This window comes from Bradyrhizobium sp. LeoB3 (assembly GCF_055456055.1).
Window position 1 is genome coordinate 1 of sequence record NZ_JBVBEF010000046.1, and the last position, 57671, is coordinate 57671.

A 57671-nucleotide genomic window follows, 5' to 3' on the forward strand; every position below is an offset into this window, starting at 1 on the left:
ATGCCGCCCTTGCCTTCCGAGTTGCCGGGATACCAGTTCTGCACCGTCGAATATTTGATCTCGGCGTCATCGAGCGCGACCAGTTCGACCACGGCAGCGTGCAATTGATTCTCGTCGCGCTGCGGCGCGGTGCAGCCTTCGAGGTAGCTCACATACGAGCCCTTGTCGGCGATGATCAGCGTGCGCTCGAACTGACCGGTGTTGCGCTCGTTGATGCGGAAATAGGTCGACAATTCCATCGGACAGCGCACGCCCGGCGGCACATAGACGAACGAGCCGTCGGAGAACACGGCCGAGTTCAGGGTGGCGAAGAAGTTATCCGACGTCGGCACCACGCTGCCGAGATACTTCCGCACCAGCTCAGGGTGCTCGCGGATCGCTTCCGAGATCGGCATGAAGATCACGCCGGCCTTCTTCAATTCCTTCTGGAAGGTGGTCGCAACCGACACCGAATCGAACACGGCGTCGACAGCGATCTTGCGCTGCTCCGACGGCTCTCCGCCCGGAGGCGGCTCGACGCCCTCGAGGATCGCGACCTCCCTTAAGGGAATGCCGAGCTTCTCGTAGGTCTTGAGAATCTCCGGATCGATCTCGTCGATCGACGACAACGTCTTCTTCGGCTTCGGCGCCGCGTAATAGTAGAGGTCCTGGTAATCGATCTTGGGATAGTTGACGCGCGCCCAGGTCGGCTCGGTCATGGTCAGCCAGCGGCGGTACGCCTCCAGGCGCCATTCCAGCATCCAGGCCGGCTCGTTCTTTTTCTCTGAGATGAAGCGGACGATATCTTCCGAGAGCCCCTTGGGGGCCTTTTCGGATTCGATAAGCGTCTCGAACCCATATCGATACTGATCGACGTCGATCCGTCGGACACGGTCGACCGTCTCCTGTACAGCAGGCATTCAATCCTCCGCTCGCGGTTTCAAGGACCGCGGTGGATCAGTTCTAAAGAGTGGTACGGTTGCTTAGTGGACGAAAAACCCGCTTAGAACCGTTCAAGCTGTGTTTCGTCCCACTCTAAGTAAGGTATCGGCGAGCTTTAGCCAAGCCTTTACGGCCAAATCTATGTCTGTGGTGGATGTAGACCAGCCAAGACTAAGCCGCACTGCTCCCTGGGCGAGGTCCGGCCGGAACCCCATCGCGGCTAGCACATGTGACGGCTGGACCTTTCCCGAGGAACAGGCGGAACCCGAAGATACCGCGATTCCAGCTAGGTCGAAGCCGATCACGGCGGTTTCCGCCTTCAAACCTGGGACGGTGAATAGCGTGGTATTGGGCAGCCTCGGCACGCCGTCCGAGAATACAATAATACCACTTACTTCTCTCAGGCCAGCCTCAAGTCGGTCCCTCAGGGCCCGCAGCCGGACTGCGTCGGTCTCGAGGCTCGCCATCGCGGCCTTGGCAGCCGCGCCAAAGGCCGAGATGCCGGCGACGTTCTCCGTACCGGCGCGGCGCCCGAGTTCCTGGCCGCCACCGCGCAACAGGGGTTCGAGCCTCTCCACTCCCTCCGCCAGGACCACGGCCCCGACGCCCTTGGTGCCGCCGACCTTGTGCGCGGACAGCGTCACCAGATCCGCCTGCAATGATTCGAGAGCGAAGGGAATTTTCCCGAAGGCCTGGATCGCATCAACGTGGAGCAGTCCGCCGGCAGCATGAACGATCTCAGCTGCCTCCTCGACCGGCTGCAGCGCGCCGGTCTCGTTGTTGGCTAGCATCACCGACACCAATGCGGGCGGGCCATCGGCAAGCTTGCTACGGAGGTTATCGAGGTCCAGCACCCCTGACGATGTCACGGCCACGGTCTCGATCGCTTCAGTCGCAAAGCGCCCGCCTGATAGCACCGAGGCATGCTCGATCGCAGACACCAGGAGCCGCTGGACGGGAGCACTACCGCTCCGTCGCACGCCAGGCGTCAATGCCAGCACGTTCGCTTCCGTGCCGCCTGAGGCAAACACCACGTCCTGCGCCTTAGCGCCCACCGCCGCGGCGATCGCGCTCCTGGCGTCCTCGACCAGCCGACGTGCTTGCCGCCCCTCGGCATGCACCGAGGACGGATTGCCGCACAGCTCCCATGCCGCCGCCATCGCCGCCTTCGCCTCGGGGCGAAGCGGCGTGGTCGCATTCCAGTCGAGATAGACGCGATTCGTCATGGAGTATTATAATACCTCAAAACTTCTTACGGGCCTTGCCTGCAATCTTCGCTCGAATCCCTAGGCCAGTTGGTGATTGCCGCGCCGCCCGCAATCACCGGCTAACGCATTGAACACGCTTGGCGTTGTTCAAGATGCTTGCTTTTTGCCCCTCGCCTCATGCTAGAACGCGGGCCTCAAAAACCAACCGAGGCGTCGTTCGTTCGCGGGAAGCCGCCTGACGGCGCCGTTCACGGTAAATCCAGCCACTTTATCTGCCGGGGGCCGATGAAGTCAGCACAACTCGGTTGATTGCCCAGCGCCAACCAAGGGTCAAGCGTAGGATCACTCAAGGGATCACTGATGCCTGAAGTTATTTTCAACGGCCCGGCGGGCCGTCTCGAAGGCCGCTACCATCCGGCCAAGCAGAAGAACGCGCCGATCGCCATGATCCTGCATCCGCACCCGCAGTTTCACGGCACGATGAATCACCAGATCGTCTACCAGTGCTACTATGCCTTTGCGCATCGCGGCTTCTCGGTGCTGCGCTTCAACTTCCGCGGGGTCGGCCGCAGCCAGGGCTCGTTCGACCACGGCACCGGCGAATTGTCGGACGCAGCCTCCGCGCTCGATTGGGCGCAGAGCATCAATCCCGAGGCACGTGCCTGCTGGGTCGCGGGCTTTTCGTTCGGCGCCTGGATCGGCATGCAGCTCCTGATGCGCCGGCCCGAGGTCGAGGGATTCATCTCGATCGCGCCGCCGGCCAATCTCTATGACTTCTCGTTCCTGGCGCCCTGCCCGTCCTCCGGGCTGATCGTGCATGGCGACAAGGACGCCGTGGTGCCGCCCAAGGACGTCAACACGCTGGTCGAGAAATTGAAGACACAGAAGGGCATCGTGATCGATCAGCAGATCATCCCCGGCGCCAACCACTTCTTCGACGGCAAGCTCGAGCCGTTGATGGAAACCGTCACCGGCTATCTCGACATGCGCCTCGCCAACGTGCGCTAAGGCAGTGCGGCCCGTGTAGGATGGGTAGAGCAAAGCGAAACCCATCACTCGGGCCGCGTGTCGTGAAGGCGATGGGTTTCGCTTTGCTCTACCCATCCTACGGCGCTGCGGCGCGTTACGCCGCAAGCTTCAACACATGCGCGTCATGCTGCTTGAGGAAGGCGCGCAGCAATTGCGGATAGTCGGCGCCGACCGCGGCCTTCACGCTCGGACGCTTCGCCAGCTCCGCGCGCCACTTCCGCACCTTCGGCATGTCGTTGAACACCGCAAGGTCGATGAATTCGTCGAACACATCGAAATAGCGGAAGATCGGCGCGAACACCGCATCCACCAGGCTGAATTTCTCGCCCGCAAAGTACGGACCCGCGCCGAGTGCCGCCTCGACGCGGGCGAATTTGGCGGTGACCGCCTCCCGCTTGGCCTCGAAGGTCGTGGCATCCTTGGCAATCTCGAGGCCCCAGAGATCGCTTAAGGTGGCAGAGCCGAATTCCATCCAGGCGCGATGTTCGGCGCGCGCCAGCGGGTCCTGCGGATGCAGCTTGGCTCCGGCTTGCGTCTCCTCGATATATTCGCAGATCACGTTGCTCTCGAACAGCGCCACCTCGCCCTTGTCGGTCGCAACCGTCAGCACCGGCACCTTGCCGAGCGGCGATATCTTCAGGAACCAATCCGGCTTGTTGGCGAGGTCGATATCGATCCGTTCGAAGGCGACGCCCTTCTCGTTAAGCGCGATCACCGCGCGCTGCACATAGGGACAGAGCTTGTGGCTGATCAGTTTCAACGCGGCCATGGCGAACTCCTCGCTGGTTTCAAGCACTCGCATGCACCTAAATGCATTTGCATGAAACAGTCAAGAAAGGATGCAATTGCATCTAACGGCCTAAGGTCGCACGATGATGCCCCCGGTCATAGGAATAGGCACGCCGGTCGTGGCGGGATAGCTGAGCGGTAGGCCCTTCATCCCGCGCACAGCGAGGAAACCGAAGGCCTGCGCCTCGATCGCGTCCGGCGACCAGCCGAGCGCATCGGCTGCTTCGACGGTCGCGGGCGCAACCCGCTCGCGCAGCATCCGCAGCATGGTCAGATTGCGCGCGCCGCCGCCGGCAACGATCCAGCTCTTCGGCACCTTCGGCAATAGCGGCAGCACGCGGGCGATCGTGGCCGCAGTGAAGGCGGTCAGCGTCGCCGCGCCGTCGGCGGGCGTGACGTCCCCGAGCTTCAATGCGGCGAAATCATTACGGTCCAGCGATTTCGGCGGCGGCAGCGCGAAAAAGGGCAATTCCAGCGCGCGCGCAATCCAGGCCTCATCGGCCCTGCCCTGCGCGGCAAACCGGCCGTCGCAATCGAACGGCTGGCTCATGACGCGGAACATGTAGTCGTCGAGCAGCGCGTTGCCGGGACCGGTGTCGCAGGCGATCAGCGTGCCGGTGCCGTCGATATAGGTGATGTTGGAGACCCCGCCGACATTGACCACCACGGTCGGCCCCTCGCGCTGCACGGATTGCACCAGTGCCCGGTGATAGACCGGCACGAAGGGCGCGCCTTGCCCGCCGGCCTCGACATCGGCGGCGCGAAAATCATGCATCACGGGAATGTGGACCATTTTCGCCAGCGCCGCGGCATCGCCGATCTGCACCGTCAATCGGCGCTCCGGCCGGTGCAGCACGGTCTGGCCGTGGAAGCCGACAATGTCGATATCTTCCGGCGTGATGCGATTCTGTGCGGTGAAGGTGGCGACCGCCTCGGCATGCGCCAGCGTCACGGCGCGTTCGGCGTCGGCCAGGATCCCGGGCCGGGCATCGCGGTGCGCTAGATGGACGGCCTCGGTAAGTGCTTGGCGCAGCAGGCTGCGCTCGGCGTTGGTGTAGGGCCGGTAGCCGGACGGCCCAAACGACTTGACCCGCTTTCCGTCGGTTTCGATCAGTGCAACGTCAACCCCGTCGAGCGAGGTCCCGCTCATCAGACCGAGTGCGGTCAACATCATGCCTGCAGCCTTCGACGCCTCTTGTCCTGCCCTGACGCCCGGCTTGTATCAAACAAGCACATCTTATAATGCCACAGCGCCCCCTGCGGCGGCAGTCCGTTCGGTCGGGGTTCCCCAACTGGATGCAAATACCGTAAAACAAGCATGATCAGAGTCGCCGACAAATGACTACATTTAAATCGGATTTTATGAATGAGCTGCAGTGGCGCGGCTTCATTCATCAGGTGTCGGACGCGGCGGGCATCGACGCGCTCGCCGCCAAGGGAGACGTCGTGGCCTATGTCGGCTACGACTGCACGGCCCCATCCCTGCATATCGGCCATTTGTTGTCGGCCATGATGCTGCACTGGCTGCAGGAAACCAAAGGCGGCAAACCGATCACGTTGATGGGCGGCGGCACCACGCGCGTCGGCGACCCCTCGGGCAAGGACGAAACGCGTCAAATTCTCTCCATCGAGCAAATCGACACCAACAAGGAATCCATCAAGCACGTCTTCAAACGCTTCCTGACATTCGGAGACGGCAAGACCGATGCCGTGATGGCCGACAACGCGGAGTGGCTGACCAAGCTCAATTACATCGAAATGCTGCGGGATATCGGTCGGCACTTTTCCGTGAACCGCATGCTTTCCATGGACTCGGTCAAGCTCCGTCTCGATCGCGACCAGGAAATGAGCTTCATCGAATTCAACTACATGATCCTGCAGTCCTACGACTTCGTGGAACTGGCACGTCGCTACGGTTGCAATCTACAGATGGGCGGCTCCGATCAATGGGGGAACATCGTCACTGGTGTCGACCTCGGCCGCCGCATGGGCACTCATCAGCTCTACGCATTGACGACACCGCTGTTGACCACGGCCTCCGGCGCCAAGATGGGCAAGACCGCCGCCGGCGCGGTCTGGTTGAACGCCGACCAGTTCAGCCCCTACGATTACTGGCAATACTGGCGCAACACGGAAGACGCCGACGTCGGACGATTCCTGAAACTGTTCACGACGCTTTCAATGAGCGAGATCGGGAAGCTGGAGGCGCTGCAGGGCTCCGAGATCAACGAGGCCAAGAAGGTGCTGGCGACGGAAGCGACCGCCCTGCTCCATGGCCGCGATGCCGCAAACGAGGCGGCTGAAACCGCGCGACGCACCTTCGAGGAAGGCGCGCTGGCCGAGACGCTGCCCACGGTCGAAATTCCGCGCGGCGAGCTGGATGCCGGCATCGGCGTGCTGGCTGCCTATGTGAAAGCCGGCCTTGTCGCCTCTAACGGCGAGGCGCGGCGCCAGATCAAGGGCGGCGGATTACGCGTTAACGACGTCGCCGTCACCGACGAAAAGATGCTGCTGACGCCGTCGGATCTCACCGCGGAAGGCGTGATCAAGCTGTCGCTCGGCAAGAAACGGCACGTCCTGTTGAAGGCTGCATAGGCGCATTCGCTTTTTGCGACTTGTGGGGAGCTGCGGAAACGCGCTCCCTCTTCGCATGGACAAGAACACGCCCGGGGAGGAAGTTGCAGCGAAGCCGCCGACGCGCGTCGCGCTCAACGTGCTCGCGCTGTGCTTTGTGCTCGCGCTGATCGGCCGCGGCCTCGGCGAAAGCTTCACTGTCTTCTTGAAACCAATCTCTGAAAGCTTCGGCTGGGACCGCGCACAGACCGTTTCGGTCTATTCGCTGACCTGGCTTGCCGGCGGCCTGACCGCGCCACTGATCGGGCGCCTGTTCGACCATTCGGGGCCGCGAGCCGTCTATGCGTTGGGACTGCTGCTGCTCGGCGGCTCATTCCTGGTCGCGGCGCATGCGCAATATCTCTGGCAGTTGCAGTTCAGCATCGGCCTCAGCGTCGGAATCGGTATCGCCTTCATCGGCAATGTGCCGAACTCGATCCTGCTCGGCCGGTGGTTCGGACCTCGCCTGCCGACCGCGATGGCGGTGGTTTATTCCGCGGCCGGCGCCGGCGTGCTTGTGCTGCTCCCGGCCTCGCAGCTTTTGATCGATGGCGTCGGCTGGCGCGGTGCCTACCAGATCTTCGGCATCACGGCGCTGTGCCTGCTGGTGCCGCTATTGCTGTTGCCGTGGCGGCGGTTCTCGCGCGGCTCGCCGCATGTGGTGAAGAAGGCCGATCCTGACGTCGTCGACCAAGGCTGGACGCTGCTCGGCGCAATGCGTCATCACGCCTTCTGGGCGCTGTTTGCGACCTTCTTCTTCACCGCGATCGGCATGTATGCGATCTCGGCGCAAATCGTTGCCTATCTGATCGACGCGGGCTTTCCACCGCTGCAGGCCGCGACCGCCTGGGGCTTCAGCGGCGTCGTGCTGCTGTTCGGCATGCTCGGCGTGTCCGAACTCGACAGCATCATCGGCCGCCGACCGTCGGTCCTGCTCAGCTATGCAATCTCGATCGTCGGCATCATCCTGCTCTGGCTGCTGCAGTGGTATCCGAACTTCTGGCTGCTCACCGGCTTCGTCGTCACCTTCGGCAGCATGATCGGCTCGCGCGGCCCGCTGATCACGGCCACCGCGATGAAGATCTTCCGCGGCAAGCGGGTCGGCACGATCTATGGCACCATCTCGATCGGCAGCGGGCTCGGCTCCGCGTTCGGGTCTTGGGCCGGCGGCCTGATTCACGACTTCGCCCACAGCTACAACCCGGTGATCGCATTCGCGCTGGTCAGCGTGATCCTCGGAATGATCCCATTCCTGGTCGTGCCGGCGCTGCGCCGCTGATCAAGGGCGTCTCAGAGGTATCCCCTTGATGGCGCGCTGTATTCACTATTGGTAAGACAGTTCCTGCTATGCCTCGGGACACGATTTTCCGCAGAGGCCGCAATGAACATTCTCAGTCGACTGACGATCCGCACCAAACTCGCCAGCATCGTGGCTCTCGCGGCACTGACCGTGTTCGCGATCGTCGCGGGATCGGCCTGGCTCAGCCGAAGCCGCATGCTGGACGATCGCGTCGCACAGATGCGGACGGCGGTCGACCTGCTTTACGGCGTGGCGCAGTCGCTGCAGGACGAGGTCGCCGCAGGGAAGATGACGGTCGCCGAGGCCAAGGTGCAGTTTCGCCAGCGCGGCCGGAAAATGACCTTCAACAACGGCCAAGGCTATTCCGTCACTTACAATGCCGACACTTCGATCTTGTTGAACGCCGCCAATCCCCAGCTCGAAGGCAAAATCACCGGTGCAATCGATTCCAATGGCGTCCTGATTGCCGACGCCATTGTAGGCGCCGCCCGGCAGAAACTGGAAGGCGGGACCACATCCTATCTTTATGCACGCCCCGGCGGGACCGTGCCGTTGCGGAAAATGATCTTTGCCCGCGGCTTCGAGCCGTGGAACATCGTCATGAGCTACGGGCTCTATGTCGATGATATCGACGCCGATGTGAATGCGCTGCTGCTGGAGCTCGGCGCGGTCGGCGGCGGTCTGATGCTGCTGATGGGGCTGCTGATGGGGCTGTTGTCGTGGCTGATTGCCCGCGACGTGGTCGGAGCCCTCGATCGTCAGAAGAGCCGGATGCAGCGCATTGCCGAAGGCTCGCTCGACGAAGCGGTCGAGGAGACCGGCCGCGGCGACGAGATCGGCCGCATGGCGGAAACGCTCGAGGTGCTGCGGCAGACCGCGATCACCGCACGGGCGCTGGAAGCGGAACAGGATGCAACCAAAGAGCGGAGCGAGAAGGAAAAGCGCGCCGCCCTGATCGCGCTCGCCGATCGCTTCGATGCATCGGTCGGCCAGCTCGTCGGACTGATGGCGTCGGGATCCAGCGAATTGGAGGCCACCGCAAAGTCGATGTCCGCAACCGCCGAGGGCACCAATCACCGGGCCTCGGTGGTCGGCTCGGCGGCAACGGAGGCAAGCTCCCGCGTGCAGACCGTGGCCTCGGCGGCCGAGGAATTGTCCTCGTCGATCTCCGAATCAGCCGCCAGGTGGCCCAGTCGGCCAATGTCACCGGCCGCGCCGTCGCAAGCGCGCGCCGCACCGATACCATCGTGCGGGCGCTCGCCGATGGCGCCCAGCAGATCGAGCATGTCGCCGAGTTGATCTCCAGCATTGCCGAACAGACCAACCTGCTGGCGCTCAACGCCACCATCGAAGCCGGGCGTGCCGGCGAAGCCGGCCGCGGCTTTGCCGTGGTCGCCTCCGAGGTCAAGAGCCTCGCAAGCCAGACCGCGGAAGCCACCAAGGAGATCGGCACGCGCATCGCGCAGATCCAGGGCGCGACCAAGGAAGCCGTCGAGGCGATCGACGGCATCACCGCCACGATCGAGGAAGTCAGCACCATCGCCACCTCGATCGGCTCCGCGATCGAGCAACAGGGCGCGGCAACCGCCGAAATCGCGCGCAGCGTGTCGCAGACGGCGGAAGCGACCAAGGAGGTCACCACCAATATCGGCGGCGTCAGCGCCGCCGCCAACGAGACCGGCAACGCCGCGGGCCTCGTTCTGACCGCAGCCAGCAACCTGTCCAAGCAGGCCGAACAGCTCTCCGGCGAAGTGTCGACCTTCCTCGCCGGCGTTCGCGCCGCGTGAGCCAGTCTCGTTGCGAGGAGCTAGAGCGAAGTCCAGACATCTAGAATGATGTGACTTCGCCTACTCGCTCGACAAGATGCGCACGCGAGGGTGCAGGGTCAAATCGATCGGCGAAATATTGTGTTTCGTGGGCCACCAGCCCTTCGCGGAATTCCATGATACTCACCGTGTAGGACGGTATGCCGTCATAGGTAAGTACGAATTCTGTGATCCAGAGATCGCCGCTGCCGACAATTCGACGGACCGTAAAACGCTTCTTGTTTGGCTGGAGGAATCGGCTGTCTTGAATGTTGTGCCGTCCGCGGATCCGCTCGCCCGATTGCGGATAATCAAGCACAGCGTCCTCATGATAGATTTCATGCTCGACCTGGAAATCGCCCGCGTCTGAAGCATACCAATGGCGCTCCAACGCCGTCCGCACGGTTCGATCATTCATCTCGATCTCCCACCTGCGCAAAGCACGTCTAATTGCTCCAGTGTAACTGGCCTAAACCAAATTCCACAATACGCTAGCGGTGCGTGCGATCAGACAGGTGAAAGCTCGAGCACGGTTTGGCTCAGGGCCCAACTCGGATGTCAGCGCCCCGCAAGACTTGGTCTCATTTCTCCGGGTAGCGACGTCACTCAGCCTTTGACTGGCTTCCTGCGCAGCACAGAGATTGGAACATGTTGCGTGGTGCTGATCACGATCTGGGGTTCACCATCCGATGCGTGGCTTCTCAGCGTCTCCAATACCAGAAAGAACTTCTCGGCAAGCATAGCGTAAACCTCGCTGACCTTTGCATTTTCCGGATTTCAACGAGTCGAATTGCCAAATAACTCAATCACTCGCATCGAATGGCGGCAAATGGATTTCGCGCGGCAATTCGGCTTTTGGCGGTTTTCCTCCTTTTGCAATGTAGGCTGCGTTCCGCGAGCGATGAAAGCTCAATCCAGCAGTATCGGCCGCTGCTGTCCGACTTGTGCGACGATGCGTCGGTTCCATCGGGAGGACCGGACTGATTTCGAGCGCGAAAAACCCGCTTGATCTGGCTCACCCAAACGGATGAGGTCTCCAGGTAGATTGATGTCGTTCTTCCTTTTGGATGGCGGTGCGATGTGTTATCGAATCGTCACCCAACCGTCACACAATCGTACATGTCAGAAACTGATACGCCAGAGCCCGCCCGGGAAAGTGCACGCGCCGCCCACGGGCTTGATGGCACCATTGCCACACAGGACAACAAAAGGCCGAACGACTCTGTTGCCGCCGGGCAACACGGCGCCGTGGAGGCCCGTTCGCAGGAACCGCCGAACGATCCACTTCATCAGGCGCAATATCAGAGGAATGACGTAGCGTCAGAAATCCCTGCGCAAAATGGTGCTACGCCCGGCGGCAGCGAGATCGAGCTCAAGCTTCTTGTTGATGCTGATCGCATGGCGGATTTCAACGCCGCTCCGATCATCGCGACGAACGCACGCAACAAGGGCACACGAAAACACCTCAAGTCCGTCTATTACGATACGCCCGAGCAGACGCTGAGACGAAATGGATTAAGCCTGCGGGTTCGTCAGAACGGCGCACGGTTCGTGCAGACCGTGAAAGCCGAACTCGGAGACGATCCGCTCCGGCGCGGCGAGTGGGAGGCAAATATCCCTTCCATTGCTCCCGATGTCGAACTGGCGATCCCCTTCATCCCACCCAAACTTCGCTCGGACCTTAGACGTCATCAGCTCGAGGCAATCTTCACCGCGGATATCCACCGGCACACGCGCATCGTTGAGCTGCCATCCGGAACGATCGAGGTCGCTTTCGACCAGGGAGTGCTGAAGTCAGGCGATCAATCGATGCCTGTGAGCGAGATCGAATTGGAGCTCAAGGCTGGAAGCGCCAGCGCGATTTACGACCTCGCACTTCGGCTCGCGGACTATGGGTCCGTGCGACCGTCAATCCGCAGCAAGTCGGCGCGCGGCTTTGAGCTCGCGGCCAACGCGTCCCCCGCCCTGCGGAAGCCACGAAAGCTTCGCCTCGATCCGTCAATATCGCTCGATGAGGCCTTCGCAAAGATTCTGCGCTCCTGCCTCCACCATCTTCTTGGGTCTCTCGCGGCCGCCGAGGACGGTCGCGATCCTGAGGGAGTCCATCAGCTTCGCGTGTCGCTGCGCCGCCTTCGCGCGGCTCTGGACTTGATGCGATCCGTTGGGCCGCTGAGCAACCTCGACTCGTTCCGGTCGGAAGCAAGGTGGCTGGCACGAAACCTTTCCCCTGCACGCGATTGGGATATGTTTCAACGGGGCACGCTGCCGACCATCGCGCAGGCCTGTCCCTCGGTCGCGGGCTTTGATGCCCTGGAACAGCTCGCAGAGAAACGCCGATCTGCCGCCTACCAGAAGGTACGTCTCGCGCTGGCTGACCGCCGCTGCTCAAGTTTCCTGATCGGCCTCGGCGGCTGGATTGAGGCCAGGGGGTGGCGTAGCGACGTCTCACCCGAAGACCTTGGACGACTGGTCGAGCCCGCCATCAACTTTGCCGGACGCATCCTGTCCGAGCAGCATGCGAAAGTGCTCAAGCGCGGCCGCCGCTTCAAATCGCTTCCGGCGGAAAAACTGCACCGCTTGAGGCTCGCTGCGAAGCGACTGCGCTACGTCGCCGACTTCCTGTTACCGCTCTATGGAGAGCGAAAGTCCGTCAGGCGATTCTCTCGCGGGCTGGCCGACCTGCAGGAGGAACTTGGTTCCTTTAACGACATGGCGATCACAGACGGTCTTTTCGCTGAGCTCGGTGACGAGTTCTCCCAAAGCGGCACCGCTGCAGCCGCCATAACCGGCTGGCAGGCACACGCATCGATCGGCGTTGAGGCGCGCCTGCGAAACGCGTGGCAGGATTTCAGGAAAACAAAAGCACCCTGGTTGAGGGCAGCAGAGGCGTGATTGCTTCTCACCTCCGCCCGGGCGTTTAGGCCGCGTCCGTTTCCGGTTGCTGTGGCCTATCTCCGTCATCCAGGCTCGCTCACCTTCTCGAAACCGGCCGAACGGCCACCGGATGCTCCCGTGTCAGCTCCACCTCTTGCTTCTCGTGGCGGATCACGAGGCGTTCACCTTCACGCAACGCGTACTCCACCGTCTCCAGGCCAATTTCGACCTCCAGCAACTGGTCACGGTAGGTTATGGGGAATCGAAGGATTGCGTTTTCCTCGGGCGCACGGCGTGGCCAGAACGATAACGTTCCATCATCGTCCCGCATCCCGCCAAAACCGTAGGTGAGCATCATCCACGTGCCGCCCATAGAGGCGATATGGCAACCATCCTTCACGTTGCCTCCCACATCGGCCAGGTCCATCAGCAGGGCCGCCATGCCGTACCGGATTGCTTTGTCCATGTCGCCGACTTGGGCGGCAATGATTGCCTCGACGCAGGAGGACAGTGACGAGTCGCCTGTCGTCAATGGATCGTAGAAATCGAAGTTGCGCTTCTTGACTTCTGACGAGAAGGCGTCGCCCAACAGGAACATCGCCAACACCACATCTGCCTGCTTGATCACCTGCTTTCGGTAGATGTTCAGCGGGTGATAAAACAGCAGCAGCGGATAGTGCTCGCGCGGTGTGTTGCGGAAATCCCACGGCTCCCTGTCGAGAAAGTTGTCATCCTGAAGAATAACCTTCAGCGTTTCGTCCGACGGCACATACATGTTCTCCGCCGCTCGCATCCATGCGCTCACCTCGGAGAGATCGAGCGCGGTTTTTCGCGCAAGCTCGTCGTATGCGTCTGGTTCTGCTGCACGTAGAACTTCGACAACCTCGGCGGCGTAACGAAGGTTTTCGCGAGCCATCAAGTTCGTATAGGCGTTGTTGTTTACGACCGCGTTGTATTCATCAGGCCCAGTGACACCGTTGATGCAAAACTGTCCCCCCTTTGCGTCCGAATAGAAGCCAAGGTCCAGCCACAGTCGGGCTGTTTCAACGAGCATTTCGGCTCCATACTTTCGCAAGAACGCGTCGTCACCCGTCGCCTGCACGTACTTGCGCACTGCGTACATAATGTCGGCGTTGATGTGATATTGCGCGGTGCCCGCGGCGTAGTATGCGGATGCTTCCTCTCCGCTGATCGTGCGCCAGGGGTACATCGCCCCTCGATGGCCCAATTCTCTCGCGCGTGCCCGCGCCTGAGGGAGCATTTTGTAACGAAACGCCAGAAGGTTCCTTGCGATCCGCGGGGACGTATAGATCAGAAACGGCAACACGTAGATTTCCGCATCCCAGAAGTAGTGTCCTTCATAAGCCTGTCCGGTAAGTCCTTTCGCCGGCACGCCCGCTCCCTCCGCGCGAGCGGAGGCTTGCAGAATATGAAATAGATTGAAGCGGATCGCTTGCTGGATCTCTACGGTGCTGCGCTTTGCTCGGTGTTCACTGATGTCCTTGATATGAACATCGCTTCGGCGCCAAAAATCGTCCATGTACTGCCCTTGAGAGGCCAGCAGCGGCTGGAATCCCTGGGTCACGACCCGATCCAATGTCCATTCAGCGCGGCCGCAGAGCTCTTCGGCCGATGCCGTCTGGGAGGTGTGATAGACCATGTACTTGGTGAGCTGGATCGGACAGCCGGGCTTGGCATCGACCGTGTAAGCAACCTGGCCGAAGTCAGGGGTGCAGGCGGCCTTATGCGAGTGCGAGCAGGAACTCTCCATCGTGTGGTCCGTCGCACATGCCAACATACAGCGGCTCTTTTCCGTCGCATGGCACAACACGATGCGCTGATCTTTGGAGTAGTTGGTTTGTGGATGAAGTACTCGCCCGGAAAACGCCCTTGCCAGGCGCGGATCATCGCGATTGCCGCCGTCGCTTGGTTTATTGGTAGCCATCTCCGAGGAAATTGCGACAAATGCCTGAGCATCGACGAGTGTCACACGATACGAGATAGCGACCACATGCCTGTTCGCGAAGGAGACCAGACGCCGGGACGTGATCGACACCTGCTTGCCGGAGGGTGTCTCCCAGAGCACGGTCCGATCGAGTGTGCCGGCCTTCATGTTGAGACGCCGGTCGTAAGCCAGGAGCTGTGCATCGGGTAACCAGAACGGTTCGTCGTCCACGAAGAGCTTGATGATCTTGCTGTCCGTCACATTGCAGATCGTCTGGCCAGTTTTGGCGAAGCCAAAAGCGTCTTCTCCGTAGACGATAGGCCAGGTTTCATAAAACCCGTTGATGAATGTGCCGTTCTCGACGTTCGGGCCGCCTTCCTCCGGGCCGCCGCGCAGGCCAACATATCCATTGCCGAGAGCCAGCATCGTTTCGAGCTGGGCCAGAAAATCCGGTCGAAAGGACCTTTCGATAACGTTCCACTCATCGGCCGGATAATCGCGCGATGGGGGCCGGAGCCGTTCATGGTGTAGCATCGGGCTGTTTCTCCCAAGGCAGCATTTGGCATTGATCAATCGGTTAGTTCGGCCAAGTCGCCGACTACCAGATGAGCACCATGATGCTTCAGCTCATCCGCATTTCCCTTGCGAGCGACACCGATCACCAGCCCAAAGTTTCCATTGGATCCGGCTTGGACTCCCGAAATGGCATCCTCGATCACGATCGTCCGTATCGGTTCAACGCCGAGGAGCCTTGCCGCGAGCAGGAATGTGTCCGGAGCCGGCTTTCCGGAGAGACGTTGCTCCAGGATCACGTTGCCGTCGACCCGCACCTCGAAGAACTCGTCCAGCCCAGCCGCCCTCAGGACAGACGCGCAGTTTTGACTCGAGGTGACTACAGCAATCTTGAAGCCATTGCGGCGGAGCTGATGGATGAATTGCAGACTTCCGGCGTAAGGCTCTACGCCAACCTCCACGATCGCGCGGTCCACCAGGTCGTCCTTGCGGTTTCCGAGCCCGTACACTGTCTCGACTTGTGCAGGGTCCCCTGGGTCTCCCTCGGGAAGTTCGATGCCGCGCGATCTCAGGAAATCACGCACGCCATCGTAACGGGGCTTGCCATCCACGTGCAGCCGGTAGTCGGCGTCGATGTCGAACGGACGAAATGCTGTCCCCGTCTGCCTCGCACGCTCCAGCAGATACTCATCGAACATCTGCTTCCAACAGGTCGCGTGGAGATTGGCCGTATCCGTCAATACACCATCGAGGTCAAAAAGGACGGCGTCGTACTGGTCGCGGTTGATGCGTTTGCTCTCGGGTTGCGGCATGGATCACCCTCCTCTTGACCCAAGGACCTACCCGCCGGAACCGCCCGGCGGGTCTTGTGAGACGACATCGCGAACACCTTCACGTTCGTCTCCCGCCGACCGGGTTAGACGTTATCGGCCTCTGTGGAACGAACCGCGGTGGACGCTGCCTCTTTCCCCCATCTCCAGCCCGTGATCTCGGGCATATCGTCCCCATACCGGGCAATGTACGCCTTGTGATCGATGAGCTTGTCGCGAATGGCCTGCTTGGCATAAGCCGCCCGCGATCCGAGCTTTGGCACACGGTCAATGACGTCAGCCACGAGGTGGAAGCGATCGAGATCGTTGAGCACGCACATGTCGAACGGAGTCGTGGTGGTACCCTCCTCCCTGTAGCCGCGCACATGGAGATTGTCATGGCCGGTGCGCCGGTAGGTCAATCGGTGAATTAGCCAGGGATAACCATGGAAGGCAAAGATGATCGGCTTGTCCGTGGTGAACAACGCATCGAAATCCTGATCCGAGAGACCGTGCGGGTGTTCGCTCGGTGGCTGCAGTTTCATCAGATTGACAATGTTGATGACGCGCACCTTGAGATCGGGCGCATGCCGTCTAAGCAGGTCGACGGCGGCAAGCGTCTCCAGTGTCGGCACGTCACCACAACAAGCCATCACGACATCGGGCTCGCCACCCTTGTCGTTGCTGGCCCACTGCCAGATGCCTAATCCAGCTTCGCAGTGCTTGACCGCCTCGTTCATTGTCAGCCATTGAGGAGCAGGCTGCTTGCCCGCGACGACGACGTTGACGTAGTTCCGGCTGCGCAGGCAATGGTCAGTGACAGAGAGCAGACAATTCGCGTCGGGTGGCAGATACACCCGGATGACTTCAGCTTTCTTGTTCACGACATGATCGATGAACCCGGGGTCTTGATGGCTGAAACCGTTGTGGTCCTGGCGCCAGACATGGCTGGACAAAAGATAGTTCAGGGAACCGATAGGGCGTCGCCAGGGGATGTGGCTGCAGACCTTCAACCACTTGGCGTGCTGGTTGAACATGGAATCGATGATGTGGATGAACGCCTCATAGCACGAGAAGAAGCCGTGCCGACCGGTCAGTAGATAGCCCTCGAGCCACCCCTGACACTGGTGCTCGCTGAGCATTTCCATTACGCGCCCATCCGGCGCCAGATGGTCGTCCCACGGATAGGTTTCCGCGACCCAGGCACGGTTGGTGACCTCCAGCACGTCTTGCCATCGGTTGGAGTTGTTCTCATCCGGACTGAAAAGCCGGAAATTCCGATGCTCCATATTGAGCTTCATCACGTCGCGCAGAAACCGCCCCATGATCCGTGTTGACTCTGCGATAGCGGCGCCGGGCTCGCGCACCTCGACTGCATATTCGCGGAAATCCGGCAGTCGCAGTTCACGCAGCAGTAATCCGCCATTAGTGTGCGGATTGGCGCTCATGCGACGCGTTCCTCGAGGAGCAAGGTCGGCCAACTCGGGGCGAAGCCGGCCGCTGTCATCAAAAAGCTCCGCGGGTCGGTAGCTCTTCATCCACTCTTCAAGCAGGCGGACATGGGCGTTGTTCTCGTGCATCGCGCCCATCGGCACTTGATGGGAGCGCCAGTAGCCCTCGGTCCGCTTGCCATCGATTTCCTTCGGACAAGTCCAACCCTTGGGGGTGCGCAGCACGATCATCGGCCAACGTGGCCGCTCCCTAAAGCCGCTGCGTCGCGCATCCGCCTTTATCCGCTGAATTTCGTCGGTGATCTTGTCCAGCGTGGAGGCCATCAGTTCGTGCATTTTTTCCGGCTCATCCCCCTCGACGAAATATGGCGTGTAGCCGTAGCCGCGAAACAACTGATCCAGCTCTTCATGGCTGATGCGGGCGAGAATGCAGGGATTGGCAATCTTGTAGCCGTTCAAATGGAGGATCGGCAAAACCACCCCGTCGGTCGCCGGATTCAAGAACTTGTTGGAATGCCAGCTCGTTGCCAGCGGTCCCGTCTCCGCTTCGCCGTCGCCGACAACGCAGGCAACAATCAGATCTGGATTGTCGAAGGCAGCCCCATAGGCATGCGACAGCGCGTACCCGAGTTCGCCGCCTTCGTGAATTGAACCCGGGGTCTCCGGCGCCACATGACTAGGAATACCGCCAGGGAACGAGAACTGGGTGAACAGCCGCTTCATGCCCTGCTCGTCGGGCGAGATGTTCGGGTAGACCTCGCTGTAGGTTCCCTCGAGATAGGCATGCGCGACCAGACTGGGGCCGCCGTGCCCGGGGCCCGTGATGTAGATCATGTCGAGGTCGTGTTTCTTGATGATGCGATTCAAGTGAACGTAGATGAAGTTCAAACCGGGTGAGGTCCCCCAGTGACCGAGAAGCCGCGGCTTGATGTGTTCCTTCGTGAGCGGCTGCTTAAGCAGCGGGTTGTCGTAGAGATAGATCTGACCGATCGAAAGATAGTTGGACGCTCGCCAATACGCATCCATCATTGCCCGCTCTTTATCAGACAACGTGTTTGCCATCGTTTCCTCCTGACTCCGTCTTATCGAGTGAGCCGATTATCAATCGGCGCGGCAGTCTCGGTGCTGTAGCGCAGCATTGTCGCCCGGCGTTCGCCGCCGCGCTCAAATCCGCAGGGGCGATAGAGAGCCTTCTCGCTGGAAACTAGGTTCTCGTCCCGCCAAGGCGCAGGTCCGGCGCCGGATCCTGAGGGGCTGCCCAAGAGAGAGAACCGCCGCGGCATGGCCTTCATTGATCCAGATCAACGCATGTCCGCTTAGAGACATCTGGTCGGTGCAGGCATATCCGCCGCACGTCCCGGTTGGGCGTGTGGATTCCGGACATTCTGGCTCAAGCGACGAAACGCGCGGCTTGAGCTCGGCGGGCCAGGAACGGGAGGCCGCAAGCCGCTCAGTTGTTCGGCGGGAATTCTATCTGGTTGTTCTGCTTGCCGGTGTTGAATTCCATGATCTTCCGCGTCACGCCGGGAAAGATCGCCGAGATGGGATTGACCCGCAACACCGGTTGCGCCGGTGTGCCCACGACCTCGTAGGTCACGCCGATCAAGCCCTCATTGCTCCCGCCGCCGAGGACCAGGCCGATCACCGGCAACTGGCCGAACATGTTGTTCAGCCCGTACATCGGCACGAAGGTGCCGCTCATGCGCACCTGGTTGGCGTTGTTGTCGATGCTGCCTTCGATGGTCGCGCCGATCGCCGGCCCCTTCACGACGCCATCGCGGATCGTGAGCAGTCCGCTCTGCCGCGTGAACTCGGCGCGCAAGGCGCTGAACGCGACACCGCTCGTCGTGCCGGGCGCACCGCCGGCTGCAATCCGGTCGAGCTCGGGTTGACCTTTGACGGAGAAGTCACGGATGTTGATCAGTCCTTCCTTGGGGCTCGGCTCCGCCGCCGGCGGCTCCATCGCGAGCGTGAGCTGGCCACCCACGATCTTCGAATAGAAATCGGTGAAGCGGAAGAACGCGCCGGCGTCATTGGTCTGCAGGTAGACCACCTCGCGCCCCTGCTGGCGGCCGCGCAGATCGGCGGTCACGGGCGTATCGCGCCCGATCTTGCCTGTCAGCGCAAAACTCTTGAAGGCGCCGTTGCGCTTGGACACCTTCGCATCGACGCTGCGCAACGCTTCGCCATTGAAGCCGGCAACCGCGCCGAGCTTGAGGTCGATGTCGTAATCGATATTCTTGGTCTTGTTCTTCGGGTCATCGCGGCCCGAAATCGCCGTGCGCAGGAAGCCGCGGCCATCGAACACGTCGCCGCGCATGGAGACCTTCAAGACGCCGTCGGGCCCGCGGTCGGCGCGCAGCGTGGTCTTGTCACCTTCCGAGGGCGAATAGGTCGGGAAGTTGACGTTCATGAGATCGCCGTTCTGGTCGACCTCCACCGATCCCTTGATCGACGCGCCCGCGCCATCGACGACGATGTCCTCAAAGCGCGTCGATTGCGGCTTCTGCACCACGTTGAAGGTGACCTTACCCGACTTGCCGGGACTCTTCACCCAACCCGGCAGGATGTTGTCGAGCCGGAGCTGGGTCAGATCCGCCTCGACGCCGAGCTTGGTGTCGTGATCGCTGCTGCTCGCAATTTTGCCCACGACCTTCACCGGGATTGCGCCGCTCACCGCGGATCCGAGGTCGAGCCCGAGTCGCGCGCGGCCGGCATCGTCAAGCGTTGACTGCAGCTTGATATCGGCATCGCCCTCGCTCGGCTTGCGGTAATCCAGCGAAGCCGGCTGGCCGTTGATCTTGACGTCGCCCTTGACCTGATAGCCCGCATTGTTGGCAACGACCTTCAGCGCGTTGGCCTCGAGCTTCTGGTTCATCACCAGCCTGTCGATCGCGACGCTGCCGAGATCGGCGGTGACGGCGTAAGTGGTGTCCTCCTTGGTCAGCACGCCCTTGACCGGCAGGCCGAGATTGATCGTGGCCGAGACCGTTCCCTTGCTCGCATTGGGATCGACAAATGTCGTCCCCGAGACATCGCTGAGGCGATCGGAGGCGAGGATTTCAGCGCAAGCCGGCACCGAACAATCGACGCGGAACCGGATCTTCGCCGGCGAGGGTTTCGGCACCATGTCCGGGACTTCGAAAGAGAAGTCGGACAGCGTGATCTTGCGCCCACCCGGCGTGTCGACGATGCCCTGGGCGATATTGACGGTGGCGGTGCGGCCCGTCACCCGCGCCCGCAAATCCGCGTCATGAACCACGGGCATCTCGTCCACCGGACGCACCGCTACACCGCTCGCGACGATGTTGACGGCAAGCCCGTCATCCGGGATCGGAGGCCCCTTGCGCGACAGGTTGCGCACCGGCGAGTTGACGCCGATCTCGATGCGCTGGAGCGTGCCGCGCTCGATCCGCTCGATTACCCATTCGCGCAGTTCCGGCACGACTAGCGCGGGCCAGACTCGCTTCAGCGCGGAGGCCGACATCGGCGTGCCCGCAAAACCGAGCTGCAGCCGCGGTTCGCCGGAATAGTCGATGCTGCCGGTGCCGGCGATGCCGATCTCGCCATTGCTGATATCGGCCTGCGTCAGCAGCACACGCTTCTTGTCGGTGTCGAAACGGAAGCCAACGGCGATGCGGTTGAAGATCAGCGGCGGCTCGTTGTCGATGCCCGCGAGCAGGATGGTGCCGCCGCTCAGGCCAAGCTGCCAGTCGTTGATGTCGTCATTCGGCGGCTCGAGATGAGCGAGCAGCGTGACGCGGTTGGCGCCGGAGACGATCTTGAACGGCGCCAGCAGCACGCGGCGTCCAGCGTCCCATTCGACATTCACTTCGGCCGAATCGATCGCCATCGGATAGTCCGGTGTATCGGTGTCGATCAGGTTGCCGGGGCCGGCGGTGATCTTGCCGCGGAAATAGGTCGGCAGGCCGTCGCGCCCGAGTTCACCCTTCAGGTCGCCGGACAGCGGCAGCTCGGCATCGTAGGTGAGATCCTTCACCCTGAGCGCCAGCAGGATATTGGCGGACGGCAGCTTGTCGGCGCGCAGGTCGACCGCCCGCACGCCATCCCTGAGCGGTCCGACCGCGACGCGCAGCGACCATGGACGGGCGCCCTCTTCGCCGACGCTCAGCGCCACGCCGCCGCCGCTCGGCCGCCGCAGGCTCAGGCTGATATTTTCGAAGGTCCATTTGCCGCCACGCTGCTGATCGTCGACAACAAGGTTGCCGTTCTTCAGGCCGATCTCGTTGAGGTTCTGGCCGTCGAGACCGGTCAGGCTGAGGCTGTCGAGCCAGTCGAGGCCGGCGAGCAAACCGCTCTGCGCGCTCTCAGACGGCGCCGGGACGCTGACGGACGGCGACGAAGGTGGCGATAACGGCGGCGGTGGGGGCACCGGACGCGGGAATGTCGGAGGCAGGCCCGCCTCATGCTTGGAAGCGACACCGGTCGCGAGCGGCTTGGCGGTATCGCCGGCGGAAACGGTCACATAGCCGTCCGGCGTGATCCGGATCGCGAGTTCGGCATCAACGAGGTTGAGGCTTTCAGCGCGGAGCTGGCCCATCAGCAGCGCGGTGCCGGACAGTTTGACCTCGGCTTTCGGCGCGCTCGCGACGATCGCATGGTCGCGGTCGCGTACGATGATGTCGCGGATGCGCACCGCGATTCGAATTGGACCGGCGCGCTCGATCTGGGTGCCGCCGACCTCAACCGTGTTGCCGTGGCCGATATTGTCCTCGATCGCAGCCGCGAGCCACGGTGTCGCCATATCGAGATTGATCGGCCCTGCCCCCAGCCGCCACCAGAGCGCGCCGAAGCAGCTCATGAAAATCGCCGCCAGCACGCCCAGCACCAGGGCGATGCGCTTGACCCAGCGCCCGCCGTGAGTCGATCGCCGCCTGGGGCCGAAGAAGTCACCGATCCGGTGCAGGCCGGAATCTGAGCGCGACAACAGCCGCCGCGCGCGATGGCCGGCAGCCTCGTCATGCTCCTCCCAGCCGACATCGTCGCCCCAGCCGCGATACTGGGCGTCGGCACGCGGATTCGGGCTGTGACCTTGGAGCGATCCTTGGGAGCTCGATCCTTGGGACGACGTATTCTTTGCCATTGCCTCTCGGTGCAGGCGCTGAGGTTGATCGCCGCCCAAGGCACGCCCATCGATCTGTATCGAGCGCTCCTGTGCCGGCATCGCTGCCAATCCTCGCTTAATACTGTTAGTCGCCCTCAGCCCCAAGTGAACATTTGAGCGAACATTCAAAGCAGGTTAGGCGAGCGGACGGATGACGCATCGAAATCCTTGTGACCATACTTCCGCGCCATCACACTTGCCCAGCAGTCGGCAGAAATCCGATCGCCGCCGACAAGCGCCGCACTGATACAATGGTTGAGCTCCGGAAAGCGACGAAAGGAAGGCGTATGTCCAAGAAAACGCGCAAGAAATCCTCCAAGACCACAGCCAAATCGTCTCCGGCCAAATCGTCTCGGGCCACGGCAGTCCGCAGTAAGGCCGTCGCATCGGTCAAGCCGCCCGCGGCAAAGGCCCGCAAGGCGGTCGCAAAGAAATCCAGCAAAGCGGCCAAAACCGCATCCACCAAACCGTCCCACAAGGTTGCATCGAAATCGTTAAAATCCGCTGCGTCGGCTGCGACCAAATCGACCACTCTGCTTGAGGGTGCCAAGGCGCCCGACTTCCGCCTGCCCCGCGACGGAGGAAGTGAGGTCTCACTCACCGACTTCGCGGGCAAGAAGCTGGTGCTGTTCTTCTACCCGCGCGCGGATACGCCCGGCTGCACCAAGGAGGCGATCGATTTCACCCGACTGAAGGATGCGTTTGCCGAGAGCGGCACCGAGATCCTCGGCGTCTCCGGGGACACCGTGAAGGCGCAGGAATCGTTCAGGAACAAGCATCAGCTCGCCATTCCCCTGGGCTCGGATGAGCAGCACGAGATGCTGGAGGCCTATGGGGCCTGGGGCGAGAAATCCATGTATGGCAGGACCTTCCTTGGGATTCTTCGCACCACGGTTCTGCTCGGCGCCGACGGCCGGATCGCCAGGATCTGGCGCAATGTGCGGGTCGACGGCCATGCCGACGAGGTCCTGGCCGCCGCGAGGTCGCTCTGATCCAACAGGCTCCGTTTCCAGAAAATTAACCATGACCGGCTCAAATCGCTCCCGAACTGAGGCCGTACGGAACTTGATCCGACCGGCGCGGGAGTGCCGATGTCCTATCGTTCCGGTCACCATTTCGACCATCACCAGCAGCACCATCATCCACGAGAGCACGGGCGGACCTCGCCTCGCCGCCCTGCACCCCATGCCGCGGCGTCAGCAGCCGCGCAGCCCGCGAACGACTACACCCTCGTCCATGCCGGCAAGCAGGTCCGCATTGGCCCGGTCCTGTTCTGGGCTGCGGTCGGCTCGGTAGTCCTGCTCGGCATATGGTCGGCCGCAACCGCGACCTATTTTGCGTTTCGCGACGACGTCCTGACCCGGCTGCTCGCCCGCCAGGCCGAGATGCAATTTTCCTATGAGGACCGGATCGCGGAATTGCGCGCCAAGGTCGACCGCACCACCAGCCGGCAGCTCCTGGACCAGGAGCAGTTTGATCAGAAGCTCGAGCAGATCATGCGCCGGCAGACGGCGCTCGAAGCCCGCGCCACCGCGCTGGGCTCGATGCCGGATGTCGCAACAACCGGCTCGATCCGGCCGCCCGCCCGCAATGCCGCGCCGGAATCGACGGCGACGCCAAAGCCCTCGCCGATCAGCGACACCGTGATCTTCGTGGCGCCACCGGATCGTGAGGCGCGGTTGGAATCCCGCGCCCCGATCAAGGCGGCGCCGCCGGTAAACCAGTTCGCCAAGCTCCAGGGTTTTGACAATGTCCTGGTCCGCCTCCAGACCTCGCTCGACCAGGTCGAGCGACGCCAGATGGCAGCGCTAAGCTCGGCCGAGGAGACGATGGAATCGCGCGTGCGCCGGATGCGCGGCGTGATCACCGACCTCGGTCTCAACATGTCACAACTCGAAGCCGCCACCCCGCGCTCGGCGATCGGCGGTCCCTTCGTGCCCGTCAAGCTTCCTGCCGACGCCGGTCCGTTCGAGCGACAACTCAACCGCATCAACATCACCCGCGCGCAGATGCAGCGCTTGAACGCCACGCTGACGCTGGTGCCCTACCGCAAGCCCGTGATTGGTGAAGTCGAGTTCACCTCGGGCTTCGGCGTCCGCACCGATCCATTCCTCGGCCGTCCGGCGATGCATACCGGCCTCGATTTCCGCGCCGCGATGGGCGATCCCGTCCGCGCCACCGCCAATGGCAAGGTGGTGTCATCGGGCTGGGCCGGTGGTTACGGCCGCATGGTCGAGGTCGATCACGGCAACGGCCTTTCCACCCGCTACGGCCACCTGTCCGAGATCAACGTCAAGGTCGGCGAAACCGTCAAGATCGGCCAGGTGATCGGCGCCGTCGGCTCGACCGGCCGTTCGACCGGCCCGCATCTCCACTACGAGACACGCATCGACGGTGACGCAGTCGACCCGCAAAAATTCCTGCGCGCCGGCGTGCGCCTGAGTGCGGGCTAGGCAGCCGCTCGCTCCGACCCGCTCGCCATTGCGAAAGCGGCAGAACGGGAAATGTAATCTCTGGCGATACTCCATCGTCATGCCCGGGCTGGCGGGGACTCCAGCGGCGGCATCTCGGTTCAAGCCGCCTCAACGAAACAGCATTGTTGTGCGCTGGCAAGTGTGATTGATGCATCGGCAATCGCACTGACAGAGGCGCTGGACTTGGAACCGAACACGCGAATTGGTCCGCGACATCGCAGGCTCGCCGCCGCAGGCTTTCGCGCCGCGCGGTGGCTGGCGGCGAAGACGATGGGAGCGGCTGGCTTCCATCAGCTCGGCTCCAACTTTGCGAACGCGCGGATCACAGCCGTGCGCGACAAGCTCGCACGCGGTGAGACCGTTTATCTTGCGGGCTTAGGTGCTCCCGGCACGCACAATTCAGGCATCGCACTCGTCGAAGTGACGCAGCGGGACGGTCCGCGCCTGATCGTCAATAACGAAGAAGAACGGTTTTCCGGCAACAAGCACACTACGGAGTATCCGCAAGAATCGATCGACGCGGTTGTCGCGACGTTACGCGGCACGGGTCACGACGTCGGCGCGATCGACGCCTGGCTGACAAGCTGGGACTATCCGACGCTCGCCGGCACGCTGGCGCGTTCGGTGCTGGAAGAATTGCCGCAAAGCCTGAAACTGCTCCGCACCACGCAGGCCGCCGGTTTCGACAGCCGCCGCCTCGAGCAGATGACGCGGACGCCGAAGATCATCGCGCGCCAGCTCAAGCTTGCCGAGCGCGTGCCTTTGATTTGCCTGCCACACCATGACAACCATGCCTGGTTCTCCTTTGCAGCTTCTCCCTTCAGGGACGACAGCGAGTCAGTCGCCATCGCCGTACTCGACGGCACCGGCGATCTCGGCTCGGTCTCGCTTTATGTCGTCGAGAAAGGCGCGATGCGCCGGCTCTACTGCAACGAGAGCATGTTCGATTCACTCGGCGCGTTCTACAGCGTGATCTCCTCGACCCAGGGCGGCTGGACCTGGCTGTCCAGCGAGGGGCGCTACATGGGCGCAGCCGCCTGGGGCGACATGAGCCGATCGGGCAATCCCTATTATCGGCGACTCCGCAAGGTGCTGCATCTCGGCGCCGACGGCGAAGTCTGGCTCAATCGCGCGATGGCGAACTGGTACTGCGACCCGTTCGATAATCCCTACAAGGCCGCGTTGACCGAGATTCTTGGCGAACCGCTCAAGCCGGATCAACTCTGGAATCCCGACGCGATGCTGCGCGTCGAGGATATCAAGCACCGTCCCGACACGCAGGATCGCCTCGACAAGGCCGCCGCGGCGCAGCTCGTGTTCGAGGACGCAATGATTCATGTCGTGGATCACCTGTTGCGGGTGACCGGTGCCCGTCGGCTGGTGCTGACCGGTGGCGTCGCGCTCAATGCCGTCGGCAACATGCGGCTGATCGAGCATTTCGATGAGAGCTGGTTTGCCAATGCGCAGGGCCGGCGCGCGCAATTGCACCTGTGGGTGCCGCCGGTGCCCGGCGATCCCGGCGTCACCATCGGCGCCGCCTGGCTGTTCGCCCATCTCGCCGGTGCTCCGCGCGGCGCGCCAATGACGCATGCGTTCTACTGCGGCACACCGCCGGCTTCTGACGACATCATCGCTGCGCTGAAGGCGGACGACATCGCCTCAGAGCGGATCGGCGACATTTCGACTCCCGAGGGACGCGACGCCGTTGCCGACCTGATGGCATCAATGGTGGCACAGAACGGCGTGATCGCGATCTATCAGGGCGCGGCCGAGACCGGGCCACGCGCGCTCGGCCATCGTTCGATCCTCGCCAATCCCTGCGATCCCGGCACGCGCGAGCGCCTGAACCAACGCGTGAAATATCGCGAGGCGATCCGACCCCTGGCGCCGATGGCCACGCTGGAGGCGGCGCAGTATTATTTCGAGCTGCTACCGGGCGCTTCCGACGACGACTACAACGCCTATAACTACATGGTGCTGACCGCCCGCTCGAAGCCGCACGCGCGCGACAAGATCCCGGCAGTCATCCACGCCGACGGCACCGGCCGCATCCAGATCGTGCGCGAGCAGGACGATCCCCTCACCTACGCCTATCTCAAGGCGCTCGGCCGCCGCATCGGTGTCGAGCTGTCGGTCAACACGTCGTTCAATGTCGCAGGCCCGATCGCGCAGACGCCAAGCCAGGCCATCGAGACGCTGCGCCGCTCCAAGGGGCTCGACGCCGTGATCATGGTCGCAGGCGACGGGACCGTGTACGCCGTGTGGCACGGCGGCGAGCGCGACAGCGGCCGGTTCACACGATGGTTCTCGGAATGGAAGAGCGCGCAGCCGGTTGCCCGACCAAGCCGCGCGCCCCATTAATCGACGTCCTCGATCGCGCCAGCGGTCGTGCCGAATGCCTTTTGCGCCAACGTAGCCGCCATGAACTCATCAAGGTCGCCGTCGAGCACGCCTGCGGTATCTGAGGTCTGCACGCCTGTGCGCAGGTCCTTCACCATCTGGTAGGGCTGCAGCACATAGGAGCGGATCTGGTGGCCCCAGCCAATATCGGTCTTGGCGGCCTGATCCGCGGCCGCCTGCTCCTCGCGCTTCTTCAATTCGATCTCGTAGAGGCGGGCGCGCAGCATGTCCCACGCTTGCGCGCGGTTCTTGTGCTGGGAGCGGCCGGCCTGGCAGACCACGGCGATGCCGGTCGGAATATGCGTCAAGCGCACCGCGGATTCGGTCTTGTTGACGTGCTGACCGCCGGCGCCGCCGGAGCGCATGGTGTCGGTGCGCACATCCGATTCCTTGATGTCGATCTTGATGCTGTCGTCGACCACCGGAAAGATCGTCACGCTCGAGAACGAGGTGTGGCGACGCGCGTTGGAATCGAACGGCGAGATCCGCACCAGGCGATGCACGCCGGCTTCGGTCTTCAGCCAGCCATACGCGTTGTGGCCGCTGATCTGGATGGTGGCGGACTTGATGCCCGCCTCTTCGCCCTGGGATTCCTCGAGATACTCGACCTTGAAGCCATGGTTCTCCGCCCAGCGCGTGTACATCCGCAGCAGCATCTGCGCCCAGTCCTGGCTCTCGGTGCCGCCGGCGCCGGCATGGACTTCGAGATAGGAGTCGAACTTGTCGGCCTCGCCTGACAGCAGCGCCTCCAGCTCGCGCCGGGCGACTTCCTTCTTGAGGTCCTTGAGCGCCTTCTCGGCTTCCGCGACGACGCCCTCATCGTTCTCGGCCTCGCCGAGCTCGATCATGCCGACATTGTCCTCGAGCTCACGCTCGACCTTGCTGATGCCGGACAGCGCATCCTCCAGCGAGGTGCGCTCCTGCATCAGCTTCTGGGCTTTCTGGGGATCGTTCCAGAGATCGGGATCTTCGGCGAGCTTGTTCAGCTCGGCCAGCCGTGCCGTCGATTTCTCGACGTCAAAGATGCCTCCTCAGCAGCCCGACTGACTGCTTGATCTCTTCAACTAGGCGTTCGACTTCCGCGCGCATGGTCTTTCTGGTCTGAATTATGAATGTCTTGTGAGGGATGTAGCGGCCGAAGCGCGGAAGCGCAATCGGCCGCGGGCCTGTTTCCCGATGATTTGGAGCCTCAAGGCGCTAATACAATCCGCCGGGACGCATGATCGCGCCCGCGTCGGGCGCAACGGCCGGCGGCAGCCGGCCCTCAGCATCGGCCACGCCGATGGCGGAGTAGCTATCCGGCGGCGCCGTGCCCGGCTTGAAGGCTTCCAGGATGGTGCGTCCACCCTCGCCCGGGCCAGCGCGCATGCCGCTCTTGGAATCGACGCGCACGAGCTTGATGCCGGCCGGGATCTTGAACGGCGTCGCCGGCTTCTCCGCCAGCGCAAGTTTGAGGAAATCGCGTGCGACCGGCGCGGCCAACGCGCCACCGGTGGCTTTACGACCGAGATTGCGCGGCTTGTCGTAGCCCAGATAGACGCCAACCACGAGATCCGGCGAGAAGCCGATGAACCAGACGTCCTTCTCATCGTTGGTGGTGCCGGTCTTGCCGGCGATCGGCTTGCCGACCTCCTTCACCGCCGTGGCGGTTCCGTACTGGACCACGCCTTCCATCATCGAGGTGATCTGATAGGCCGTCATCGGATCGAGCACCTGCTCGCGGCGATCCACGAGCTGCGGTTCGGGCTGGTTCTTCCAGCCTCCAGGTACGTCACAGCCGCGGCATTCGCGCTGGTCGTGCCGGTAGATGGTGTGCCCGTAACGGTCCTGGATGCGATCGATCAGCGTCGGCTTCACGCGGCGGCCGCCATTGGCGAACATCGAATAGGCGGTGACCATCCGCATCACCGTGGTCTCGCCAGCGCCGAGCGCGTAGGAGAGATAGTTCGGCAATTCGTCATAGACACCGAAACGCTTGGCGTATTCGCCGATCAGAGGCATGCCGATGTCCTGCGCCAGCCGCACCGTGACGGTGTTCAGCGAGCGCGCCAGCGCATTGCGCAGCGTGGTCGGACCGTAATACTTGCCGGTCGAATAGTTCTCCGGACGCCAGACGCCGGCGCCCTGCCCCTGGTCGATTTCGATCGGCGCATCGACCACCACTGTGGACGGCGTGTAGCCATTATCCAGCGCCGTCGAATACACGATCGGCTTGAACGACGATCCCGGCTGCCGATAGGCCTGGGTGGCGCGGTTAAACTGGCTCTGGTCGAACGAGAAGCCGCCGACCATGGCCAGCACGCGGCCGGTCCATGGATCCATTGCGACCATGGCACCGGAGATTTCCGGCAATTGCCGCAGCCGGTACTGGCCTTCGACCGCCGTGCCCTCCTTGGTCACCAGGGGATCGGCATAGATGACGTCACCGGGCGCGAGCACCTGCGACACCGCCGTTGGTGACCGCCCGCGCGCCGCGCCGGACGTGGGCCTTGCCCAACGCATGCCATCGAGTGTGATAAGGCCGGTCTGCCGCTGCTTGCTGACGGCGCCGCCGAGTTCGCGGCCGGGCTGGAATCCGATGCGCGCCGACTGGTCACTGGTTTCGAGCACGACCGCCATTCGCCATGGCGAGATGTCCGAGAGCGATTTGACGTCGGCGAGTTTCACGCCCCAGTCGCCGGAAACATCGAGCTTGGTGATCGGGCCCCTCCAGCCCTGCCCTTCGTCGTAGTTGACGAGGCCGGCGGCCATGGTCTTGCGCGCCATCACCTGGATCTTCGGATCGAGCGTGGTGCGCACCGACAGGCCGCCCTCGTAAAGCTTCTTCTCGCCGTAGCGCTCGAAGATGTCGCGGCGGACTTCCTCGGCAAAATATTCGCCGGCGAAGGTATGTGAGCCGTTGCTGCGGTTGGTGACGACCAGTTGCTCCTTGCGCGCCTTGTCGGCGTCGGCTTGCTTGATCCAGCCATTTTCGAGCAGGCGGTCAATCACGTAGTTGCGGCGCTCGATCGCGCGGTCGCGGTTGCGCACCGGATGCAGCGCCGCCGGCGCCTTCGGCAGCGAGGCGAGATAGGCGGCTTCGGCGACGGTCAGTTCATTCACCGACTTGTCGAAATAAACCAGCGAAGCGGCGGCGATGCCATAGGCACCAAGGCCGAGATAGATTTCGTTCAGATAGAGCTCGAGGATACGATCCTTGGAGTAAGCGCGCTCGATGCGCATCGCGAGCAGCGCTTCCTTGATCTTGCGCGCGAACGAGACCTCGTTGGTGAGCAGGAAGTTCTTGGCGACCTGCTGGGTGATCGTCGACGCACCCTGCGGCCGGCGGCCCGAGCCATAGTTCTGCGCGTACAGGATCGCCGCGCGCGCCATGCCGGAAAAGTCGATGCCGCCGTGCTCGTAGAAATTCTTGTCTTCGGCCGCGAGGAACGCGTTGATGACCAGCTTGGGCACCGCCTGGATCGGCAGATAGAGCCGCCGTTCCTTCGAATATTCGCCGAGCAGCGAGCCGTCGGACGCATGCACGCGCGTCATCACCGGCGGCTCATAGTCCTGAAGCTGCGAATAATCCGGCAGGTCCTTGGAGAAATGCCAGATCGCGCCCGCGACGCCGGCCACGCCAACCAGGAACACGACGGTCCCCGCGGCGAACAAGAAACCCATGAACCGCACGAGCAAGCGCATTATCGAAGTTCCGTTCCAACCCTATTGCGCCGGACCAGCCGGCGACACTTCCTCGTTGCGAATGCTCCCGGCCCTAACAGCCTGCCGGTGCTTGAGGCGAACAATACAGCGCTCCGCGGACAAAATCGGCCGATTCCACGAGGCCCCCGACAACGTCCTATACCGTTGCCGCTGTGGCCAAACTAGGGCCTCCCGGTTCCGAGCGGCGCCCTTTCTAGTCCAGGCACTGTCACTTGTCCGGTGTGGCCGTCGCGAGTCGCTTGGCAAAAAAGGCGTCAATGGCCTGCAGCATCGATCCCACCGCTTTGTTGCGCCAGTCCTCCGATACCAGGTGTTCGAGGTCGCCTTTGTTGGAGACATAGCCGAGTTCGACCAGGACCGAGGGCACGTCGGGCGCCTTCAGGACCCGAAAGCCCGCCGATTTCAGCGGGTGCTTGTGCATCCGCGCGGTCGTCTTCATCTCGGACACCAACAGCCGTGCAAAACGGTTGGAGAATGTCTTGGTCTCGCGGCGGGCGAGATCGATCAGGATATCGGCGACCTCGGTCGGCTCATCGGACAGGTTCACGCCGGCGATGGCGTCCGCCTTGTTCTCGGCTTCCGCCAGCCGCTCCGCTTCCGCGTCGGAGGCCTTGTCCGACAGCGTATAGATGGTCGCGCCCTGGGCGTCGCCTTCCCGGCGCGGCAGCGCGTCGGCATGGATCGAGACGAACAGCGCCGCCGACTGGCTGCGGGCGATTTTGACCCGGTCGTTCAGCGGGATGAACGTGTCATCGGTGCGGGTCATGACGACCCGGTATTTGCCCGACTTCTCGATCCGGTCGCGCAATGCGAGCCCGAAGCCGAGCACGAGGGTCTTTTCCAACTCGCCGTTCGACTGGGTGCCGTTGTCGATGCCGCCATGGCCGGGATCGATCACGATCAGGGGCCGCGAATCCACCGGCTCGCCTGGCTTTGCGTTGGGCGTTCCCTCGGCCGGCAACGCCGCCTTGGCTTCCGCTATGGTCTGCTTCAGCTCCGGCCGGTCGTCCGGCGCAAGCTGCTGGGTGAACGCGTTGCGGTCAACCTGCTCCAGTTCCAGGACCAGGCGCGGCGGCTGGCCGTTGGCCGCGTCCAGCACGTAGGAATTGGCGATCTTCGCCGGCCCCGTGAGGTCGAAGACGATTCGCGACCCGCCCGGCATCACCAGCCCGTAGCGGAATGCCTTCACCAGCCCGCGCCCGGAATTTCCGGTTCCGGCGGGGAGCTGGAACGTCACCTGGGGAATATCCACGACCACCCGGTAGGGATCGGCGAGTGTGAAGGCGCGGAATTGAATCTTCTTGTCGAGGTCGACAATGAACCGGGTCTGCTTGGCGTCTCCGGCAAGCCGGGCTTCAGAAACGACAGGAAAATCGCTGCCGGCAGAGGGACTTGGCGGCGTTGCTTCAGCCACCCTGGAAACAGCAATCGGGCCGCACGCCAACGCTGCGGCGCACAACAGTCTGCACCCCAGCGAAGTCCATCGATTTACGCGGTCCGCCACGATTCGGCGCCCTCCGAGCCGTCGTCATACCGCATTAGAACCACAGGGTTAACGAGACCCTAATACCGCACGGGCGAAATGGTTCGACTGTTGCCTCGCCGCGACGCTCCCTTGCGTGCAGCGACCAATCCACGTATGTACGGAGTGCTGACGGCTAATACTCCCAGTTGTGTCGCGTTCAGCCTCCCGGTGCAGCGGTGGAACCTTCGAGCCTGAAGGTGCCAGCGTTTTTTCCCGGTCCCTCCCCAGCCAGCGCTGCGCGCGGCTGACATGGAGTGGCGGTTTGAGCCCGAGCGGCGTTCAGCCCCAGACACATTCTGTGTGGCATGGGGCGAGACACGGCAGAACTGATTATTCGGCCCCAGAGCATGATCCGGAAAACTGGACACCAGTTTTCCGAAAGGTTCATGGTCAAAGAAGGGGCCCAATATGCGATTGGCCGGCGAGCGCTTTGGCGCCGCGCCGGGCCTTCAGCGAAAGATGCGGCGGTATTGTTTGCCGCCAGAATATGTTCAGACGGGCCAACCGCTTGATGCGCCAGACTGTGTTGCCGACCAACACCCCCGAGACGATCGCGACCACGCGAGGCGAAAGCTCCGCACGTCGGTTTGTTCCGGTGGGGCCGGGCTTCGCACGGCGCTCCGATTTGCGTTTTGGCCTTCCCCTCACCCCCGAATCAGGTGGACCGTCGCGTCACCGGGCGGCGCAATCTGCGCGCGCCATGCTACGCGCCCGCCGCCTTCAAGAGCTCCAGAATGCCCAACAAGATGTTGATCGATGCCACCCACCCGGAAGAGACCCGGGTCGTCGTGGTCCGCGGCAATCGCGTCGAAGAATTTGATTTCGAGACTGCCCAACGCAAGCAACTGCGCGGCAATATTTACCTCGCCAAGGTGACACGCGTAGAGCCGTCGCTGCAGGCGGCGTTCATCGAGTATGGCGGCAACCGCCATGGCTTCCTTGCCTTCAGCGAAATCCATCCAGACTATTACCAGATCCCGGTCGCCGACCGTCAGGCGCTGATCGAGGCGGAAGAACGCGCCCATCGCGAGGCCGAGGAGGAGAGCGAAAGCCGGCCTCACCGCCGCCGCTCCCGGCACCGCAATGCCCGCCGCCGCGGTCATGGCGAGCGCGTTCAGAGCGAGGTCGTCGAGGGCGCCGAGCCGCTCGATCCGCAGGCCGATGAGGATCACGCGCTTCATGCGGAAGCCGAGCAGCACGAGCTCGGCGCCGATGCGCATGAGCACCATGAGCACGAAGCACAAGAGCATGCTGACGAGCACGACCGTCATGACGAGCACGATCATGACGGGCACGAGCACGGCGAACACGAACATGCCCGTGACGACCGTCATGCTCATGACGACCATGATCATGCGCCTGCTCTGAGCGAAACCGCTGCAGCGGACGTGCAAGCCGACCCGGTTGTCGCCGCGGTCGAGGCATCGGCCGCCGCTGCCGCTCCGGATGTCGGGGCCGAGATCGAGGTTAATCACGAGCCCGAGCGCGCGCGAGAGGAGCAGGTCGAGGAAAACGCCGCCCACGCCGAGGATGCGCAACCGACCGCGGAACCCGGCGAGGAGCATCCAGCGTCCGATGAGCATGCCCCCGCGGAACTCGTCGCGGAGGCTGCGCCGCATGACGAGCATGGCGCCGAGCCGCTCGGCGACGAAGCGCATGACGATGAGGACGACGAGGAAGGCGAAGACGGCGAAGAAGAAGAGGAAGTCGTCGAATCCGTTGGCGGCGACGACGCGCTCGAGGAGGTGCCGGAGCGCCCCTTCCGCCCGCGACGCCAGTACAAGATCCAGGAAGTCATCAAGCGCCGGCAGGTGATGCTGGTGCAGGTCGTCAAGGAAGAACGCGGCAACAAGGGCGCGGCGCTAACGACGTATCTTTCGCTCGCCGGCCGTTATGCGGTGCTGATGCCTAACACCGCGCGCGGCGGAGGCATCAGCCGCAAGATCACCTCGGCCCAGGATCGCTCGCGGCTCAAGGAAGTGGTGCAGGATCTCGACGTGCCCGAGGGTATGGGCATCATCCTGCGCACGGCCGGGGCCTCGCGTTCGAAGCAGGAGATCAAGCGCGATTTCGAATATCTGATCCGCATGTGGGAAACCGTGCGCGACCTGACCCTGAAGTCGCAGGCCCCCACCCTCGTCTACGAGGAAGGCTCGCTGATCAAGCGCTCGCTGCGCGACCTCTACAACAAGGAGATCGACGAGATCATGGTGGCGGGCGAAGCCGGCTACCGCGAGGCGCGCGATTTCATGAAGATGCTGATGCCGGAGAATGTCCGCGCGGTGAAGCAGTACCGCGACGGCCAGCCTCTGTTCTCTCGGATGTGCGTCGAAAGCCAGCTCGACGCGATGTTCTCCCCGACTGTGCAGCTACGCTCTGGCGGCTACATTGTCATCAACCAGACCGAGGCGCTGGTCTCGATCGACGTCAACTCCGGCCGCGCCACGCGCGAGCATCACATCGAGGACACCGCGCTCAAGACCAATCTTGAGGCAGCGGAGGAAGTCGCGCGACAGCTCCGCCTGCGCGACCTCGCGGGCCTGATCGTCATCGACTTCATCGACATGGACGAGAAGCGCAACAACCGCGCGGTCGAGCGCAAGCTCTCCGATTGCTTGCGGCAGGACCGCGCACGCATCCAGGTCGGGCGCATCTCGCATTTCGGCCTGCTCGAGATGTCGCGCCAGCGCATCCGCGCCAGCGTGCTCGAGAGCTCGACCGAGCCCTGCCCGCATTGCGGCGGCTCCGGGCATGTCCGCTCGGTCTCGTCGGTGGCGCTGCAGCTCCTGCGCGGCATCGAGGAAATCCTGATGAAGGGCGCGACTCACAATCTCGTGGTGCGCACCCGCACGGACGTCGCGCTCTACGTCCTCAACCACAAGCGCGGCCATCTGCGCGATCTCGAAACCGCTTTCAAGGTCCAGATCTCGGTGGCGGCGGATGCGACCGTGAGCGGCCAGCAGTCCTACATCATCGACCGCGGCGAGCAGGTGCACACGCTGGAAGCCGCCAAGGCGCTGCTCGCGGCGCAGGCCGCGTCCGCGCCGCCTCAGCTCGAAGAGGCCTATGACGACGAGGAACCGTTCGACATCGAGGCGGAGATCGAGACCGAGGAAACGGAAGGCCTGAGCGACGAAACGAGCGCCGGCGAAGAGGCCGACGGTCCGCGCCGAAGGCGGCGCCGGCGGCGTCGCGGCCGCGGTGGCGGCGGCGAAGTCCGCGAGGGCGGTGTGCCGCGCGAGGATGGCGAGGCGTTGCCGCTTGCGCCCGAGACCGACGACGGCATTGCCGCCGAGGAAGTCGAGACCGACGAGGACGAGAGCGAAGAGCAGTCGGCTCGTGGTGAAGGCCAGAACGGCGAACGCCGTCCGCGCCGGCGTGGACGGCGCGGCGGACGCCGCCGCCGTGGCGGCCATGGTGCGGATGAGGGTCTTGCCGCCTCGATTGCCGACGAGCTCGGCCCGCGCGCGGAGCCGGAAGCCGCGGACGCCGTCGCCGATTTCGACGGCGGCTCGCCCGAGCCTGCACAGACATTGGTTCAGCCCGAACCGGTCGCCGAGCCCGAGTTCGAGCTGGAGCCGGCCAAGAGCCCGCCCCCTCAGCCGGAGCCGGTGAGCGTCGCCGCGCCCGAGGCCGAGGAGCCTGCGCAGGAGAATGATCGCGCGATGCGTCGCCGCTCGACCGTGCGCGAGAAAGTGAGCTTCGCCTCGCAGCCCGAGCCCGTGCCCGTCGTGGTGCAAAGCGAATCCGAGCCGATTCCGCCGGCAGAGCCCGCTCCCGCGCCGGCCGCCGAACCTGCGCCTGCGGCCATCGCGGAACCTGCGCCTGCAGCGGCGACCGAGGCTCCGGCGCCCCGCAAGGCCGGCTGGTGGTCGCGCCGCTTTGGTGGCGGGGGCTAGGGCGTTTTCGAGCGAAGCATGCCCTCGGACTTGATCCGAGGGTGGACACCGGTTCGCATAGCAATCAAGTTTACGCAGATTGCGTAGACTTATCTGCGCAGAAAACGCGTCAAAATTAGAATCTAGAGTTCGGTTCTGATTCCATCAGAACCGAAAAATGCTCTAGCGAACGCCAGCAACGATCAAGCGCGCTCCCGCATCGGCGAGGCGCTTGCGCTGCTCGTCGGATGCGCCGAGATCAGTCACCAGCGTCCAGCGCGGCGGCAGCGGCGCCCAGGCCATTTGTTCGGCGCGGCCGAGCTTGCTGGCGTCGGCGAGAACGATGACTTCTTTCGACTGCTGCATCATCAGCGACTTCAGTGCGACCTGCTCGAGATCCGCTTCGCACAGGCCACGGCCATCCACCACGCCGTCGGCGCTCATGACGGCGCGGTCCGCGGTCATGCGGCGCAGCGCCTCGTTGGCGAGCGGCCCCATGGTGCTCATGCTGGTGGTGCGCAGCGCGCCGCCCAGCACCACAAGCTCTATGGTCGGAGCCTTGGCGAGGAAGGGCAGCAGCGCGAGATTGTTGGTGATGATGCGCAGCCGCCGCTGCTGCAGCAGTCGGCCGAAGGCTGCGACCGTCGAGCCGGCATCGAGAATCAGCGTGTCGCCGTCCTCGATCAGATCGATCGCTGCGTGCGCGATCGCCTGCTTCTGTTTGCCCTGGACCGCAAGGCGCTGCTCGAGCGTCGTCTCGTTTGCGTGGGCGGTGAGAATGGCGCCGCCATAGGTGCGGCGCACGACATTGTTCTTGGAGAGATGCTGCAGGTCGCGCCGCACGGTGGAGGCGGAGACGTCGAAGCGCCGCGCGAGATCGTCGACATCGATCTCTCCTGCGTTCAGTGCTTCCAACAGACGAGCGTGACGCTCCTTGCTGCGCATCGACATCGAACCTCAGCCCACAGATTCATTGCGTCAGCCGAGCTCGACCGTATCGGCTCCGCGGCACGGCCGATGGATACCACGATGGATCGGCCGCGCAATACAAGCGCTTAACCCACATCGAGCTCCTCATCCGGAGGAGCCCGCGTACCGGGCGTCTCGAACGATAAGGCCCAGCCCCTCAAGCCGCCTTCTTCGGCGCGAGATCGACCGCCTGCCGCAGCGCCTCGATCAGGCTGCGTTCGTCGGCGATGCCCTTGCCCGCGATGTCGAAGGCGGTCCCGTGATCGACCGAGGTGCGGATCACCGGCATGCCAACCGTGATGTTTACACCGGCTTCCAACCCAAGCACCTTGATGGGTCCATGGCCCTGATCGTGATACATCGCGACCACCATGTCGTAGTCGCCGCGGCCGGCCAGGAAGAACAGCGTGTCGGCAGGCAGGGGGCCGCGCACGTCCCAGCCCTTGCGCTGACAGGCTTCCACGGCCGGCGTGATCTTGGCGGCTTCCTCGCCGCGACCGAACAACCCGTTCTCGCCGGCATGCGGATTGATGGCGCAGACGCCGATCTTCGGATTGGCGATGCCGGCGCGCACCAGCACGTCATATCCGCGTGCGATGACACGCTCGACGAGGCCGGGCTCGATCTTCTCGATCGCATCGAGCAGGCCGATATGCGTGGTCACGTGAATGACGCGGAGTTTCGGCGACACCAGCATCATCGACACTTCCGGCGTGCCGGTCAGATGCGCCAGGAGCTCGGTATGGCCGGGATATTTGTGGCCGGCCGCATGCAGCGCTTCCTTGGAGAGCGGCGCGGTGCAGATGCCCTGAGCGAGCCCTGCCTGCACCACCTGCACGGCTTTCTCGATGTAGCGATAAGCCGCCTCACCTGCCGTTGCCGAAACCTTGCCGAACGGCAGATCGTCCGGCACCAGCTTCAGGTCAACGCACTGCACCGCCTTCGACGCAAAATTCGCCTCCTTCGCGTCGCTCAACGCATCGACCTCAAGCGAGAGGCCGACGATCTGACCGGCCTTGCGCAAACGGTTGGCATCGCCGATCACCAGCGCATTGCAGATCGCCTGCACCTCCGGCTGCGCCAGCGCCTTCATGATCACCTCGGGCCCGATACCGGCCGGATCTCCCATGGTGATCGCAATGGTCGGACTGGTCATATGAAACTTCCTCTGGTTCGGACGGCGCGAAGGCGCTCGCTGATGCGGATGAGGCTGTGCTCGTCACCGAACGCGCCCGCTTTGGTGGCGATCGGAACGGATAATCGGCCAAGAGTGAGGCCGAGCGACACGCCCGGCTCGATTTCGTCGGCAAGACGGATGCCGTTGACGCCGAAGCGCGACAGCAGCGCCGCGGCAGTTTCGCCGCCCGTCGCAGCAAAGGCGCCGATCGCGGGTGCGACGGCCTCTAGAGCGTCGGCAAGACCCTTGGCGAGCTGTGGGCCGAGCGACATGTCGGGATGATCATCCATGATGATCTCAACCAGTGCATCGCCGCCGCCGGCAAGTCGTTTCATCACGTCCGCGGCGAGCGCCGCCCGGCCGGCACCATCGTTGAGCAGCGTCTCCGGCGCGACCGGGAAATGCACCACGGTGCCGGTCGCCTCCAGCCGGCGCGCGGCAGTGCGAGATGCGCCGGCGAGCGAGCCCACCACGATCAGGGTGCCGGATGCGCTCGTCGGAATGCGCAGTGGCTCGACGATATGGCTGTCTTCGAGGCCGGCCAGCGCATGCGCGAGGCCGGCGCTGCCGATGAAGAAAGTTGCGGGCGATGCATGCAGGCTCGCCTCCGCGATCAAATGCAGATCGTGTTCGGTCTCGGCGTCGCAGGCCGCGACCACATCGCCCTCCCCGGCCAGCCTCGCGAATGTGGCTTTGAGATCGCCACCGCGCACGGCAGCGAGCTCGACCTTCTCACCGCGAATGCCCGCGGTCGCGAGAACGTCGACAAGATCGGCATTCGAATAGGTGTGGTCGCGCCGCCAGACCTCGGCCTCCTCGAGGGGGCGGCCTTTGACCAGGATGCGCCCGTCGATTGTGGTGCGGCCGGTGGCCGGAAAGGCCGGCGCGAACACGCCGAAGGCCGGACCCGACCGTGACTTGAGATGCGCGATCGCGGCGGCAGTCTCCGCTGCAGGTTGCCCCCGCAGCGTCGAGTCGATTTTCTTGAAAAGAATACGTCCGGGTTCGCAGAGGCGCGCCAGCACATCGGCATGGCGGGCTGCAGCGGCTCCGCCCGAAAGGCCTCTACTCGCTGCATCGTAGGCCAGGACGGGCAGCTGGTAACCCGACGCGTCGGTCACCTCACCCCACGTCACCGCAGCCGCACGCCCCCTTCTGCCGAAGGCGATCGCACAATCCGCGGCACCGGTGAGATCGTCAGCGACGATCAGCCAGCTCTGGCTTGGCGCATTTTCTTGACGCGAACCGGTATCCACTTCGCTCGAAAACGCTTTGAGGGCCATCTTCAGTGACCTGCCTCAGTGACAGCCGAGCGCACCGCGGGGGTCATGTTACCGGCAGAAGCCTGGTCCTTTTCTGCAGGCTCCTCGACGTCGCGACCAACAACGCGGGCCGTCCAGGCCGTAACGATCGGCACGAGGATTGCGGTAACCACGACGCATGCCGCGACGAGGATGGTCGCAGGCCGCGCCGCGTCCGCATAGGCCGGATTGGCCGCGGCGACAATCGCCGGGACTGCCGCAGCATTACCGGCCGTCGAGGCCGCCGCAACACCCGCGACACCATTCCCGCCAGTGATGCGATCGGCCAAGAACAGCGGGATTCCGGTCAGAACCACCACGGCCACTCCCATGCCGAGGCCGAGTAGACCGGCGTGCCAGACCTTCGACAGATCGAGGCCGGCGCCGAGCGCGAAGGCGAAGAACGGGATCATCACAGGCACCGCGCGGCTCAGGAAGTCGCGCATCTCGCGATCGAGATTGCCGATGATCATGCCCACCATCAGAGGCAAGATAGCGCCCACGAGGGTCTGCCATGGAAATGCCGAGAGGCCGGCGACGCCCAAGGTGATCATGGTGAGGAAAGGACCGCTCTCCAGCGACATGATGGTATAGGCGCCGACGTCACGCGGACGTCCATATTGGCCCATCAACGCCATATAGAGGCCGCCATTCGTGTCGTTCATGGCGGCGACGATCGCGAGAGTCGACACACCCGCGAACATGCCAGCAGCGACCGGCGCTTCTCCCAAAATGCGGCCGAAGATCAGGCCGAGGACAACGGCAACGCCAACCTTCACGATCAGTAGGGTGCCACCCTTCTTCACGATGTAGGGGGTCGCGCGGAAATCGATGCTCGCGCCCATGCAAACGTAAAACACGGCGAGAATCGTCAGTGCGCCGGAGAACAGCGCGCCGGTGAAGGAGCCAAAGAACTTCGGAGTCTCGGGAAAGAAGGTCGCAATAAGCGCCCCGACCAACAGCGGGACCACCATCATCCCGCCAGGGACCTTCTCGATCGCCCGCTTAATTGGAACCTGCATTTCTGTTTTCTCCCGCGCAAAGCGCTCATTCGATCATTTTGCGCATTTCCGCCAGAGAAACGAGCAAACGGCCGCCGTATATGCTCGCATCACGCAACATTCAAGGTTTATTGCGCATTTCGCGCAAAATGGCCATGCGGGCGATCGGCCGCCAAACGGGACCCTTGGACGGAGTGTCGGCGGGCCTGATCTTCGCCTGGTCGTCTACCGCTAGTCCTAGCTGGCTTCCTTCAGAACGATTTGCTCCATGTGGAACGGGGCGCACCATGGGAAATGGTGCGCCCCGTTATCGTTGCGTTTGCCGCGCAGAAAAGCTCGCCGGCAGGTCAGTCCGTGGTGATCGCCGTCTCGACGTCGGAGGGATCGATCTGCTTGTTCAGATTGGCGTGCAGCTTCTTGTGGTCGAGTTCGCCCTCCCACCATGAGACGAACACCGCGGCGATGCCGTTGCCGGTGATGTTGGTCAGTGCGCGCACCTCGCTCATGAACTTGTCGATCGAGAACACGATGGCCATGCCCGGCACCAGCGCCGGATTGACCACGCTCAGCGTCGCCGCGAGAGTGATGAAACCCGCCCCGGTGACGCCGCTCGCCCCCTTCGAGGTCAGCATCGCGACGACCAGGATGGTCAGTTGCTGGCCGAAGGAGAGATCGACGCCAAGTGCCTGCGCGATGAACAGCGTCGCCAGCGTCATGTAGATGTTGGTGCCGTCGAGATTGAAGGAGTAGCCGGTCGGCACCACCAGCCCGACCACCGGCTTGGAGCAGCCGAGCCGCTCCAGCTTTTCCATCAATTGCGGCAGCGCGCTCTCGGACGAGCTGGTGCCAAGCACGATCAACAGCTCATCCTTGATGTAGGCGATGAACTTGAAGATGCTGAAGCCCATCACCCGCGCGATCAGGCCGAGCACCAGCACCACGAACAGCGCGGCGGTGCCGTAGAACAGCGCGATCAGGCCGATCAGGTTGCCGAGCGCCGCGGGACCGAACTTGCCGATGGTGAAGGCCATCGCGCCGAACGCGCCGACGGGCGCCGCTTTCATGACGATGCTGATCACGCCGAACACCGCATGTGCGCCATCGTCGATGATATCGCGCAGCCGCTCGCCGCGTTTGCCCATCGCCATCAGCGCGAAGCCGAAGAGGATCGCAAACAGCAGCACCTGCAGGATGTCGCCGCGCGCGAACGCGCCGAACACGCTGTCGGGGATGATGTTGAGGACAAAATCGACCGACTTCTGAGCGTGCGCTTGATCCGCGTACTTGGTGGCGTTCGCGACGTCCGCCGCCCCGGGTTTTGCTGCGAGCCCATGGCCGATCTGGAACAGGTTGCCCATGATCAGGCCGAGGATCAGCGCAAAGGTGGAGACGATCTCGAAATAGAGCAGCGCCTTGATCCCGACGCGCCCGACCTTACTGGCGTCCTGGATATGGGAGATGCCCGAGACCACCGTGCAGAAGATGATCGGAGCGATCACCATCTTGATCAGCTTGATGAAGCCGTCGCCGAGCGCCTTGATCCAGTCATTTGTCGCGAGCGCCGGCCACAACCAGCCGACCACGACGCCGAGCACGATCGCGATCAGCACCTGGACATAGAGGATTCGGTACCACGGTTTTGATGTGCTGGCCTCGGCAGGCTCGCTCGTCGCAATCGTTGCCATGAGTCTCACTCCTACTCGAAGATGCGCAAGGTCGATCCGCCGAGCGATGCGGCGATGACCATCTCGGAAAATCAGATTGGCAGGCGCCTCGCCCGAGGCTCGCTTACAGGCGGCGATCGGCGAGCCGCCGTGCGGCCGGCAGCAGCGCGGCCCCGAGCGCGGTCTTGACGAGCGTGCCCGCGACGAACGGCACGATCCCGACCAGCCATGCCTTCTCGGCCCCCAGGCCGACACCGAAGGCGAGCCAGCTAAAACCGGCCGCGAGGATGATGATGTGGCCGAGCGCCATCGCTGCAAACAGCCGGACGACGCTTCGGTCAAAGCCGCGCTCGGCGAGCCAACCGGTGACGAACGCCGCCGCCACGAAGCCGAACAGATAGCCGGCCGTCGGCCCCATCAGCGGCGCGAGGCCGCCGACCGGTCCGGCAAACACCGGAAAGCCGATCGCGCCTTCCGCCAGATAGGCGATCGCGGTCGCCGTTCCCAGCCATGAGCCGTAGGCAGCGCCGATCGTCAGCACCACCAGCGTCTGCAGCGTCATCGGCACATAGGGCAGCGGCAGATTGACCTTGGCCGACAGCGTCAGCAGCGCTGTACCCAGGAATACCAGGACGATCCCGCGCAACAATCCGGAGAAATCACCCGACCGGTTCGGCCACAGCACCGAAGCAAGAGGAAAATGCCTGGCGGCGGCGGAAACAGATACCGATCTGACGGACAAGGTCAACTCCGGGGGTGTGACAAACTGGCGGGCTATTTAAGCCAACCAGCGATCCGCGCAACCGCTTCCTGCATCTCCTCTGCGGACCGCGCATAGGAAAAACGGATGAAGGCGCGGCCATGAATCGGATCGAAATCGACACCCGGCGTCGCCGCGACATGGGCCTTTTCCAACATCAGGCGGGCGAATTCGAAGCTGTCGGACGTAAAGTCCGACACATCGGCATAAAGGTAGAATGCGCCATCCGCGGGCAGGAACTTGGTCAGCCCCGCCTTCGGCAGCCCCTCGATCAGGATACGCCGGTTCTCCTGATAGCCGCGCTTGATCGCTTCCATCTCCTCGCGGCCATCGAAGGCGGCTTCGGCGGCGATCTGCGACAGCGTCGGCACCGAAATCGAGAGGTTCTGCTGCAGCCGCTCGATCGGGCGCACCAGCGGCTCGGGCACGACCATCCAGCCGACCCGCCAACCGGTCATGCAGAAATATTTCGAGAACGAGTTGATCACGAGGGCGTGTGGGGACAATTCGGCCGCCGTCACTGCCGGAAAGGCGTAGTCGAGCCCGTGATAGATCTCGTCCGAGATAAAGTGGATGCCGGCGCTCTCGGCCGCCGCCATCAGGCTTGCAAGAGCCTCGCGCGACATCATCGTGCCGGTCGGATTGGCGGGGCTGCCCACCAGAACGCCTTTGAGCGGCGCCTTGCGATGCGCGTCGAGCAGGGCCTCGCCGGTCAGCGCATGCCGCGTTTCGTTCGTTGTCTCGATCAGCACCGGCTCGCAGCCGAGCGCACTCAGGATATGCCGGTACGGCGGATAGCCGGGCACGGTCACCGCAACGCGATCGCCCGGCTCGAACATTGCGAGAAACGCCAGGATGAAGCCGCCCGACGAGCCCGTCGTGATCACGACGCGCTCGGCATCGACCTCGCATCCATACGTCTCGCGATAATGCCGCGCGATGCGCGCACGCAGCGAGGGAATACCGAGCGCGGAGGTGTAGTCGATGCGTCCATCGTCGAGCGCCGCGTGAGCTGCCGCGATCGCCACTTTCGGCGCCGGCGCCGCCGGTTGGCCGACCTCCATGTGGATCACATGCCCGCCGGCCGCCTCGATTCGCGCCGCCGCCGCCATCACGTCCATAACCATGAAGGGCGGAACCTCGCTCCTTCCCGAAGCGGTCAAAAGGTGATTCACGCGGTCTCTAAATGTCGCTTCGGGCATGGATATCTGCTATTTGGGCCGGCGTCGCCGGTTTCGGGTTCCGTAACGACCGGTTGCGCCCCAGACTGGCCGCATTCGGCGGTTTGTTAGGGCATATATTGTCCGTGGCCCGCCGCCAATCGCTAAGACCGCTCCATGCTGCTCCGTTTCGCGCTTCGCAAGAAGACCCTGAAATTGACCGCACTCGCCACCGCGATCGCGCTGGCGGTCGCGCCGACGATGGCGCTGGCGCAGGAGAACAAGGGCCCGCCGATCCTTCGCGACACCGAGTCCGAGCAATTGCTGCGCGACTATACGAGGCCGATCCTGCGCGCTGCGGGACTGGAGAAGCAGAACATCCAGATGGTCATCATCAACGATGGCACGTTCAACGCTTTCGTTGCGGACGGCCGGCGTATCTTCGTCAACTACGGCGCGCTCATGCAGTCGGAGACGCCGAACCAGATCATCGGCGTGCTCGCGCACGAGACAGGACATCTTGCCGGCGGCCATCTCGCAAAGCTCCGCGAGCAACTGGCGCAGGCGCAGACCCAGATGATCATCGCCATGCTGCTCGGCGCCGGCGCGATGGTCGCAGGCGCACGCGGTGGCAGCAGCAACGGCCTCGCCAATGCCGGTGCCGCGGCGGTCGCGGCGCCGCAGGAAGTGATCCGCCGAACGCTGCTCTCCTATCAGCGCCAGCAGGAAGAGAACGCCGACCGCGCCGGCGTGAAATTCCTGAACGCGACTGGCCAGTCCGCCAAGGGCATGTACGAAACGTTCAAGCGCTTCACCGACGAAAGCCTGTTCGCAACTCGCGGCGCCGATCCGTATCTGATGTCGCATCCAATGCCCGCTGATCGCGTGGCGGCGCTGGCGGAGATCGCGCGTTCCAGCGCCTATTGGGACAAGAAGGATGATCCCGCGCTGCAAATGCGCCACGACATGGTGCGCGCCAAGATCTCCGCATTCATGGAGCGGCAGGACACCGTCTATCGCCGCTATCCTTCGTCCAACAACGGCCTGCCCGCCCGCTATGCGCGGGCGATCTCGACCTATCTGCACGGCGATCTCCGCAGTGCGCTGGCCCAAATCGACGGCCTGATTCAGGCGCAGCCGAACAACGCCTATTTCTATGAATTGCGCGGCCAGGCGCTGCTCGAGGGCGGCAGGCCGGCGGAGGCGATCGCGCCATTGCGAAGGGCGGTGCAGCTCTCGGGCAACGCGCCCCTGATCGAGATGCTGCTGGGCCAGGCGCTGGTCGCGACCAGCAACAACGCCTACACCGATGAAGCCATCAACATCCTGCGCGCCGCGGTGGCGCGCGAGAGCGAGGCGCCGATCGGCTATACCCAGCTTGCCATGGCCTATGGCCGCAAGGGCGATTATGCGCAAGCGGACCTCGCTTCCGCCCAGGCCGCCTATCTGCGCGGCGACAGCAAGACCGCGCGCGAGCTGGCCTCGCGTGCCAAGACGCGCTTTGCCATCGGAACCCCCGGCTGGGTCAAGGCTGACGATATTGTGAGCGCCAAGCCGCTGCCGGGTCAGAAAAACAACTAGCCATCAACGTAAATCGTCTACAACGATTGCCAAACCTCACAAGGATTTGCACATGCGCCCGCTCCGTTTTCTTGCTCCCGCCCTGCTCACCGCAGCGCTCGCAGGCGCCTCCCTGCCCGCATCCGCGCAAGGCTTCTCCGATACGCAACGCAGCGACATCGAGAGCATCGTGCGCAATTACCTGGTCACGCATCCCGAGGTGCTCGAGGAGGCGATGACCGAGCTGACCAAGCGCCAGGCCGCGGCCGAGGCCGAGAAGCATCAGGCGAGCATCGCGAAGAATGCGGATGTGATCTTCAACTCGCCGCGCGGCGTGACGCTCGGCAACAAGGACGGCGACGTCACCTTCGTGGAATTCTTCGACTACAACTGCGGCTACTGCAAACGCGCGATGGTCGACATGATCGACCTCATGAAGGCCGATCCCAAGCTGAAAGTCGTGCTGAAGGAATTTCCGGTGCTGAGCCAGGGCTCGGTGGAAGCGGCGCAAGTCGCCGTCGCCGTGCGCATGCAGGATCCGACAGGCAAGAAATATCTCGACTTCCACCAGAAGCTGCTCGGCGGCCGTGGCGCCGCCGACAAGGCACGCGCGATGGCGGTCGCCAAGGAAGTCGGCCTCGACATGGCCAGGCTCGAGAAGGATATGGCGGGCCCGGAAGCGAAGGCGACCATCGAGGAGAACTTCAAGCTCGCGGAAGCCATGGGCATGAACGGCACGCCAAGCTACGTCATCGGCAAGCAGGTCGTGATCGGCGCGGTCGGGCTGGAGAATCTGAAAGAAAAGATCGGCATCGCCCGTTGCGGCAAGGCGACGTGCTGACATCACTGCGAGACAATCTCGGATGCGCAAAGGCCGGCTTCGCAGCCGGCCTTTTTGTTTGAGCGTTTCTGCACGCTTCCGTTCATCGCGCATTCACAAAACAAACCGCGTGGAACCGCTCTCAGCTCGGAACATCGCTCTCCTGCTTTCGTTGTCGGCGCGGGCAATGCAGGACTTTGTGAGGAGGAATCGAAATGACTAACCGCTTGTTGATTTCGGTCGCGACAGCGGCCCTGATCGCGGGAACCGGCTTTGCGAACGCGCAGGGCACCGGCATGGGTCGAGAGTCACCGTCGTCCGGTGGCGGCGCCACAACGCAGCACAGCTCGCCATCCGGTGGCGCGTCTTCGGGCACGATGAACCGTGAACACGGCACCACGGGTACGAGTGGCGCCGAGCAGTCTGGAAAGAGCTCAGGCTCGTCCGGCATGAGGTCGGATTCCGACAAGGCTGGCGCGGCCGACAGGAATGCGCAGGATACCAACGCGCCCGGTCAGAAGTCGAAGAGCATGAGCTCGGATAACGAGAGGACCAGAGGCGACAAGGACATGAAGGCTGAAGGTCGCGACAATCGTGACCGGAGCAACATGAACGCCGAAGGCCGCGAAGGTCGCGATCGCATGAATGCCGAGACTCGCGACAAGAGCGGCGGCACCGCCGCCGAAAGCCGCGACAAGAGCGGCGTGGAGACGCAGAAGGGTGCAACCGACACCAGCCGCTCGCAGACCACGACCGGTAATGCCGCAACCTCGGCAACCGCGGCTCCGCCGCCCGAGAAGCGGACCCAGATCGTCTCCGCGATCAGGTCGGAGCGGGTCGAGGAAGTCAAGAACGTGAACTTCAACGTCGCAGTCGGCACCGCCGTGCCTTCGACGGTGCGTTTCCACCCACTGCCGTCCCGGATCGTCGAGATCTATCCGGAGTGGCGCGGCTATCAGTTCATCCTGGTTGGCGGCCGCTACGTGATCGTGCGTCCCGAGACGCATGAGATCGTCTACATTCTTGAGGGTTAACGGCAGCTCCCAAACGAGGGCGGGTTAGACCCGCCCTCGTTTTTTCCTGCCCGCCGGGCGCCGCCCGTGGGGCTTTTTCCACAGAAGTTGGTTAATTAGCGTTTTCCATGAGTTAGCCGGCTTATCTGACGGCGCGAATGAGCCGCTTGAACCGGTTTCCCACAAACCTAAAGCTTTCCCTCTGGTCCGTTGTTACCTATAAACCCGCGACTTGGAGCAGGACCCGGACCCCCCGGTTTCCGAAAGGGTCCTGCCAGAACGCTTTAGCGCTATTTCTTGGAATTCCGGATGGCCCAGGTCCCTGCCGCAACGATCTACGTGCTCAACGGCCCGAACCTCAATCTGCTCGGGACCCGTGAACCCGAGACCTATGGCCATGCCACGCTCGCCGATGTCGAGAAGCTCTGCAGGGATACCGCGGCCCAGTTTGGCCTCACCGCAGACTGCCGGCAGTCCAATCGCGAGGGCGAGTTGGTCGACTTCATCCATGAGGCGCGGGCGAAGCAGGCGGTCGGCATCATCATCAATGCGGGGGCCTATTCCCATACCTCGATCGCACTGCATGACGCGCTGGTCGGGGTGAAAATTCCGACCGTCGAGGTGCATATCAGCAATATTTATGCCCGCGAGAGCTTCCGGCATCATTCCTTCACTGCTAAAGCCGCCTTTGCGTCGCTTTGCGGCTTCGGCATCGATGGCTATCGCCTCGCGATATCAGGCCTCGCCGCCAGGATCGGCGCCAAGGCGACAGCCTGACGCATTCCCCGTCATCAGACAGAGAGTTTCGGACCAAGATCATGGCGCGCCAGCCAGACGACAAATCCGCCGCAAAGCCCGGCAAAGACAACGACAAGGATGACGCCGCGCTCATCCGCGAACTCGCGCTCCTGCTCGACGAGACCCAACTGACCGAGATCGAGATCGAGCGCGCGGGCGTCCGCCTGCGTGTCGCGCGCAACGTCAGCATTGCCGCGGCCGTGCCGGCGGCCGTCGCACCGGCCCTGTCGGTGGCTGCACCCGTGGCTGCCACTGCCGCGACCGACCTCGCCAAACATCCGGGCGTAGTGCCCTCGCCCATGGTCGGCACCGCATATTGGGCGCCGGAGCCGGGCGCAAAGCCCTTCATCGAGGTCGGCAGCAAGGTATCAGCCGGACAGACGCTGCTGATCATCGAAGCGATGAAGACGATGAACCAGATTCCGTCCCCACGCGCGGGCACCGTGACGCAGATCCTCGTCGAGGACGGCCAGCCCGTCGAATTCGGCGAGCCGCTGGTAATTATCGAATAGCGAATGGCGCGTAGCGGATAGCGAATGGTGAAGAGACAACTCCACTCGCTAGTCGCCATTCGCCGCCCGCGAGCTGGAAGCACATGTTCGACAAGATCCTCATAGCCAACCGCGGTGAAATCGCGCTTCGCGTGCTGCGCGCCTGCAAGGAGCTCGGCATTTCGACGGTGGCCGTGCATTCGACCGCTGACGCGGATGCCATGCATGTGCGGCTTGCGGACGAGAGCGTCTGCATCGGGCCGCCGCCGTCGAAGGACTCCTATCTCAACATTCCCGCCCTGCTCGCGGCCTGCGAGATCACGGGCGCCGAGGCGGTGCACCCCGGCTACGGCTTTCTCTCCGAAAACGCCCGCTTCGCCGAGATCCTGGCCGAGCACAATCTGCATTTCATCGGTCCGAAGGCCGAGCACATCCGCCTGATGGGCGACAAGATCGAGGCCAAGAAGACCGCCAAGCGACTGGGCATTCCCGTCGTTCCCGGCTCCGACGGCGCCGTAAGCTCTGATGACGATGCAATGGCGATCGCCAGGTCGATCGGCTTCCCGGTGCTGGTGAAGGCCGCCGCCGGCGGCGGCGGGCGCGGCATGAAAGTCGCGCACAGCGAAGCCGATCTGGCGCTGGCCCTCTCCACCGCCGCAACCGAAGCGAAATCCGCCTTCGGCGACGCGTCGGTGTATCTGGAGAAATACCTGCAGAAGCCGCGCCACATCGAGATCCAGGTGCTCGGCGACGGCCGCGGCGGCGCCATTCATCTCGGCGAGCGCGACTGCTCGCTGCAGCGGCGCCACCAGAAGGTCTGGGAAGAAGGTCCCTCGCCGGTCCTCTCGGCCGCCCAGCGCGCAAAGATCGGCGAAACCTGCGCGAAGGCGATGCGGGATCTGAAATATCTCGGCGCCGGCACGATCGAATTCCTCTACGAGGACGGCGAGTTCTATTTCATCGAGATGAACACCCGCATCCAGGTCGAGCATCCCGTCACCGAGAGCATCACCGATATCGACCTCGTGCTTGAGCAGATCCGGATTGCCGCCGGCGGCGACCTGCCCGCGAAGCAGGACGAGGTCGCGATCATCGGCCACGCCATCGAATGCCGCATCAATGCGGAGAACCCGCAGACCTTCCGCCCTTCGCCTGGACGCATCTCGCAGTACCACCCGCCCGGCGGCCTGGGCGTCCGGATCGATTCCGCCGTGTACCAGGGCTATGTCATCCCGCCCTATTACGACTCGCTGGTCGGCAAGCTGATTGTGCACGGCAAGACCCGTGGCGAATGCCTGATGCGGCTGCGCCGGGCGCTGGACGAGATGGTCGTCGACGGCATCGAGACCACGCTGCCGCTGTTCCGCGCCCTGGTGCGCGAGCCCTCCATCATCGATGGCGACTATCACATCCACTGGCTGGAGCAGTATCTCGCCGGGCAGCCGACCATCGGCTGACGGCCCAAGTCAGACACCCAAGCCAGTTCCATTACGCATGGAACAAAGCACGGAACCGTGCGTTTGCAGCGACCGGGATGTCCCATCCCCGAGGACCGCTTGCATTCCACTGGATCCATGACACGAGGCACCCGTGACGTCTGACGCCAAGCGCCGGCGCGCATTGGGGCAGATCCTGCTGCTCGCGGCGGGGCTCGTGGTGCTGGTTGCGATCAGCGCCGGGTCGGTCCTGCTGGTGAACAAGGCGCGCCAGGATAGCGCCTGGGTGGTCCACACCGTCGAGGTGGAAAACCAGATCAATGCCGTACTGCTCGAGCTCCGCCGTGCCGAAAGCGCGGCCCGCGCCTATCTCTTGACCCGCTGGCCGGAATTCCTGACCGACCATGAACAGGCGGTGGCCAACGTCGTCCCCTATGCGGATAAGCTGGCGCAGCTCACGGTCGACAATCCGCTTCAGGTCGAGAACGTGAAGAAGATGCGCGCGGCAATCGACATCCGGCTCGATCAGTTCAGGCGCGAAATGGATTTCATAAAGCGGGACGAACCCGCCAGCGCCGCGGCGCTGGTCCGCGAGGCGGCCGCCGGCAACACCAATGCCATCATCCGCGACGTGACGGACAAGATGCACGCCGAGGAAGAGCGGCTGTTCGATTTGCGGACGGCCAATGCCGACCGCTCGCAGATACTGGCGTCCTCCGTCACCATCGCCGGATCGTGCATCGTGATTGCGCTTGGCGCGATCGCGGCGTTCCAGGTGCGCCGCTCCACGCGCGTCCGCGACGAGGCCGAGACCAAGCTCCGGGACCTCAACGTCACCCTGGAGACCAGCGTGCAGGAGCGCACCGCCGATCTGCGCGAGGCCAATGACGAGATCCAGCGCTTTGCCTATATCGTCAGCCACGACCTGCGCTCGCCGCTCGTCAACATCATGGGCTTTACCGGCGAGCTCGAGGAGCTGCGCGGCGACATCTTCAAGCGGATCGCCGCCCTGAGCCACAGCGCCTCGGAAGCTGCCGCATTGCCGCAGAACGCCACCGACAGCGCCGAGCCTGTGCTCGAGAGCGCCGACAAGCAGCTCTCCGACGATTTCTCCGAGGCGCTCGGCTTCATCAAATCCTCGATCGCCAAGATGGATCGCCTGATCACCGCGATCCTCAATCTCACCCGCGAAGGTCGGCGCGAGTTCAGTCCCGACCGGATCAACACTCGCGAGCTGATCGAGGGCATCGCCGCCACCGTGGCGCATCAGGCGGCCGAGGCGAATGCGCAAATCCGCATCGAGCCATTGCCTGATATCACCAGCGACCGTCTTGCGCTGGAGCAGATCTTCTCCAATCTCATTGACAATGCGCTCAAATATCTGAGGGACGGTGTTCCCGGCGACATCGCAATCCGCGGACGCACCAAGCTTGGCTTTGCGATCTTCGAAATCAGCGACAATGGCCGCGGTATCGATCCCAAGGATCACCAGCGCATTTTCGAGCTGTTCCGCCGGGCCGGAACTCAGGACAAGCCCGGCCAGGGCATCGGGCTCGCGCATGTGCGGGCGCTGGTGCGACGTCTTGGGGGAACCATGTCGGTCGCCTCGGAACTTCACAAGGGCAGCACATTCACGATAACACTTCCAGTCAACTGGGCCGCCAAGCGGAAGGCAGATGTATGAGCAATCCAGTCACCATTATCATGATCGAAGACGATGAAGGCCACGCGCGGCTGATTGAGCGGAATATTCGCCGATCCGGTGTCAACAATGAGATCCTGCCGTTCAGGAACGGTACAGATGCGGTCGGCTATCTCTTCGGCCCGGATGGAAGCGGCATCGACCAAAAGGGCCGCGCGCTGCTCATCCTGCTTGATCTCAACCTGCCCGACATGACCGGCATCGATATCCTGAAACGGGTCAAGGAGAACAAGCACCTGAAGTCGACCCCGGTGGTGGTGCTGACCACCACGGACGATTCGCAGGAGATCAAGCGATGCTACGAGTTCGGCTGCAACGTCTACATCACGAAGCCGGTGAACTACGAGAGCTTCGCCAACGCAATCCGCCAGCTCGGACTGTTCTTCTCGGTCATTCAGGTTCCGCCAGCAGCAGCATGAGCACCACGAGCCCCACCCTGCTCTACATCGACGACGACGAGGCGCTGGCGCGGCTTGTCGACCGCGGCCTGACGCGGCTCGGGCTGAAGGTGGTGCACGCGGCAAGCGGCCAGCAGGGGCTGGATCGCATCGCACAAGGCGGCATCGACGTGGTCGCGCTCGACCAGTACATGCCGGGTCTCGACGGGCTCGAGACGCTCGAGCAGATCCTGAAAATTCCCGACGCGCCACCGGTCGTGTTCGTCACGGCCTCACAGGATTCCGCGATCGCCGTCACCGCGCTGAAGGCCGGCGCGGCGGACTATCTTGTCAAGGACATCCACGGCGAATTCATTCCGCTGCTCCAGGTCGCCATCAACGGCGCGCTACGTCAGGCGGAATTGCAGCGGGCGCGCGACGAGGCGGAAGCCGAGATCCACGCCTCGCGCGACCGCTTCGCTGCGCTCGCCGCCGAGCGCGAGGTTTTGCTCCGTGAGGTCAATCACCGCGTCGGCAACTCGCTGCAGATCATCGCCTCGCTCCTGCACCTGCAGGCGAGTTCGGCGACACAGGACGACGTCAAGGCGGCGCTCACCAACGCGATGGGCCGCGTCGCTGCCGTCGCCCAGGTCCACCGTCGGCTCTACACCTCGCACGACCTGAAGAGCGTGCTGCTGAACCAATATCTGGAATCCCTGCTCGAAGATCTCCGCCGCTCGGCTGAAGGCAACCGGATGTCGCGGCTGACCTCGAAGGCCGAACCGATCGAGATCGATCCCGATCGCGCGGTCGCGATCGGCATCATCGTCAACGAGCTGGTGATGAATGCGGTGAAGTACGCCTATCCCGACGGCGCCGGCCCGATCCATGTGGAGCTCAAGGCCGAGGGCGATGATCTGCTGCTGGCGATTTCCGACGACGGCGTTGGCCTCAACGTCAAGGCCGACCCGCGCTCCACGGGCCTAGGCCAGCGCATCGTCAGCGCCATGGCCTCCAAGCTCGAGGCCAGCGTCGAGCGCGACCCCAACCATAGCGGCACGCGCATCCTGGTACGCTTTCCGCGTGCCAGCGGCGCAACGGCGAAATCCGCCAGCGCCGCCGCGAGCTAGCTCGGCCCCTATCGCGCCGCCCCCGCTCGCCTGCTATTCTCCAACCATGACATCGCGCGACTCCGCCGCATCCGAGATCACACCCGACGTGCTGCTGCGCGCCTATGCCTGCGGCATCTTTCCGATGGCCGAGAGCGCCGACGATCCCACGCTGTTCTGGGTCGAACCGGAAATGCGCGGCGTGATCCCGCTCGACGGCTTTCGCATCACTTCGCGGCTGGCGCGCACGGTGCGTTCCGATGCGTTCACCGTGACGGTCGACACCGCGTTCAAGGCCGTTATCGCCGGCTGCGCCGCTCCGGCGGAAGGACGCGAGGACACCTGGATCAACAACCGCATCCGCGAGCTCTATGTCGGGCTGCATCGGCTCGGCCACTGCCACAGCGTCGAGGCCTGGCAGGACGGCGAACTGGTCGGCGGTCTCTACGGCGTCAGCCTGGGGCGCGCCTTCTTCGGCGAGAGCATGTTCCATACGGCGCGCGACGCCTCGAAGGTCGCCCTGGTCCATCTGGTGGCGCGGCTGATTGCCGGCGGCTTTCAGCTGCTCGACACGCAATACGTCACTGAGCACCTGCGCAGCTTCGGCGCGCTCGAAATCCCGCGCCGCCGCTATCGCGCGCTGCTCGACCAGGCGATCTCGGGTGCGCCCGCTGATTTCCTCAAGTTGCCGACCGATCAGCCGATCAAGGGCAGTGATGCGCTCGCGATCATCGCAGCGCGCACATGAACCCTCGTAGCCCGGAGCGCAACGCAACTCGGGACATCTCTCAAATGGCGCGAACCCGGGATTGCGCTTCGCTCCATCCGGGCTAAGCCATCTCCACTTAGTTCCCGAATATGCTGAAGAGCCCGCCGGGCCGCTGCTGTGGTGGAGGGGGCGGCGGTTGGGGCTGCGCCGGCGGCTGCTGGTATTGCGGCTGCTGCTGCGGCGGCGGACGCGGGGTCGCCTGCTTTTGCGCGGGCGGCCGCTTCTGCGCCGCCGGCGGTGGGGCCGGCTGTTTCGGCAGATCGGGCGCCGCGTTGACGATGGTCTGCTCCGGCCCTTTGCAGTCGGTCAGCCAGATATCATAGATCGGATGCTCGACACCGTGCAGGCCCGGACTTGCAGCGAACATCCAGCCCGAAAAAATCCGCTTCACCTCGCCCTGCAGCGTGATCTCGTCGACCTCGACAAAGGCATCGGTGTTGGCGGCTTCCGTCGAGGGCCGCGTGTAGCAGGCGTCCGTCTTCACACGCAGCGCACCGAACTGCACGGTCTCGCCGATATCCTCCTCGAAATTGATGATGCGCCCGGTGATCTTGTCGAGCCCGGAGAAGGTCGCCTTCTTGTTCGCGATCTTGGTCGACGGCGGCTCGCTCACCACCTCGTCGCCGGGCTGCAGCGTTGCCGGCGTCTGCGGCACGCTCTTGGGCTGACGCTGTCCGGGCGGCAATCCCGGCAACGGATTGGCACCGGGCGGCGCATTGGCGACATTAGGAGGCGCTCCGGGCGATGGCGGCTGCACGGCGACCGCGGGCGGCGCATTCGGAGGAGGCCCCTGGGTGCCCGGCGGCGGCGCCAGAGGCTGCGACTGGAAGCTGCCCGGTGGCGGCACCCCCTGCCCCGGCGGCGGCCGGTTCGGTGTCGGCAACAATCGGCCGCGCGGCAATTCCGGCACTTCCTCTTCATCGTCGGGAGCCGCCTGCTGGCCGCCACGCGGAATCGCGCCCGGCGGGCGCGGGGCGGGATCGGAGAAAATAGTACCGATCTGCGCGCGCGCAGGCTGCGCAAGCGGGAGGGTTGAGGCGGCGATCAGGGCCGCAAAGCCAGTCAGGGCAACGGTTCGGAGCATCTCGCGCGGCTTCAAGGAACGAATCGGGCTTTGAACATACTAATCAATTATTGGCTACATGCCGCTCGCAGGTTCACCGGTTAACACGCCGAATACGGCGGGGAAAGGGCGGGCCTCCGCCACTGGTCAGGCTCCCTGCCCCATGAGATAGTTCCCGGCACTCGCCGAGGTCTGCGGACCGCCACGCGGAAAACAGCAAGAAATCCGGAAAACCGGACCGGATGATCCAGAGGAAGCCCGTCCAATATGCCTATCGTTCTCGATCCCGATGCCGCCGCCGTCTTCAAGGCCTTTCAGGAGGCTGGCCGCCCCGCTTACGAAACGCTGACCGCCCCGGAAGCGCGTGCGTATTATTCGCAGGCGCGCTTTGTCAGCAATCCTGAGCCGCCGGAGCTGGCACAGGTCGAACCGCTGTCGATCCCCGCGCCCCACGGCACGATCCCGGCGCGGGTCTACAGGCCCAAGAAGCTGCGCCAGAAGGACGGCCTGTCACCGGCGCTGGTGTTCTTCCACGGCGGTGGCTGGGTGATCGGCGATCTCGACACCCATGATGTGGTCTGCCGGAAGCTTGCCGATGAAGGCGAGCTGATCGCGATCTCCGTCGACTACCGTCTCGCGCCAGAGCACAAATTCCCTGCGGCCGTCGACGATGCCATCGCGGCGACGAAATGGGTGGCGGCAAACGCGAAGCAGCTCGGCATCGATGCCGCGCGCCTTTGCGTCGGCGGCGACAGCGCCGGCGGCAATCTCGCCGCGGTCGTGGCGATCGCTGCGCGCGACGGCAATGGTCCTGCCATCGCGGGGCAAGTGCTGATCTATCCGGCAGTCGATTTCGCGATGACGCATCCCTCGCACAGCGAGCCGGAGACCAGCGTCCTGCTCACGCACTCCGTCATCCGCTGGTTTCGCGATCACTATCTCAGCAGCGCCGCGGACGCGCATGATTGGCGCGCGTCGCCGGCGCGTGCGACGACCCTGATCGGCCTGCCGCCGGCCTATGTGCTGACCGCCGGCGCGGATCCCCTGCGCGATGAAGGCGACGAATATGCCGAACGCCTCAAGGCAGCCGGCGTGCCCGTGACCTACAAGCACTTTCCCGGCCAGTTCCATGGCTTCTTCACCATGGGCAAATTGCTCAACCAGGCCAATGTCGCTGCAAGCGATATCGGCGCATGGCTGAAGCAGCTCAACGCGTAACCGAGCGGGCAGTTATCCTGCCCTCGCCGCCCGCCGCAGCGATTGCGGCGGCTGGCCGAAGGCGCGGATGAAGGCGCGGCGCATCCGCTCGGGATCGCGAAAGCCGGTCGCCTCCGCGACGCGCTCGATGGCTTCCCCCGAGGACTGCACGCGCTGCCGCGCCACCTCGATGCGCAAACGTTCCACCGCTTTCGATGGCGTCGTGCCGGTCTCCGCGACGAAGGCGCGGGTGAAGTGGCGCGAGCTCATGCCGGCTTTCTCCGCCATGTCCTCGACCGTCAGCGGCGCATCGAGATGCTCGCGCGCCCAGGCGAGCAGCGGGCCGAAGCGGCCGTTTGCAGCCTTCAACTCCAATAGCGAGGAGAATTGCGACTGGCCGCCGCTGCGGCGGTGATAGAGCACGAGGTGCCGCGCGGTCTTTTGCGCGATCTCCTCGCCATAGTCCTCCGTGATCATCGCCAGCGCCAGGTCGATCCCGGCGCTGATCCCGGCCGAGGTCCAGATGTTGTCGTCGCGGGTGAAGATGCGATCCGGCTCGAGCTTCACTTTCGGATAGGCGGAAACGAAATGCTTGGTCCGCTGCCAATGCGTGGTGGCGCGGCGGCCGTTGAGCAGGCCGGCTTCGGCGAGGATATAGGCGCCCGAGCAGACGCTCGCGATGCGCACCCCGCGCTTGGCCAGCATGCGCACGAATGCCAGCGTCTTCGCGCACCTCGCCGCCATACGTACGCCCTCGCCGCCCGCAACGACCAGGGTCGAGATCGCCGCTGACGGTCGCAGCCCTCGCGCGAGCATCTCGGCGCCCGAGGACGAACGCACCGGCCCCGGCGTCACCGCGATCACCTTCAGCGCGGGCGGATTGTCGGCAGAGCGCGCGGCGATCTCGAAGACCGAGATCGGGCCGGCGGCATCCAGCAAT

The 57671-nt window shown here is 63.6% G+C and carries 41 protein-coding genes and 1 pseudogene (1 of these 42 running past the window's edge); 20 read left to right on the plus strand and 22 right to left on the minus strand.

The window, feature by feature from the left end; genetic code table 11:
* On the minus strand, nucleotides 1-899 hold an 899-nt coding region (locus tag ACZXDY_RS25955), incomplete at its 3' end, for a SufD family Fe-S cluster assembly protein (protein ID WP_464347471.1).
* A gap of 93 nt (nucleotides 900-992) precedes the next feature.
* On the minus strand, nucleotides 993-2147 hold the full coding sequence (locus ACZXDY_RS25960) for a cysteine desulfurase family protein (protein WP_464347472.1): 1155 nt from the start codon (nucleotides 2145-2147) through the stop codon (nucleotides 993-995).
* A 342-nt stretch (nucleotides 2148-2489) separates the two neighbouring features.
* On the opposite strand from ACZXDY_RS25960, the gene ACZXDY_RS25965 reads away from it, so the two are divergent.
* Nucleotides 2490-3137: an alpha/beta hydrolase gene (locus tag ACZXDY_RS25965; RefSeq protein ID WP_028169230.1), complete on the plus strand. Its 648-nt coding sequence runs from the start codon at nucleotides 2490-2492 to the stop codon at nucleotides 3135-3137.
* Between the two features lie 115 nt (nucleotides 3138-3252).
* On the opposite strand, the gene ACZXDY_RS25970 is transcribed toward ACZXDY_RS25965, so the two are convergent.
* Together ACZXDY_RS25970 and ACZXDY_RS25975 are read right to left on the minus strand one after the other, a co-directional pair.
* Nucleotides 3253-3927, minus strand: a complete 675-nt coding sequence (locus ACZXDY_RS25970) for a glutathione S-transferase family protein (RefSeq protein ID WP_028169229.1) — start codon at nucleotides 3925-3927, stop codon at nucleotides 3253-3255.
* A gap of 90 nt (nucleotides 3928-4017) precedes the next feature.
* Nucleotides 4018-5121, minus strand: coding sequence for an anhydro-N-acetylmuramic acid kinase (locus ACZXDY_RS25975; RefSeq protein WP_464347473.1), 1104 nt, complete (start codon nucleotides 5119-5121; stop codon nucleotides 4018-4020).
* Nucleotides 5122-5285: 164 nt separating this feature from the next.
* On the opposite strand from ACZXDY_RS25975, the gene tyrS reads away from it, so the two are divergent.
* From tyrS to ACZXDY_RS25990, 3 genes and pseudogenes are all read left to right on the plus strand, one after another.
* Nucleotides 5286-6542: a tyrosine--tRNA ligase gene (tyrS, locus tag ACZXDY_RS25980; RefSeq protein WP_464347474.1), complete on the plus strand. Its 1257-nt coding sequence runs from the start codon at nucleotides 5286-5288 to the stop codon at nucleotides 6540-6542.
* Between the two features lie 55 nt (nucleotides 6543-6597).
* Nucleotides 6598-7839 carry an MFS transporter gene (locus tag ACZXDY_RS25985; RefSeq protein WP_464347475.1) on the plus strand — a complete coding sequence of 414 codons (1242 nt, stop codon included), beginning with the start codon at nucleotides 6598-6600 and terminating at the stop codon, nucleotides 7837-7839.
* A 102-nt stretch (nucleotides 7840-7941) separates the two neighbouring features.
* Nucleotides 7942-9647: pseudogene (locus ACZXDY_RS25990) on the plus strand (methyl-accepting chemotaxis protein).
* Between the two features lie 40 nt (nucleotides 9648-9687).
* On the opposite strand, the gene ACZXDY_RS25995 reads toward ACZXDY_RS25990, so the two are convergent.
* Nucleotides 9688-10083: a nuclear transport factor 2 family protein gene (locus ACZXDY_RS25995; RefSeq protein WP_464347476.1), complete on the minus strand. Its 396-nt coding sequence runs from the start codon at nucleotides 10081-10083 to the stop codon at nucleotides 9688-9690.
* A gap of 701 nt (nucleotides 10084-10784) precedes the next feature.
* Here ACZXDY_RS25995 and ACZXDY_RS26000 point away from each other — a divergent pair.
* On the plus strand, nucleotides 10785-12557 hold the full coding sequence (locus ACZXDY_RS26000; protein ID WP_464347501.1) for a CYTH and CHAD domain-containing protein: 1773 nt from the start codon (nucleotides 10785-10787) through the stop codon (nucleotides 12555-12557).
* Between the two features lie 79 nt (nucleotides 12558-12636).
* Here ACZXDY_RS26000 and ACZXDY_RS26005 read toward each other — a convergent pair whose 3' ends face one another.
* From ACZXDY_RS26005 to ACZXDY_RS26020, 4 genes are all read right to left on the minus strand, one after another.
* A complete protein-coding gene (locus ACZXDY_RS26005; RefSeq protein WP_456641523.1) occupies nucleotides 12637-15018 on the minus strand; it encodes a glycoside hydrolase family 65 protein in 2382 nt (793 codons plus the stop codon).
* A gap of 35 nt (nucleotides 15019-15053) precedes the next feature.
* Nucleotides 15054-15809, minus strand: a complete 756-nt coding sequence (locus ACZXDY_RS26010; RefSeq protein WP_051396742.1) for an HAD family hydrolase — start codon at nucleotides 15807-15809, stop codon at nucleotides 15054-15056.
* 104 nt (nucleotides 15810-15913) lie between these two features.
* On the minus strand, nucleotides 15914-18343 hold the full coding sequence (locus tag ACZXDY_RS26015) for a phosphoketolase family protein (RefSeq protein ID WP_464347502.1): 2430 nt from the start codon (nucleotides 18341-18343) through the stop codon (nucleotides 15914-15916).
* Between the two features lie 364 nt (nucleotides 18344-18707).
* Nucleotides 18708-22442 (minus strand): YhdP family protein, encoded by a 3735-nt coding sequence (locus ACZXDY_RS26020; protein WP_464347477.1) that lies wholly within the window; start codon nucleotides 22440-22442, stop codon nucleotides 18708-18710.
* A gap of 227 nt (nucleotides 22443-22669) precedes the next feature.
* On the opposite strand from ACZXDY_RS26020, the gene ACZXDY_RS26025 reads away from it, so the two are divergent.
* The 3 genes from ACZXDY_RS26025 (at nucleotide 22670) to ACZXDY_RS26035 (ending at nucleotide 27217) form a co-directional block, all read left to right on the plus strand.
* Nucleotides 22670-23374, plus strand: coding sequence for a peroxiredoxin (locus tag ACZXDY_RS26025; RefSeq protein WP_464347478.1), 705 nt, complete (start codon nucleotides 22670-22672; stop codon nucleotides 23372-23374).
* Between the two features lie 99 nt (nucleotides 23375-23473).
* On the plus strand, nucleotides 23474-24835 hold the full coding sequence (locus tag ACZXDY_RS26030) for a M23 family metallopeptidase (RefSeq protein WP_464347479.1): 1362 nt from the start codon (nucleotides 23474-23476) through the stop codon (nucleotides 24833-24835).
* A gap of 204 nt (nucleotides 24836-25039) precedes the next feature.
* Nucleotides 25040-27217: a carbamoyltransferase C-terminal domain-containing protein gene (locus ACZXDY_RS26035; protein ID WP_464347480.1), complete on the plus strand. Its 2178-nt coding sequence runs from the start codon at nucleotides 25040-25042 to the stop codon at nucleotides 27215-27217.
* On the opposite strand, the gene prfB is transcribed toward ACZXDY_RS26035, so the two are convergent.
* The 4 genes from prfB to ACZXDY_RS26055 form a co-directional block, all read right to left on the minus strand.
* Nucleotides 27214-28345 (minus strand): peptide chain release factor 2 gene (prfB, locus tag ACZXDY_RS26040; RefSeq protein WP_130227885.1). Its coding sequence is split into 2 segments (ribosomal slippage): nucleotides 27214-28275 and nucleotides 28277-28345, totalling 1131 coding nucleotides; the frame shifts between segments, so codons are not numbered across the junction. The two genes, ACZXDY_RS26035 and prfB, sit on opposite strands and share 4 nt — an antisense overlap.
* A 108-nt stretch (nucleotides 28346-28453) precedes the next feature.
* Entirely contained in the window at nucleotides 28454-30940 is a 2487-nt protein-coding gene (locus ACZXDY_RS26045) for a penicillin-binding protein 1A (RefSeq protein ID WP_028164188.1), read from the minus strand.
* 229 nt (nucleotides 30941-31169) lie between these two features.
* Nucleotides 31170-32375: an N-acetylmuramoyl-L-alanine amidase gene (locus ACZXDY_RS26050; protein ID WP_464347481.1), complete on the minus strand. Its 1206-nt coding sequence runs from the start codon at nucleotides 32373-32375 to the stop codon at nucleotides 31170-31172.
* A gap of 755 nt (nucleotides 32376-33130) precedes the next feature.
* Nucleotides 33131-33841, minus strand: a complete 711-nt coding sequence (locus tag ACZXDY_RS26055; RefSeq protein WP_464347482.1) for a hypothetical protein — start codon at nucleotides 33839-33841, stop codon at nucleotides 33131-33133.
* A 33-nt stretch (nucleotides 33842-33874) separates the two neighbouring features.
* Between ACZXDY_RS26055 and ACZXDY_RS26060 the strand changes: the two genes are divergently transcribed.
* Nucleotides 33875-36385, plus strand: coding sequence for an Rne/Rng family ribonuclease (locus ACZXDY_RS26060; protein WP_464347483.1), 2511 nt, complete (start codon nucleotides 33875-33877; stop codon nucleotides 36383-36385).
* A gap of 162 nt (nucleotides 36386-36547) precedes the next feature.
* Here ACZXDY_RS26060 and ACZXDY_RS26065 read toward each other — a convergent pair whose 3' ends face one another.
* From ACZXDY_RS26065 to ACZXDY_RS26095, 7 genes are all read right to left on the minus strand, one after another.
* Complete coding sequence (locus ACZXDY_RS26065) at nucleotides 36548-37315, minus strand: DeoR/GlpR family DNA-binding transcription regulator (protein ID WP_028164185.1); 768 nt, start codon at nucleotides 37313-37315, stop codon at nucleotides 36548-36550.
* Nucleotides 37316-37490: 175 nt separating this feature from the next.
* A complete protein-coding gene (gene pdxA, locus ACZXDY_RS26070; protein WP_464347484.1) occupies nucleotides 37491-38489 on the minus strand; it encodes a 4-hydroxythreonine-4-phosphate dehydrogenase PdxA in 999 nt (332 codons plus the stop codon).
* Nucleotides 38486-39793, minus strand: coding sequence for a four-carbon acid sugar kinase family protein (locus tag ACZXDY_RS26075; RefSeq protein ID WP_464347485.1), 1308 nt, complete (start codon nucleotides 39791-39793; stop codon nucleotides 38486-38488). Before ACZXDY_RS26075 ends, pdxA begins: the two co-directional genes overlap by 4 nt.
* 2 nt (nucleotides 39794-39795) lie before the next feature.
* Nucleotides 39796-40833, minus strand: coding sequence for a 2-keto-3-deoxygluconate permease (locus ACZXDY_RS26080; protein ID WP_464347486.1), 1038 nt, complete (start codon nucleotides 40831-40833; stop codon nucleotides 39796-39798).
* Nucleotides 40834-41159: 326 nt separating this feature from the next.
* Entirely contained in the window at nucleotides 41160-42497 is a 1338-nt protein-coding gene (locus ACZXDY_RS26085) for a dicarboxylate/amino acid:cation symporter (protein ID WP_028164182.1), read from the minus strand.
* Nucleotides 42498-42600: 103 nt separating this feature from the next.
* Entirely contained in the window at nucleotides 42601-43158 is a 558-nt protein-coding gene (locus tag ACZXDY_RS26090) for a biotin transporter BioY (protein ID WP_464347503.1), read from the minus strand.
* Nucleotides 43159-43250: 92 nt separating this feature from the next.
* On the minus strand, nucleotides 43251-44438 hold the full coding sequence (locus ACZXDY_RS26095; protein WP_464347487.1) for a pyridoxal phosphate-dependent aminotransferase: 1188 nt from the start codon (nucleotides 44436-44438) through the stop codon (nucleotides 43251-43253).
* Between the two features lie 135 nt (nucleotides 44439-44573).
* Here ACZXDY_RS26095 and ACZXDY_RS26100 point away from each other — a divergent pair, with 135 nt between their 5' ends.
* The 10 genes from ACZXDY_RS26100 to aat all read left to right on the plus strand — a co-directional run bounded on the left by ACZXDY_RS26100 (nucleotide 44574) and on the right by aat (nucleotide 54450).
* Nucleotides 44574-45977: a M48 family metalloprotease gene (locus tag ACZXDY_RS26100; protein ID WP_464347488.1), complete on the plus strand. Its 1404-nt coding sequence runs from the start codon at nucleotides 44574-44576 to the stop codon at nucleotides 45975-45977.
* A 52-nt stretch (nucleotides 45978-46029) separates the two neighbouring features.
* Nucleotides 46030-46797 carry a DsbA family protein gene (locus ACZXDY_RS26105; RefSeq protein WP_464347489.1) on the plus strand — a complete coding sequence of 256 codons (768 nt, stop codon included), beginning with the start codon at nucleotides 46030-46032 and terminating at the stop codon, nucleotides 46795-46797.
* Nucleotides 46798-46991: 194 nt separating this feature from the next.
* Entirely contained in the window at nucleotides 46992-47810 is an 819-nt protein-coding gene (locus ACZXDY_RS26110) for a DUF1236 domain-containing protein (protein WP_464347490.1), read from the plus strand.
* A 288-nt stretch (nucleotides 47811-48098) separates the two neighbouring features.
* Complete coding sequence (gene aroQ, locus ACZXDY_RS26115; protein WP_464347491.1) at nucleotides 48099-48566, plus strand: type II 3-dehydroquinate dehydratase; 468 nt, start codon at nucleotides 48099-48101, stop codon at nucleotides 48564-48566.
* Nucleotides 48567-48607: 41 nt separating this feature from the next.
* On the plus strand, nucleotides 48608-49099 hold the full coding sequence (accB, locus tag ACZXDY_RS26120) for an acetyl-CoA carboxylase biotin carboxyl carrier protein (protein WP_028164175.1): 492 nt from the start codon (nucleotides 48608-48610) through the stop codon (nucleotides 49097-49099).
* Between the two features lie 83 nt (nucleotides 49100-49182).
* A complete protein-coding gene (gene accC / locus ACZXDY_RS26125; RefSeq protein ID WP_028164174.1) occupies nucleotides 49183-50535 on the plus strand; it encodes an acetyl-CoA carboxylase biotin carboxylase subunit in 1353 nt (450 codons plus the stop codon).
* Between the two features lie 133 nt (nucleotides 50536-50668).
* Complete coding sequence (locus tag ACZXDY_RS26130; RefSeq protein ID WP_464347492.1) at nucleotides 50669-52198, plus strand: sensor histidine kinase; 1530 nt, start codon at nucleotides 50669-50671, stop codon at nucleotides 52196-52198.
* The gene (locus tag ACZXDY_RS26135) at nucleotides 52195-52635 is read left to right on the plus strand and encodes a response regulator (RefSeq protein WP_028164172.1); all 441 of its coding nucleotides are present in this window, start codon (nucleotides 52195-52197) and stop codon (nucleotides 52633-52635) included. The genes ACZXDY_RS26130 and ACZXDY_RS26135 overlap by 4 nt, the downstream gene beginning before the upstream one ends.
* Entirely contained in the window at nucleotides 52632-53723 is a 1092-nt protein-coding gene (locus tag ACZXDY_RS26140; RefSeq protein WP_464347493.1) for a sensor histidine kinase, read from the plus strand. The genes ACZXDY_RS26135 and ACZXDY_RS26140 overlap by 4 nt, the downstream gene beginning before the upstream one ends.
* 46 nt (nucleotides 53724-53769) lie before the next feature.
* Nucleotides 53770-54450 (plus strand): leucyl/phenylalanyl-tRNA--protein transferase, encoded by a 681-nt coding sequence (aat, locus tag ACZXDY_RS26145; RefSeq protein ID WP_464347494.1) that lies wholly within the window; start codon nucleotides 53770-53772, stop codon nucleotides 54448-54450.
* A gap of 97 nt (nucleotides 54451-54547) precedes the next feature.
* On the opposite strand, the gene ACZXDY_RS26150 is transcribed toward aat, so the two are convergent.
* Nucleotides 54548-55555: a DUF2155 domain-containing protein gene (locus tag ACZXDY_RS26150; RefSeq protein WP_456646148.1), complete on the minus strand. Its 1008-nt coding sequence runs from the start codon at nucleotides 55553-55555 to the stop codon at nucleotides 54548-54550.
* Nucleotides 55556-55801: 246 nt separating this feature from the next.
* Here ACZXDY_RS26150 and ACZXDY_RS26155 point away from each other — a divergent pair, with 246 nt between their 5' ends.
* Nucleotides 55802-56752: an alpha/beta hydrolase fold domain-containing protein gene (locus ACZXDY_RS26155; RefSeq protein ID WP_464347495.1), complete on the plus strand. Its 951-nt coding sequence runs from the start codon at nucleotides 55802-55804 to the stop codon at nucleotides 56750-56752.
* A 12-nt stretch (nucleotides 56753-56764) separates the two neighbouring features.
* Here the strand turns inward: ACZXDY_RS26155 and ACZXDY_RS26160 are convergent, their stop codons facing one another.
* Nucleotides 56765-57671 carry the 3' portion of a GlxA family transcriptional regulator gene (locus ACZXDY_RS26160; RefSeq protein ID WP_464347496.1) on the minus strand. Its footprint extends 32 nt past the window's final position, so 907 of the gene's 939 nt are visible here — the last part of the coding sequence; its start codon lies off the right edge, out of view; it ends in the stop codon at nucleotides 56765-56767.

Bases quoted from the DNA above. Each gene is read 5' to 3' on its own strand.
- ACZXDY_RS25960 (WP_464347472.1), bottom strand. From the start codon at position 2,147: ATGACGAATCGCGTCTATCTCGACTGGAATGCGACCACGCCGCTTCGC.
- ACZXDY_RS25965 (WP_028169230.1), top strand. From the start codon at position 2,490: ATGCCTGAAGTTATTTTCAACGGCCCGGCGGGCCGTCTCGAAGGCCGC.
- ACZXDY_RS25970 (WP_028169229.1), bottom strand. From the start codon at position 3,927: ATGGCCGCGTTGAAACTGATCAGCCACAAGCTCTGTCCCTATGTGCAG.
- ACZXDY_RS25975 (WP_464347473.1), bottom strand. From the start codon at position 5,121: ATGATGTTGACCGCACTCGGTCTGATGAGCGGGACCTCGCTCGACGGG.
- tyrS (WP_464347474.1), top strand. From the start codon at position 5,286: ATGACTACATTTAAATCGGATTTTATGAATGAGCTGCAGTGGCGCGGC.
- ACZXDY_RS25985 (WP_464347475.1), top strand. From the start codon at position 6,598: ATGGACAAGAACACGCCCGGGGAGGAAGTTGCAGCGAAGCCGCCGACG.
- ACZXDY_RS25995 (WP_464347476.1), bottom strand. From the start codon at position 10,083: ATGAATGATCGAACCGTGCGGACGGCGTTGGAGCGCCATTGGTATGCT.
- ACZXDY_RS26000 (WP_464347501.1), top strand. From the start codon at position 10,785: ATGTCAGAAACTGATACGCCAGAGCCCGCCCGGGAAAGTGCACGCGCC.
- ACZXDY_RS26005 (WP_456641523.1), bottom strand. From the start codon at position 15,018: ATGCTACACCATGAACGGCTCCGGCCCCCATCGCGCGATTATCCGGCC.
- ACZXDY_RS26010 (WP_051396742.1), bottom strand. From the start codon at position 15,809: ATGCCGCAACCCGAGAGCAAACGCATCAACCGCGACCAGTACGACGCC.
- ACZXDY_RS26020 (WP_464347477.1), bottom strand. From the start codon at position 22,442: ATGCCGGCACAGGAGCGCTCGATACAGATCGATGGGCGTGCCTTGGGC.
- ACZXDY_RS26025 (WP_464347478.1), top strand. From the start codon at position 22,670: ATGTCCAAGAAAACGCGCAAGAAATCCTCCAAGACCACAGCCAAATCG.
- ACZXDY_RS26030 (WP_464347479.1), top strand. From the start codon at position 23,474: ATGTCCTATCGTTCCGGTCACCATTTCGACCATCACCAGCAGCACCAT.
- ACZXDY_RS26045 (WP_028164188.1), bottom strand. From the start codon at position 30,940: ATGCGCTTGCTCGTGCGGTTCATGGGTTTCTTGTTCGCCGCGGGGACC.
- ACZXDY_RS26055 (WP_464347482.1), bottom strand. From the start codon at position 33,841: ATGATCATGGTCGTCATGAGCATGACGGTCGTCACGGGCATGTTCGTG.
- ACZXDY_RS26065 (WP_028164185.1), bottom strand. From the start codon at position 37,315: ATGTCGATGCGCAGCAAGGAGCGTCACGCTCGTCTGTTGGAAGCACTG.
- pdxA (WP_464347484.1), bottom strand. From the start codon at position 38,489: ATGACCAGTCCGACCATTGCGATCACCATGGGAGATCCGGCCGGTATC.
- ACZXDY_RS26075 (WP_464347485.1), bottom strand. From the start codon at position 39,793: ATGGCCCTCAAAGCGTTTTCGAGCGAAGTGGATACCGGTTCGCGTCAA.
- ACZXDY_RS26080 (WP_464347486.1), bottom strand. From the start codon at position 40,833: ATGCAGGTTCCAATTAAGCGGGCGATCGAGAAGGTCCCTGGCGGGATG.
- ACZXDY_RS26085 (WP_028164182.1), bottom strand. From the start codon at position 42,497: ATGGCAACGATTGCGACGAGCGAGCCTGCCGAGGCCAGCACATCAAAA.
- ACZXDY_RS26095 (WP_464347487.1), bottom strand. From the start codon at position 44,438: ATGCCCGAAGCGACATTTAGAGACCGCGTGAATCACCTTTTGACCGCT.
- ACZXDY_RS26100 (WP_464347488.1), top strand. From the start codon at position 44,574: ATGCTGCTCCGTTTCGCGCTTCGCAAGAAGACCCTGAAATTGACCGCA.
- ACZXDY_RS26105 (WP_464347489.1), top strand. From the start codon at position 46,030: ATGCGCCCGCTCCGTTTTCTTGCTCCCGCCCTGCTCACCGCAGCGCTC.
- ACZXDY_RS26110 (WP_464347490.1), top strand. From the start codon at position 46,992: ATGACTAACCGCTTGTTGATTTCGGTCGCGACAGCGGCCCTGATCGCG.
- aroQ (WP_464347491.1), top strand. From the start codon at position 48,099: ATGGCCCAGGTCCCTGCCGCAACGATCTACGTGCTCAACGGCCCGAAC.
- accB (WP_028164175.1), top strand. From the start codon at position 48,608: ATGGCGCGCCAGCCAGACGACAAATCCGCCGCAAAGCCCGGCAAAGAC.
- accC (WP_028164174.1), top strand. From the start codon at position 49,183: ATGTTCGACAAGATCCTCATAGCCAACCGCGGTGAAATCGCGCTTCGC.
- ACZXDY_RS26135 (WP_028164172.1), top strand. From the start codon at position 52,195: ATGAGCAATCCAGTCACCATTATCATGATCGAAGACGATGAAGGCCAC.
- ACZXDY_RS26140 (WP_464347493.1), top strand. From the start codon at position 52,632: ATGAGCACCACGAGCCCCACCCTGCTCTACATCGACGACGACGAGGCG.
- aat (WP_464347494.1), top strand. From the start codon at position 53,770: ATGACATCGCGCGACTCCGCCGCATCCGAGATCACACCCGACGTGCTG.
- ACZXDY_RS26150 (WP_456646148.1), bottom strand. From the start codon at position 55,555: ATGCTCCGAACCGTTGCCCTGACTGGCTTTGCGGCCCTGATCGCCGCC.
- ACZXDY_RS26155 (WP_464347495.1), top strand. From the start codon at position 55,802: ATGCCTATCGTTCTCGATCCCGATGCCGCCGCCGTCTTCAAGGCCTTT.